A 57,671-nucleotide genomic window follows, 5' to 3' on the forward strand; every position below is an offset into this window, starting at 1 on the left:
TATCAAATCAATAAAAAATAAAAAACTACAGAAAAGTTCAAAAATATACTTCAGATAATTAATCATTACACATACATCATCATGCAGCGGAAGTTCATTGTATGAATAATAAAAGTTAAGATTCTGTATGTAATTTAATTATCTTTGCTGTATGAATTTAGATTACCTAGTAAGAGAGCCGGAAAATATTACTTCCCAAACTCCCATTCTTTTTATGCTTCATGGCTATGGCAGCAATGAGCAGGATCTTTTCAGTTTTAGAGAAACGCTTCCCAATGACTGGATCATTGTAAGTTTCAGGGCTCCCCGTGATACTCAGTTTGAAGGATACTCATGGTATGATATCAATTTTAATGATCCCGAAAATTTTATCGATGTCCCACAGGCCAATGCATCTTTACATGCAGTTCTGGAAAGCATGTTAAAGATTATTAACCATTACGGACTTACGGAAAGCAAAGCTCACCTTTGCGGCTTCAGCCAGGGAGGAATACTGTGCTACGCTCTGGCTTTAAAACATCCTGAACTTTTCAATCGTATTGCCTGTATGAGCAGTTATCCTGAAGAAAAAATTCTGGACGGTATTGTAAAAGATAAAAAGAAACTGGAAGGACTTCGTTTCTTCATTTCTCATGGTACGGATGATGCTGTGATCCCGCTGGAGTGGGGAAGAAAAGCCGCAGATCTGCTTTATGATCTAAGCTGTTACTTTACGTTCAGAGAGTATATGAGCGGACATGGCGTCAATCAGAAAAATTATATGGATTTGATGGACTTTTTTTCAAAATAAACAAAGACTGTTTTGAAATAAATTCAACTAAAAAACCTACATTATTGTAGTCTATATAGACATTCCAGCTTTTGGAATGTTTTTTTATTATCATATAGATAAATTCAGTAAATTCAGTAAATGAAATTTAGATTGTTTTTACTGGGATTATTGCTTAGCATTTTTGTAAGTGCCCAGAATACTTTTGAACTGATCAATACTAAAAAAGCGGTTATCCCTTTTCAGTTTATCAACAATCTTATCTTTATCCCTATCAATGTTAATGGTGCTGATCTTACCTTCCTGCTGGATACCGGAGTTTCTGAAACCATACTTTTTAGTCTGGAAAATAAGGAAGTAAAGCTAAGCAATATAGAAAAAGTAAAGTTTTCAGGTCTTGGAGGAAGCTTAAGTATTGATGGCCTGAAATCGGAACGCAATATTGGCAAAATAGGAGATGCTATTGTCAATACCTCTATGTCTCTTTATATTATTATTGATGAAGAATTTAACATTTCGCCTCACGTAGGGATTCCTGTAAATGGAGTAATCGGATATCATTTTTTTAAAGATCACCCTATTTATATAGATTATACATCAAAAAAAATAACCGTTTATGAAAATACTGCCCTCCTGGAAAAGAAAATCAGACGGTTTGAAGAGTTTCCCATTACCATTGAAAAGAATAAACCTTATCTGCATGCCGATGTAGAAATGACCAATGAAAAGAAAGATTCAAAATTACTGATTGACCTTGGAAACAGTGATGCGATCTGGCTCTTCCCTACTCTTATTAAAAATTTCGTTTACAACAGGCCTAATATTGATGATTTCCTTGGCCGCGGTTTCAATGGAGACATCTACGGCAAAAGAAGCAGGATTCATAATTTTTATCTCGGAGATTTTAAATTTGAAAAGCCACTTACTGCTATGCCAGATGAATTTTCTATACAGCATGTTAATTTGGTAGAAAACAGAAAAGGTTCCATAGGCAGCGAGATTATGCGTAGATTTACCGTAGTTTTTGATTATCCCAATCAAAAGTTATATCTTAAGAAGAACAGAAACTTTGACGATCCTTTTCATTTTAATATGAGCGGACTGGATTTTAGACAAGACGGACTGGAATGGCAGCAGGATAGAATAAATATTGAGACTCAAAAATCAGCTAAAGTAGTAAATGAAGTTTATAAAGAAGCTTTTCGGTATAAATTCAGTCTGAAACCTATATTCTCCATTGCAGGAGTAAGAAAAGACTCTCCAGCCTATGAAGCAGGCCTTAAAAAAGATGACAAAGTTCTGAGCATTAACGGAGAACGCACTGCAGACATGACTCTTGAAAAGATCATGGAACTTATGAAGTCCAGCGAAGGCAGAAATATTACCATGATCATTCAAAGGAAAAACGAAGAACTTATATTCCGCTTCATGCTTGAAGACCCAATTCCTTATCAAGAATAAAATATGAATACTGAAGAAAGCACCTTAGACAGAATAAGAACCAGACCCAGATTTAAAATGTTTACTCATCTTACCAAAGAAGAGTATGCTGAAAACCTGAAAAAATATATGGAAGAGCATAAAGATGAATTTTCAGGAAATATCAATAAGGAGGTTGCTACCATCTGGGTGAAAACAGAAAATGATAATTACTGGAAGCCCTGCCTTGCCTTAAGGGTAGAAATGGAAGATGAGCATACGGCAATACGCGGAGTATTTGGCCCTAGCTCTGCAGTGTGGACGTTTTTTATGTTTTTGTACTTCTCTTTTTCTATTTTGTGGATGACATTCTTCACCATGTATTACGTGGAGAAACAGATAAAAAGCGCCGAATACCCCTGGGCACTGAGCGCTTCTTTTCTAATGTTATTGTTTATTCTTCTTACGTATATTGCTGCAAGATTCGGGCAACATAAAGGTAAGGAGGAAATGATTAAACTCAGAAAATTTGCTGAAGAATCTACTTTGCAATTTGAAAAGAAAATCAATTAGATAAAGGTTCTGCAGGCTTTTCATTCTGAACAGGTGCAGCTGCTGCTTTTGCTGCTTTGATAGAATCCACCACTTTTTCTCTGTTGCTTTGTTCTTTAAGCATTTTTGGAACGTCCGGCTCTAAAAGCTTCGTCAATTCTTCAACGGAAATATTGTTGGCATTAGGATCGTCCAAAAGATTTCTCCACGGTTTTCTTCCTCCCCATTTGTAATCTCCGAATACCATTACCGCTGTACCTTTGGCTTTTGTTGTGGCACCGCCGGGATTCAGAATCCAGGTATCTGCATAAGAATACAGCCATTGGGCATCTTTCCTCAGCAATCGCAGACATGAGTGAGAAGCAGGATATCCCGGAAGAGTATATTCATGCCATCCAATTCCTCCGATATTGTGAATATTAAAGTTGTAAGGAAGTTTCCATTCAGTACTTACCGTAGAAATAGCGAGTTTCTTTTTCCAGTTGGCAAAAGTAAGCCCTCTTGTGGTCTGGGCTGCTTTTTTCCCCATACTTGTCGGGCCCCATTTTACAAGACTTCCATTGGAATATACGGCAAAAGCCTGTATAGGATATGAGAAGATGACAAACTTTTTCACTCCGCTTAATACATCCAGCTGCATTGGAAACGGTGAATATGCCATCAAAGTTGTATCTATTTTTGCAGGAACAACCAAAGTATCGGCATTCCATTTACTTTTAGAGTCCAGCCTGTTTAAAGCTAAAATAGCAGTTCTCTCCTCTACACTGTATTTCTTGCTGAATTCTGCATACACAGAATCACGCATTTTTTTATCCTTCGGAAGAACAAAGGCATTATAGAAACCATTCTCCTGCATCACAGGCGGAACAGATTCTTTTTTCACTACAGGAACAGAATCTTTCTTTATGGAATCCTTTTCTACCTCCGAAGCTTCCGAAGAAGAAACAGTATCTTTAAAAGTATCGCTTATTTTTTCTATTTCCTTTTTACAGGAAACCAGGAAAAAAGCGCATAAACAGACATAAAGAAAGGATTTTTTCACAGATATGTTTTTCATAAATAAATCGGCCATTTAGTTTGGCTACCCAGTACAAATATCAGACCTAAATTTGAATCATAAAAGACATTCTTAAAAATACCGTAAAAAAACGGAGGTTTAAGGATTGCAAATGAGGAGTTATAGTTAGCTCATTTTTATAAGGTTAGCGTTCCAGAAAGGGATTCCGGGACTTTCACAAAAGCATTATTCTCCTTTTCAGTTCTTTTTTGAAAATAGTTTACACCAAGATCAATTTACATTAAAAAATACAGTATAAATCTCACAATCCATAAAAAAGCAATCAACAACAGTATGTAAAATTGAATTTTATTTACTTTTTATTCCCGTATTTCCATACGAGAATTCTGCCAATGATAAATTATCACTTTTACAGGAATCAAACTGAATAGTAATGGAATAGGGAAAAATAAAAAAAGCCTTCTATTTCTAGAAGACTTTTTTTGCGATCCGGACGGGACTCGAACCCGCGACCTCCGCCGTGACAGGGCGGCATTCTAACCAGCTGAACTACCGGATCAATTTTTTTTAAAAGCTTTTGCAATTAAACAGGACTTATACAATCTTCTGTCTTGCCTTAAGCTGCGCTATTAAATAAAACCTAAAAGCTTTTTAACTGGTGCAAATATATAGCTTTTTTTAACTTTTCCAAAGAAACCTATTTCTTTTCTTTCAAAGCAATCTGTAAAATACACATTTTCAAATATAAAAATTAAAGATATAACTGCTATTAGATACCTTTTTTCAAATTTCACCTAGAAAATTTAAGAAAGTAGATTATAAACACACACAAAATCAACATTCCTGTTACTTTAAATTCTAAGATGATAAATTCCCTGTACTATTTTAATTACCGCCTTATTCTGTTTGTTCGATAACTTCGACAAATTTTTTACAAAGAATGGACTTGTCATAAACTGTTTCAGCCAATTTTCTTGCATTTTGTCCCATGCTCTTGACCACCTCAGGATTGTCCTTCAAATAGAGTACTTTTTCTACTAGCTCTTCCGGATGGTTGGGGTTTACATAATATCCGCAATGGTATTTTTCGGCTATATCTTTCGTCCATCCGGCGGAGTTTACAATAATCGGTTTTCCTGCAGACAATGAATCGAAAAGTTTGTTTGGAGAGTTGGTATACAAAATCGGAATATCCAAAAAGGAAATCATAGAAACATCGGAAAAATTGACAATCTCAGATACGTCTGTCATAGGGAACTTTCCGAGAAACTTCACATTTTTAAGGTTGTTTTTCTCTACTTCATCTACCAAATCTTGTTCGGTAGAACCACCTCCTACAAACAAAAATTCTATATCTTCTCTATCTTTTAATAATTTGGCGGATTCAATAATTGAATGAGCTCCATTTGCCAATCCCAGAGACCCAAAATGAACTATTTTGAAGGAATCTTTTTTTAAACCGAGCTTTTCCATCAGTTGATCGTTTTTCCCCCTAGGCCAGAATTCGTCCATTTTAGCCATATTAGGGATCATTGATGTTTTTTCTTTTGGAATATATTTTACGACTCCATCCTGCATACCGGGAGAAAGTGCAATAACGCGGGAAGCGTTTTTATAAATTGTTTTTTCCAGCAGACGAGTTGTTTTTATTGTCCAGCTGTTTTTTATGGCTCCCATCTGTATAGGCACCTCCGGCCAGAGATCCCTTACTTCAAAAACAAAAGGTTTCTTTTTAAACCACTTTAATATAAGTGCCGGAATACCTATTGTAAGAGGAGTAGATGTAGCAATCACCAAATCAATATCTTTCTGTTTCCACCCTACCACAGATGATTTGTACATAAATTTCAAGAAAGCCTTTAATCTTCTGGAAACACTCATATTCTGGTTGTAGTCTTCTTTTATATAAACGACTTCAATACCATCAATGTTTACCACTTTAATATCCTCTGAAAATTTCGATGATGAGGTGAGCATAGTAACTTTATGCCCGTTTTTAATAAGTTCTTGTGCTAGCCAATACGATCTTGTTCCTCCGGGTTCCTGAGGAGTTACGAAATATTGGTGGATGTATAATATGTTCATTATTTTTTTTCTGTATATAATTGTTGGTATACTTCAGCTATTCTCTTCCAGTCATGATTTTCTAACAATTGCTCCATATCAAAACTATAATGATCTTGTTTTTGGATTAAACGTTCAAGCGCCCGTTCGATCGCAGAAACCGAAGTGTCTTCTACTTTTTCCCCGATAGAATCATCATAAAAACCGTCGATCCCTTCATTTTGTGTGTACATCACCGGTAAACCCTGCAGAAGGGCTTCTATATAAACCAGGCCAAAGGTTTCTGCTTTGGAAGGCATAGTAAAAAAGTCGCTTCGTTCGTAATAGGATTTTAAAACAGGCAGACTATCTACTTTTCCTACAAACTCAAAGGAAGGGTCGTTTTTAATAGAATCCAGGATTCTTTTCTCGTCATTTCCTCCTCCTCCGATCAGTGTTAATTTTATCTTATTCTGAATTTTGCGATTATGATTCTTAACAGCATTAATAAGATTAAAAACATTTTTTCCCTTGTTAAATTTCCCTATATAAAGCAGCTGAATGCTTTTTTCATCCACAGCAATTTTCCTCTTGACAACCTTTGATTCTATCCAGTAAGGATCTACACCATTTGGGATCACCATTACTTTTTGCTGTACATCAGTCATGATATAGGAAAGGCGGGAATCTTCAAGCATTCTTTTTTTATAGACTGCCGAAATGGTTATGATCTTATTCGCATTCTGAAGAATTTTTTTTCCGTAGCCTCTTTCGTGCAGGAAATATTTCAAAAAAACATTCAGATCAGTATTACGCACTGCTACTATGTAGGGAATATTATATTTTTTATGAAGTTCATAGGCCGCTCCACCATCGCTGTACCATGTGTGAGCATGAATAAATTTGACAGTCTTGAGATCTATTTTTGCTTCAATGTCCTGTACTATTTTTTTAATTTTTCTCTTGTACAAAACCCGATCTGCATATTTTGATAAGATATGGCTGTAGATAATCTGAGAGCGGTTATTTTTAAAATTTATTTTGTTTTTCCCTATTCTGGAAGCCTCCCGAAATGGATTATACACAATCTGCTCCACCCCGTTATTATCCAGCTCCCTCACCAAATTTTTATACACTGTAGATCCTGAGTAATCGTTTGTAATGTGAAGTATCATTATGGATAAATTGAATTAAACTGCAGCTCTAAAGAGGAATTGTTAATTTTATTACTGTAATTTGTAAGATTTTTTTCGACCAAAGGATATAAACTTGTATCAAAATAGATAAGTTTCATCCAGCCATCCGATATTTTCCATCCTGTATTTTGTACACTTGGATTTGTAGTACCGTCTACATTATCAGCAATACTGTCTCCTTTAAGAATCTTAAGTTTCAGGGTATTGCAGAGGTAACTGAAATTAAAGTCGGTCCAATTGGCATTTCCCAATTCTTTTGCCTTTATTAAATATAATACGACATGATTTCCATGTGATACATCCTGTATAACGGGCTTATAATTCTTAATTTTCTGTAATGCCTTACAAAAAGCATCCGGATACGTACTGTTCCATGTATAATACAAAACGCTACCTGTGCTTTTGTTTAGGATCAGTGCTTTTTTCAGCTGCTGATCAAACTGATTTACAAACACGGAATATGAGTTTTTATTAGATTCGTCATATTTCATCAGATATAGTGCAACAACTGCCCAGTTTGCTCCGGTATGAAGCCTCTGATGAAACAATAAAGAATAATCTCCATACTGGCTAAAACTTCTGGCTTTCCATTTATCGAAAGAGTATTTTAAACCACTTTCTATCGCCGGCTGATAATTTGTATACAGTTTATTCTTGCCCAAAATATCCAAAAATTCGCCAATGTATCTGAAAAAGTATCCTTCTGAAATTAAATGCTCCTGTCCGTTCACTTTTGCATTCTGATTGCCTTTTCCTACATTCATCACCCAGCCATTTTTTTGGTAAGACGTCTTTGAATTAGTGTCAATCAGGATTGGTTTTATGACAGAAATATTAGTATCAATATATTTTTTATCTTTTGTTTTAAGATACATATTGTTATTGGCATTGATAAAATATCCTAATGCCATGAAATCGTAAGTATTTTTACTAACCGATGACAATTCCATTTTTTGCAAGCCATAACTTTTGGATGCCTGCATATCAGCATTATATCTGCTTACTCTGTTTTGCTGAGCAAACGAAAAGCTAAATAATAATACCGCACTAATCTTTATAAAATCACCTAAATATTTCATAATTATTAATATTATAATTTTGAATCAGATTCTGTAACTGCTTATCATTACCTCCATCGGCAACGTTTTCCTGACTTAATTTAAAAAGTGAATTTTTATTTTCAATAGGAATCAGGTTTGAAAAATAATTGGATTTCACAGTCTTTGTCTTATTCAACTGAGCCATCATATTCAGCCAAACATCATCCGCCATAAAACATAAGCTGACAAAAGCCTCTTTGTTTAAAACTTCTTCACTAAAAAAATTTGTCTTATACAAAGTTCCTCCCCCACTTGTGTGAAATAGATCAAATGTCGGTCCAAAATTTCCAAAAACTTTTTTCCACTTAGAATATTTGCTTATTGTATCATCATCATTTCTCACGATTTTATGTGCTCTGTGACAGCAGATTGCATCAGGAAATTTTTCATGTAAATCCATTAAATCTTTAATGATATTCGAGGGATAAAAGATATCATCATCTACTGTTATGATAACGTCATTTTGATATTCTTTAAAGGCATAGTAATATTTTTTATGAGACCTGAGATCTTCGTCTACAAATTTTATTTCCAGTTGATTCTTTTTATAGTACCCCATCAAATTATCCGGTATATCTTTTAATTCATTCGGAAACTGATCTTTTGCCAAATACAATACAATTTTATTTGGAAGCAGGCTTTGTCGTAGCATACATTCTATAACCATCCATAATTTGGATATCCTTCCCGGGAATGTTGTCAATGATACAATAATATTTTCCGACGATTGTTCGGGTAGTACTATTTCTTTTTTAGTGTTTTTAAGATATATCGGAAAGACAAAATTTGAAAACTTTCTAATAGAAAATCTCGCTAAAGACTGAACTTTAGTAAGTTTTCTTAACGATGAATATTTTCTATCTATATAATCAATTAACATTTTTAGCTGTCGTTTTATAAAATGATGATATACAATAAAGACTTGCTAGCCAAATCCACATGTAAGGATTATTTAAATAAACACTATTAATTGTAAACGCCAATGGCATTACAAGTAATGATCCTAACAAAATATAGTTTGGAATTTCACGCTTTTTAAAAATCTTTTTCGGGTTAAAAATTTTATATAACAATAAAAGAAATGTAAAGAAGACAACAATTCCATATTGAGAAAGTAATTCTATAAATAAATTATGGGGTACCAGGATAGGATTTTTCGTCATTTTACTGGCCGTTTCAGAAAAATTACCAGCTCCGACACCCAAAAATTTTGAGTTTATAAACATGTCGATACCAACATTAATCATTTCCTTTCTGGAATTGTCTTCCAGTCCTTTTTGTTCAATTCTTGTCTTTAAATAAGAAAATGATGCATTATTCATTACATATATATAACCTGCAACAGATGCTATTATCGAAATGAATGTATAAATAATGGTTTTGCTTATTGACTTACTGGAATAAAAAATAATATATATAATTGTAGATATCAATAAGCACAGCATCGTTCCGCGGCTTGCATTAGTCAGTACAACCCAAACGATTGCTAAAATAAAAAGGATATAAAGTATTTTAAAAAACTTGCTTGAAATAAACTTAAGTTTGGCTAAAATAAAAGGGAATGAAATTGCCAAAAGGTGATTATACAAATTATAATTTCCAAAAGTAATAGCTGCATATTTTCTAAGAGTTCCCACTCCTCCTAATACCGTATCATCTCCAAACTTAGAATTGGAAAAGTGTAAATTGAAATTAATTTCTATAAGTGCAATTGGAATACTTAGTAATACAAATATAACCCAGCCATTGATCAGTTTATTTAAACTTAGATACTTGCTAAAATTTAGTATTTCAACAAAAATGATGAAATTTATCAATGCATAAGCAAACTCTTTTAAGGATTGGTCATTATTAAATGTTAAAAATAACATTGATAATACACAATATACAATAAAAGAAAAGAAAAATAATAAATACTCTTTCCCTTTAATAAGCTTTTTATTTAAATCCTGTATTAGTAACGGTAAAAATAAAATAGCAAGAAGTCTCGGTGCCTGTAGCATACCACCGTATAAACCAAATATTTGTGAAATGATTAATATTGGGGTTATATTTTTCTTTAGGTAATTCATCTATTAATCAAATTATCCAATCTTATCAGAAGGAAAATAAAATTCCAATTTTTATAAATAAAAACAGATTTGGAAGGAAATAGTTTTCTTTTGATATATTTCACAATAAAAGAATCATACTCTCTTGTAAAAACAAAAAAGTTTTTTTTACTGATAGTATTTAAAAGATCCATAATTTCATTTTTTTTCATATTGCTTTTATGTAAAAAAATGAACAGCAAACTAAAATAATAGTGGTGTCTGTTTATGATGAATTTTTCAGGAAAGAAATCTATTATATCTTTCTTATTATATAATTCTAAAATTTTTAAAACTGATTCTACATTTTTTATAGTCTGCTTTTTCTTCATGATTGACTCTCCCCTTTGTACATAGTTTACGAAGATATTGTCAATAACTTGCAGCGCAGGATTTTTACTATAGACTTGTGTATTAAATAACACATCCTCATAGATAGCTCCTTTTTCAAATATGATCTTATGTTGATCCAAGAACTTTTTTGAATAGATCTGTGTCCATGCCTGAACACCATAGTTGTTGTATTTTAACAACAAATCGTGGCCACTGATCTTTTCTTCATTTTCAAATTTTTCAAATTTGACAATTTTATTTTCATAAATTTCCTGATAATTAAATAAGAAAATATCGGTCTCTTTATTGATTTTTTCAAAAAAGATATCAATACTATCACTTTCAATATAATCATCTCCATCAACAAACCAGATATATTCACCTTTGGCTATTTTATATCCGGCATTCCTGGCATCAGAAAGCCCTCCGTTTTCTTTTTCCAGGATGACAATTCTTTTATCAGCTTCTTTATATTTTTTACAAATACTGATACTATTATCCGGAGATCCATCAATTACCAGGATCAGTTCAAAATTAGCAGAAGTATTTTGTATTATACTGGCAATACATTTTTCTATATAATTTTCAACATTATATATTGGGACGATAATTGATAAAAAAACATCATTCATTTACATTCTCTATTAATGGTAGGTAAAACTTCCTTATCTCCTGAGGATTATATTTCTCATAGTTATCATAACTCAATAACTCATCTATTGCTGTGTTTGCTTCCTCTACATTTTTAACAAACTTGATATATTTTAAATACTTAATCCAGTTGTAAGTTCCTATAACTTTTTGATTATAATTCGAAAAAACCACGCATGGTGTTCCTGTAATGATGCAAAGAACCATTCCGTGTAGTCTGTCAGTAACCACTATCTTTGCTTTAGAAAATTGTAACAGCTTATTAGTCAATATTTTCTTTCTAACAGATTTTATATCTAAATCTGTTATTTTATCACAATGCATATCAGAATTAATTATTTTGTCAAATCTTTCTTTTAAGATTTGAGTAATTTTATCTTTATCATCTGCTGTTAATATTGATTCCTGATCATTTCTGATTACTTCCAATGCATATTCCCGCTCATTTTCAAAACTATATTCAGTGTAAAGAACAATATCTGGCGTCAGAATTACTTTGTTTTTTGGAAAATATTTTTGCATTAATTCAAATGATTTTTCCTCCCTGGCTGTCAAAATCAAATTTTTATGTTTTCCAAAAATATCTTGTGTTCTTTTTAATTCAGATTCACCAATCTGGTCATTTGAATAATAAATCGTTTGTGGAAACAGTATAATTTTATTTTCAGGAAAATTTTGAATTACCATTCTCCTTAAATTTTCTTCCCTCATATATTCATTCCCAAAATTGCCACCGCCATGAACAAATATCAAATCATCAGGCTTAACAGTATTTCTGTACTTTTCTATAAAATACTTCATCTGAGACTGATTGATCTCAAAAATGTGATGCCCGGGTAAATTTCCCTGAAAAAATTTTAGCTGCCCCTCGGCAATAGCGTGATCTCCAATATTAGTATGAGTAGGAGTCTGAAATAAGAATAACCGCTTTGAACTGCAATTAGAAATTTCATCAGCAATTTTATCTACTCTGGCATTATTCTGTATATTATTGATAATTGAATTTGCTTTATTTTTTATTTTGTTAAATAAATCCATATTTATTTCTTTATTTTTTTTATGATTGTTTTCTTAAACTGTAAATACTCTTCCCGTTTAATACCAATAAGAATAATTAATACCAACAAAATAATCTCAGCACCAATGGTTGAAGATATTGCAAAAAAGTAACTGTTAAAATCTAATTTTTTTATGACCCATACCAGAATAAAACAAGAGAAAATAACCAGGAAGGTCTGTTTTAAATAAAGTAGTACATCTGGCCAATCATATTTCAATTTATGATTAACATAAAGAAAACGAAATATGAAGGTGCATAAATTTAAAATAACATTTAAGCTCATAATATATACAGGAGAAAAACCTAATTTTAAGAATATATATGCCAGCGGAAGATTTAATAATAATATCAATGAAACCCCTAATTGATAATTTCTGATATTTCCAATGGCATTAGCAGACATCCAAAATGGTCCAACTATGGCATTGATAATAGAGCCTATAATAACGATCTGAGTGAAGCTTACAAGATATTGAGGTAAGTTGACACCCAGCCATAATTTTAAAATAAATTCGGTATGTAATAAAATCGGTATTGATAAAACTAAAAATAGAAATACTGAATATTTCGAAGTATTTAATACTAATCTTTTATGTGTTTCCAAATCATTTGAAGCATAACTTTGAGTAATTTGTGGATTGAATGCTACCTGCATATTGGAAACAAAACTATATAAAACACTATTTACCTGATTCGCGATACCTAAGGCTGCATTTACAGTTACACCGATGAATATATTCATAATCATATTCAATCCCTGTGTTGAACTTAAAACAGCCACTTGTCCGAATAAGCTCCAACCAGAAAAAGATAATAATTCCCTGAATAGTTTTTTGTCAGAAAAATAATGGTAAGCAGTTTCTTCCTTAAAGTTCCTATAGCAATAAATTTTATAGATTACATTAATTATAAGATTGACCAGTAATAATAAAAATGAATACACTATCAGCTGATCATATTCAACAAAAAGAGATAATAAAAATACAATAGCTAGTTTTAATATAGTCTCTACTATACCCAGATAGGCATAGAAAGACATCCTTTCATTCGCGAGTATGGTAGCATTGAAAGGTATTCTAATGATATTAATTATTGTTGTAATTATAGAAAATTGAAATACAAAATTCGCTGCATTAAGCCGGTTAACTGGAATATTTAATTTGTAATTTAAAAACCACAATCCAATAGTCTCCGACAAAACCAATACAATAATTGAGATAATTATATGAATATTGAGACTCATACAAAAAACTCTATTAACTTTTTCTTTGATTTTTGAAGCTAATTCAATATTTAAAAATCGTTGAGTAGCACTTGTCATTGCATTATTTAAAAAAGAGAATAATACAACTACCCCCGCTACTAAATTATATATCCCAAAATCCTCTACGCCTAACTTCTGTAAAATAATCCTTGAAGTATATAAGGAGATCCCCATATTGATGATCATCCTTATATAGAGTAATATTGTATTTTTTGCGATCTTTTTTGTACTGGACAATTTATTTACTTTTAATCATTACCAAATAGATCCCTTGTGTACACTTTTTCCTGTACATCAGCAAGTTCCGGTGCATTGCGGTTAGAAATAATGACATCGCATTCTTTCTTGAAAAGTTCTAAATCTTTTACTACTCTGGAACCGAAAAAAGACTCTTCATTAAGGGCCGGCTCAAACACTTCTACTTCTACTCCCTTAGCTTTTATCCTTTTCATTACGCCCTGGATGGCAGATGCTCTGAAATTGTCGGAGCCTGCTTTCATGATCAGACGGTAAACACCTACCTTTTTTGGTTTTTTGGCAAGCACAGAATCTGCTATAAAGTCCTTACGGGTTCTGTTGGCATCTACAATTGCCTGGATAATATTATTGGGAACAGCGTTATAATTTGCCAAAAGCTGTTTGGTATCTTTAGGCAGGCAGTATCCTCCGTATCCAAAAGACGGATTATTATAATGTGAACCAATTCTTGGATCCAGACCAACACCTTCCACAATCTGGCGGGTATCCAGCTCGTGGATTTGCGCATAGCTGTCTAATTCGTTGAAATAAGCTACCCTCAGTGCCAGATAGGTATTGGAAAACAATTTAATGGCTTCTGCTTCGGTAGGATTAGTAAACAAAACCGGAATATCCTTTTTTACCGCACCTTCTTTCAGTAATTCTGCAAAAATCCTTGCTCGCTCGCTCTGCTCCCCGACAATAATTCTCGAAGGATATAAATTATCATATAAAGCTTTGCCTTCTCTCAAAAATTCCGGAGAAAACACTACATTATCTAAATGCATTCTGCTTTTTAATTCTACGGTATACCCCACCGGAACTGTAGATTTAATAATAATTACAGCCTCAGAATTATACTCTGCAATTTCCTTAATTACATTCTCAACACTGCTTGTGTCGAAATAATTGGTAGTGGGATCATAATCTGTTGGAGTGGCAACAATAATATATTCAGCCTTATCGTAAGCTTCCTTTTTATCTAAAGTGGCTTTGAAATTAAGGGGTTTAGTACTTAGAAACGTACTGATCTCTTCATCTTCAATAGGAGATTTTTTAGAATTAAGCAATTCTACTCTTTCCTGAACAATATCTAAAGCTACAACTTCATTATGTTGGGCCAATAAGACGGCATTAGACAAACCTACATACCCTGTTCCTACGACTGCTATTTTCATTCTTCTATTTTTTATAAACGATTATCGTATTTCTCTAAAATTCCTTTAACATCATATAAAACTCCTCCTTCCTTCAGATAACGTGAAAGATCAATATTCAGGAATTCATCATGAGAAACTGTAAGAACAATTGCATCAAACTGTCCTTTCACATCTTCAAGAGAATTGGTAGATTGTATACCATATTCATGCATTACTTCTTCTGGATTTGCCCACGGATCATATGTTGTAACTTCTACAGAATAGTCTTCCAGCGCATTGATAACATCTGCAGCTTTCGTATTTCTTACATCCGGACAGTTTTCTTTAAAAGTGATTCCAAGATTCAGTACTTTGGCATCCGTAATGTTGATTCTTTTCTTAATCATTGTTTTTACCACCTCGGAAGCTACAAACTGCCCCATGGAATCATTAAGTCTTCTTGCTGTAAGGATAAGCTCAGAATAATATCCTACGTCCTGCGCTTTCTGGGCAAGATAGAAAGGGTCTACCCCGATACAGTGTCCTCCTACCAATCCGGGTTTGAATTTCAGGAAATTCCATTTCGTTCCTGCTGCCTCCAGAACTGCATGTGTATCAATATCCAGGAGATTAAATATTTTGGCAAGCTCATTCACAAAAGCAATATTGATATCACGTTGTGAATTTTCGATAACTTTCGATGCTTCAGCTACTTTGATGGTAGGTGCCAAATGGGTACCTGCTGCAATTACAGATTTATATAATTCGTCAACTTTTTTACCAATTTCCGGTGTAGAACCTGAAGTTACCTTTAAAATCTTCTCTACGGTACGTTCTTTATCTCCCGGGTTGATTCTTTCAGGAGAATATCCTGCAAAAAAATCTTCGTTAAACTTCAATCCCGAAACTTTTTCAAGCACAGGGATACATTCTTCTTCTGTAACACCGGGATAAACAGTAGATTCATAAATAACAATATCCCCTTTTTTCAATACTTTTCCTACTGTTTCAGATGCTTTATATAGAGGCGTCAGGTCCGGACGATTATGTCTGTCTACCGGTGTAGGAACAGTTACGATATAGATGTTAGCCTCTTTAATATCTTCCAGATCAGATGAGCAAAGCAATCCTTTTGATGAGTTTGAAAATGGGTTCTCTTTTACTAAAACCGGCTGCAGTACTTCATCTTCTACTTCCAAAGTAGAATCTTTTCCGCTATTCAGTTCTGCAATTCTGGCCTGGTTGATATCAAAACCCACTACGGCATATTTTGTTGCAAATAAACGGGCCAGTGGTAATCCTACATATCCCAATCCGATTACCCCAATTTTATTCTGTATATTCATATTAAATGTGATGTTCTTACTTTATTTTAATGTTTATTTTGAAGATAATTTGATTTATTTATTAAAAAGCTTCTGCCACCAGTTTTTCTTCTTATCAGCTGTATATCCGTAACCGTAGCCATAGTTGTATCCGTAGCCATAACCACCAACATTTTTAGAAACATCATTGATTACGAAAGAAACGTTTGATATTTTTGATTCTTTAACCAGTTTATTGGCAAAATCTATTAATATTTTTCTTGATACTCCCGATCTTACCACGTATAATGAAGCGTCGGCTGTATCAGAAATACTCAATGTATCTGAAACAAGCATCAGCGGAGCAGAATCGATCACAATATATTCGTAACGGGACGACATTTCACTGATAAGCTTCTGATAACGACCGTTGGAAAGAAGCTCCTGAGGATTTGGAGGGATAGACCCCGCATAAATCACATCACATTCAGGATTGGTATCTGAAGTATGGATAATATCTTCTACATCTGTCGTTTCATCATATAAATATTCTGTAAGACCGGCATTCTTAACACGTTCATCATCATATCTCTGGATCTGCGGATTTCTGACATCCGAACCAATGAGTAATGATCTTCCGTTTTTGCTTCCCAATGTCAGAGCAAGATTCACAGAAACCAGTGTTTTTCCTTCTCCTTTCACAGAAGAAGTTACCAGTATGACTTTCGCAGAATCTTTCTTAGGAAGTAGAAATTTAAGATTGGAAACCAATATTCTAAATGCTTCAGCCAGCTCTGAGAAATCGTTTTTCTGTACAAGGTGATTCTGATTATCTTTAAGAGAAGGAATATCTGCGAGTACTCCAAGTGCTGAGTTTTCTGAAATATCTGTACGGTTGTAGATTTTATCATCCCACATAAAGAAAAGATAGAACACCACAAGCGGTATCATTAATCCTAATAAAGCAGCGGCCAAAAGAATGATATTTTTCTTAGGTGAAACCGGAATATCATCAGTATAAGCAGGGTTTACAATTTTAGCTTTCGGAACATTAACAGATAGATTGATCGCATTTTCTTCCCTTTTCTGTAAAAGGAAAAGGAAAAGCTGCTCTTTAAGGTTCTGCTGACGTTCGATACCTCTGTAGATTTTCGACTGTCCCGGAACTTTTTCAATCATTCCAGTACTGGTGGAAATCTGACTGTTTATCTGCGCAATAGATGCCTGGATTGTTGCTTTTTGCTGACGGATGTTATCTCTTACAATTTCTTTTAGTGAAGAAATTTCTTTATTCATTTCTATCACTGCAGGGTTTTCATTGGTTGCCTGCTTCAAAGTTTTGTTTCTGGTGATAACCAGCGTATTATATTGTGAAATTGCCTGTTCCAAAGAAGGATTTAATCCTAAATTTGAAGGCATAAGCTGATTATCTCCTTTTGAAGCTTCATTTTGAAGGGAATTAAGAAGATCCAGCTGTGTTTGCTGCTGAAGAAGCTGCTTTGTGTTCTCGTTTGTATTTTGAAGCGCCAATTGAGCCTGAGCCTCTAAGTCCACGATTTGGTTACGGTTCTGAAAGTCTTCTTTCTGATTTTCCACTCCGGAAAGATCCCGTGAAATAACTTCTAATCGTTTATCGATAAACTCCTGTGTATTCTGAGCCTGTAAGTTTTTATCTCTTAGCCCATCCAGATTATACTGCTTGGTTACTTCATTAAGGATGGCTTCTGATTTTTCGGGAACAGTTCCCACGATACTGATGTCCATAAGCATCGCTTTCTGATCCGGAAGATCAACCTGGATTTTCTTTTCTAAAGATTTTACCTTCTCTATTGGATTCCAGAAAACAATTTTATACTTATTTTTAAAGGTAAGGCCCGGAACTTTTTGAAGAACTACAGTTCCAAAATCTAGTATCAGGTTTTTACCAAAAGTTCCCTTTACTTTTTTGTTTTCCTTATCCTCCAGAACAAATTCATTTCCATTTACTTCTTTTACTTCATATTCGGAAGAAACAAATTTCTTGACATTTTTATAAGAAATAATTTCTGCAACAATGGGTACCTTGGTAAACAATTCGGAATCCCTTATCTCACCCGAATTATAATATTGTATATTAAGATTTAGATTTTCAACAACCTTCATCAGGATGGGTCTTGAGTTTACTACAGCCACTTCACTCTTTAGCTCATCTGCATTTCCTAAACCCAGTCCTAAGTTATCAAGATCAATTAATGCACCTGTTAAATCAGACTGTTTTTTATCAAATTTTAATGTAGTAGTCGTTTGATACTGAGGTACAGCGTATCTCAGATAGATAAAGGCCACAATAACAAATAATAAGACAGATGCTATAAACCAAGGCCATTTGACTAAATATTTTCCAATGATCTTTCTTAAATCCAAAGATTCTTCACTTTCCTGAAATTCTATCTGCTGCATATTTTATTTACGAGTTAAAGCAATAATAAGTGTACCAGCTGTCAGTAAAGCACCAATAATCTGGAATGTAAGGGCCCTGTTCGGATTCGAGTTAGCCTGAACCTGTTTATTTTTGTCCGGTTGCACATATAATATGTCATTCTGCTTCATATAATAATAGGGCGAACTGACAATATCAGATCTTGTAAGATCGATATTAACAATCTGATCTGTACCGCTATCATCGGCACGGATAAGCTTAACATTGGTACGGTCTCCGAAATCCGTCATATCACCTGCAAGCCCAAGTGCCTGAAAAATATTGATTTTCTGAGAAACACTTTCTTTCTGCCCCGGTTCCTTTACCTCTCCTAAAACGCTTACGTTAAAATTTTTAAGGGTAATGGTTACCAGTGGATCTGTCAGATATCTCTTAAGACGTGATTCAAGCTCCTGTTTTAGCTGTACCTGTGTCATTCCTTTAACATACACATTTCCTAAAACCGGAAAAGAGATATAGCCTTCTTCATTGACAAGGTATTGACTTGGTTCTACATATTGGTTAATTCCCCTGCTAGTGTCACCCCCTACCTTATTTGCGGTATTAAGGTTAAAAGGCTTCACTGCTATTTCGTCAAGTGCAGATACAAGAATCAGGAGAGCATCTCCTTCCTGAATATGTAAGCCCTGAAACTTGGCTTTTGCAACCTCTTCTTCCATATTATGCTTTGACATATATACCATATTCTGCTTCGGCCTGCATGATAATAAAGTAACCGATAACAGTACTATATATGCAATAATAGTTTTATTCATATGTTATTATTCTTATCTACTTGTGTTATTATTTAGGTTTATCGAACTGATTTCAACTATATTTAAATACATATTGTAATAAAACGACTATACTATTTAAATATTTTAAAGCGTGCTTTAAATTCTCATGTTAAAATCACTTCTTTCTCTAGCAATTTTCATTCCGTTTAAAAACAAAATGATGAAATTATTATTTTAATATGAACTTTTTTATTTATTTAATTCTTTAATTTTAATTATATGCTTCATTTTCAGATATTCTATATTGTTTGTAAATTTTTGACGACATTTTCTTTTTACAATTCATCAACTCAATTTCCTCAATTCAATCCTGACATCATCATGTTTATGTCATGAGGATTTTTTTTGACACATTCATTATTAAGAAATGTGGCGGCCATTTTGAATATTAGAAAAACAAGGAAAAATAAAAACAGAATAGTAATCTCTATCAGCGAAAATATTTTTTTATCCTGATATCCATTTAAAGTAATTGGTAAGTTCGGACTAATCGGGTGAAAATATAAAACCAAAGCAAGAAAAAAAACAGCTAAAATATAACCAGGAAAAACCAACCATTCAGACATATACCTTAAGCCTCTGATCTTAAAAATATTTCCCATATACAATAAATCTAAATTTCATTCTCATTAATTCATCAGCTAGTGGTTTTTATTATTGAACGAAGGTAACAATTATTATTAATATTTTTAATATTAATTTTTGTTTAAAACATAAAATTCATATCGAATATTGCAGAAAACTTACATCTTATTCAGGCGATCTACTTATATAAACCGACTCTCCTTATATCATTCCGCTTACAAATGGAAAATAAAAAAGTCTTCTATTTCTAGAAGACTTTTTTGCGATCCGGACGGGACTCGAACCCGCGACCTCCGCCGTGACAGGGCGGCATTCTAACCAGCTGAACTACCGGATCAATTTTTTTAAAGTAAATTGAGAAAACTTCTGCGATCCGGACGGGACTCGAACCCGCGACCTCCGCCGTGACAGGGCGGCATTCTAACCAGCTGAACTACCGGATCATTATTTTAAAGAACGTCGTTTCTTTTTCGTGGTTGCAAAATTACAACTTTTTTTGTTACCTGCAAATTATTTTAAAAAAAATGCCTCCCAATACTGGAAGGCGTTCATTATCAAACTTATTTTTTTTATAAGTGAGCGCTTAATTTTTCAGCGATTACCTCTTTTGGAGCTACACCTACTAATTTGTCTACTACTTCTCCATTCTTAAAAATAAGAACTGTAGGAATATTTCTGATACCGTACTGCATAGAAATCTCCTGGTTGTTGTCTACATCTACTTTCCCTACTACTGCTTTACCTTCAAAATCTGATGCAACTTCTTCGATGATTGGTCCTAAAGTTCTGCAAGGTCCGCACCATACTGCCCAGAAGTCTACTAATACCGGTTTATCTGATTTTAAAACCGTATCCTGAAATGAGCTGTCTGTAATTTCTAAAGCCATTTTTGTTTCTTTTATTTTAATTAATATTATTTTCTTTTAATCCTTTTGGATATTCAAAATTACGATATTTAAAGCACAAGACTATCTATGCTCAACATTAGTTTTTTCTATAGTGTAATCGCTTGAGATTTCCTTTAATGCGTTCACCAGTGTGTCAATCTCCGCTTTAGTCGTCATATGGCTGAAAGAGATACGTAAAGGGGTACAGTGATCCATTTCATCCTCAGAAAGCACCATCATCATCACCATTGAAGGCTTTGATGCTCCTGATGAGCATGCACTTCCCTGGGAAATTGCAATTCCTTTCATATCCAACTGAAGTCCTATCAATGGATTTTTATAAGGCAGTAATGCGCTTAAAACTGTATAGAGGCTATTTTCCTTTTCTGCACTTCTTCCGTTGAATTTAATTCCTTCAATTTCGGCAGAAAGTCTTTCAATCGCATAATCCTTGATATCCTGCATATGACGGGTATATTCCTCCATATGATTCAGAGAAAGTTCTAATGCTTTACCTAATCCAACGATACCACAAACATTTTCTGTTCCGGCTCTAAGACTTCTTTCCTGAGGTCCTCCGGTAATAATTCCTTTTAAGCCTGTTGCTTTTCTGATAAATGCAAATCCGGCTCCTTTCGGACCATGAAACTTGTGAGCACTACACGATGCAAAGTCGACAGGGATATCAGAGAAGTCAAGGTTCATATGAGCCATTGTCTGCACGGTATCTGAGTGGAAAAGTGCCTGATACTGTTTGCAAAGCTGGGCAACCTGTTTAAGGTTAATGATATTTCCGATTTCGTTGTTGGCATGCATTAAGCTTACCAATGTTTTTTTATCTGAAGCTTTTAAAAGTTCTTCTAATTTAGCAAGATCAATATCTCCTTTTTCATTCGGACGGATGTAGTTTACCTCTACCCCTTTTCTGCTTTTCATATCCAGAATACTTTCAGAAACGCATTTATGTTCCAGAGGAGAACTGATGATTCTTTCTACCCCAAGGTGTTCTACCGAGGATTTGATAATCATATTATTTGATTCGGTACCACAGGAAGTGAAAATAATTTCAGCAGGAGTTACATGAAGATAGTCTGCAACCTGTCTTCTTACATTTTCAATAAGGATTTTTGCTTCCTGGCCAAAGCTGTGCGTTGAAGAAGGGTTTCCGAAATTCATCTTCATTGTGCCCACCATTGCATCTATAACTTCTTCTGCAAGCGGAGTGGTTGCGGCATTATCTAAATATACTTTATCCATTGTTATTTTGAATATTTTAATTCTACGGAGTTAAACTGATAATCTGCGGGAACAGTAAAAATAAACCATGGGTTTGAAATCACCTGAATTTCCATTCCACCGGAAGGTTCTCCGGCAGGAACTTCCACATACAGAATCTGGTTTTTCACAGATATATTTTTGATCTCTTCAATTTTGTGACTTCCTGATCTGAAGGTTCCCAAATTGTATACAACAACTTTTTTATTTTTCGGAAATTTCGGATAGCTGATATAAGATTCCTTTCCAGGATCTGCGATACCAAAACTTCCACTGATAATCCTGCGAAAATCCTTTTCGTCTTTAATGATCTTAAAGCCGGGAGCATCAGCTCCTCCCTGATTTTCAGAAACAAGGAGTTGCGTATTTTCCTGTACAGCAGAAGACTTCTGAGATGAAGTGCCGGCACAGCCCATAAGGAGTACTGCACATGCAATGATCAGGCTTTTCATTTTTTACAATTTTATCTCCCAAAATTAGTGAAAAAATTGGTAATGTCCCTCATTTGCCCATTTCAACATTGGCCGATCTCCGGAAGTATCACCAAATGCAATAATTTTATCGTACTTGGAATCGTTAATTTCCTCTTTTATTCTTATCAATTTTTCTTTTCCGTTGCAGTTTTTTCCTACAAAGTTTCCGGTAAAAATACCGTTTTTAAACTCTGCCCGCGTAGAAACAAGCTCCATTTTCAGTTCTTCAGCGAATGGTTTTACCCAGATATCCAATGAAGCGGTTACCAATAAACTCTGTGTATTATTCCTATCGATATTTTTTATAAAATCCAATGCATTCTCCCTTACTATTTTAGGGTAGTGCTGTTCAAAAAACTGTTTAGACTTCTGTTCAATTTTCTCCTGGGTCTGTCCTCTTAAGATAGAACCGATAAAGCTTTTTTTCACTTTTTCCGTTTCAGCCAGTTTTAGCTTCAACAGGATAAAAAGGGGTACGTGTCTCAAAAATTGTATACGGTATTTTGTAGAATCGTAAAATTTAAGATACATAAACATGGTATCCTTATACGTCAGGGTTCCGTCAAAATCAAAACAATACAATTTTTTCATTTTTTAAAGCTTTAATTTTTTGAATACAAACTCAGGAATATTCCTGATAATCATCATAATAATACTCCAAACAGGCAAAACATATGCCACATTCCTACCCTTTTTGAAGGCTTTGTAAATACAGGAAGCTGCCTGTTTTGGCGTGGCTGTCAGTTTCGGATTTAAAGGCAGGCCTTCTGTCATTTTGGTTGCCATAAATCCAGGTTTTATCGTAAGAACGTGCACTTTTTTATCAAAAAGATAATTTCTCAAACCGCTCAGATAAGCCGTAAAAGCTGCTTTTGCACTTCCATAGATAAAATTACTCTGTCTTCCCCGGTCTCCTGCCACTGATGAAAGCCCGATAATCGTGCCGGATCTTCTGCTTTCAAACTTTTGGGCAAAATAATTCATTAAAGGAACCAGTTTTGAATAATTGATATCAATGATACGCTCTGTATTTCTGTTGTCATATAATCCTTCTTCTGTTCCTTCACCCAAATATCCTACGGCACAAAATAATACATTTGAATTGATATTATCAAATCTATTATAATCAATTTCTTTTGTCAGATCCAGCTCAATAGCTTCCGCCTGCTGCAGAAACTTTACATCAAGATGTCTTGCAAAACGCTCTGTAGTTTCTTTATTTGAGGTAAAAAGATAGATTTTTTCAAACTTTTCTCCTTCCTGAAGTGCTTTTTCCACAAAAGCCTGTGCCACTTCGGATGTACTTCCCAGAACTATCATTATGAATTATTATTTATGATTCTCTTGTGCTGTAAAGACACAAATTTAGGATTTTGAATATTTTTCAGGTAGTTGGTAAGCGATGATCTGCTCATACTGTCTTTGGTAAGATAAATTCTTCCTCCAAACTCCTGAACAATAGCATCAAGCTGATCTACCAGTTTTTTCAGTTTTGAATTGACTTTAAAATCCAGCGCCAATGTATACCCCTCCACAGGGAATGAGTTGTAAGCCTGAGGATTATTTTTTCCAAAAAGTTTTAAAACTGCTAAGAATGATCCGTTCCCGCTTTTGGCGATTGTTTCAAGGATTCTTTTCATTCCTTCTTTTCCTGTTTCTTTAGGAATTACCATCTGATACTGTATAAAACCGGACTTCCCATAGATCTTATTCCAATCTGTGATCGCATCCAAAGGATAGAAAAACGTTTCATAATCGATAAAGTTTTTCACTTCTTTTTTAGACTGCTTTTTATAGTATAACCAATTGAAAATTTTTACAGTAAGGGCATTCAGTACAAATCCCGGAAAATAAAAAGGAACTGTAGGAGAAAATTTCTTCTTCAATCTCAAAGGCGTTTTGGAAAAACTCTGGGGAAGTTCATGCTGGAAAGCATGTTCTCCTCTCATAAGAATACTTCTTCCGATATTTTTTCCTTTCTGAAGGCAATCGATCCAGGCAACCGTGTAGGTCCAGTTTTCACTTTCATCGAACAGCTTAAAGATCTCATCCAGATTGTCTGCTTTGATACTTTCCTGACGAATGTATGCGGACTCTATATTTTTAAGTTTAAATTTTGCTGTGAGAATAATACCGGTAAGTCCCATTCCACCAATGGTAGCCCAGAACTTTTCTGTATTTTCCTCCCTGGAACAGGTAATGATCTCTCCTTTCTCAGTCATGAGCTTAAATTCAATTACATATTCTGAAAAACATCCTTCTGCATGATGATTTTTTCCATGAACATCGGATGCTATAGCACCACCTACCGATACAAATTTTGTCCCGGGAGTAACGTATAGAAAATATCCCTGCGGAACCGCTATTTCCAGTACATCTGAAAGCAGCACTCCGGATTCACATTCTATGATCCCGTTCAGACGGTCAAAATTGATGAACTTATTTAATTTTTTTGTTGAAAATATAGCTTCTCCCAATGAAGCATCTCCATAACATCTCCCATTTCCTCTCGCTATGACTTCGTTGTGATTGAGTACAAATTCTTTTATTTTTCTGAAACTGTCCTCAGATCTCATTTCCTTCTCTACTATTGGGAAATTTCCCCAGTTGGTAACTTTCTGTATGAAATTCGGTTTCATTTCTTAAAATAAATTTGAATTAAAAATGCAACAACCCAAAGCAATAAAGTAGCCTGTATGTAACGGTCCCTGTAGACAATTTTTGTAGGAGACTCCGTTCTGTTGTAAACAAGGGTCTGCTGAAGATATCTTAACAATGCAAATACAACGAAAATCACGGTATAAAAAACTCTTTCATGAAATCTTTCCTGAACTTCCGGAGAGAGCGTAAACATCAGGTAGCAGACAATAGCCAGTGTGATAGAAATGGATAAAGCAATATCTGCAAACTGAACGTTATATCCATCCAGTGCTTTTCTCGTTTTTCCAGAAACCTGGGCATTGATAAGCTCGCCTCTTCTTTTTCCTATTGCCAGCACCAAAGCCAATACAAAGGTCAGCAGGATTGCCCATTGTGAAATACTGATTCCGGTAATATAACCTCCGGCCAGTACACGTAGGACAAATCCTATGGCAATAATAAAAATATCAATAATAGGAACGTGTTTAAGCCTGAAAGTATAGGCAAGATTCATCACCACATAAAACCCTATGATGATTGCAAATTTCCAAAGTAGTTCATGGAAATAAAGTTGTGTAAAAAATACAAGACCTATATCTGCAATGATAAGACCTATAAGAATTCCTATCGCTTTTGATTTTGAAATAGCTCCACTCGCCAAAGGTCTTCTCCTTTTCTCAGGGTGTTTTCTATCTGCTTCAATATCATTATAATCATTCAGGATATAGACCACACTTGCTGCAAGTGAAAATATGACAAATGCAAAAATGCTTTTGAGAAGCAGATCTATATTGGTAATATTACCTGAAAAGAAAAGAGGGACAAATACAAAAAGGTTTTTCACCCATTGCTCCACACGGAGCAGTTTTAAATATTTCTTCATTTATGTTATTTCAAATACAAAAATAATAAATTCAAAATTTCTAGCATAAAAATACAAAAAAAACCGCCGGGGCGGTCTTTTACGAAAATATTTATATATTAAATTAACTATTGCCCTTGTTTGGCATCGTTAATCATTTTTTCATTGGCAGTAATAGCAAACTCTACTCTTCTGTTTTTAGCTCTTCCTTCTTCAGTATCGTTGCTAGCTACAGGCATTGCTTCACCTTCACCTTTTGTAAACATTCTGCTTGATGCAATTCCTTTTCCTGATAAATAGGCTTTCACAGCATCTGCTCTTCTTTGAGAAAGTTTCAGGTTGTACTCATCTGAACCTTTGCTGTCTGTGTGACCATAGATATTGATATTCGTATCTGGATTATTAGCCAGTACTTCAGCTAATTTATCAAGGTTGGTCTGTGCAACAGAAGTAAGGTTTGAAGAGTCGAAAGCAAAGTTAACAATACTTTCATTCATGGTTACTTTAATACCATCTCCTACTCTTTCTACCTGAGCACCTGGTAAAGTCTCTTTAATATCTTTTGCCTGCTTATCCATTTTGTTACCGATAACGTTACCCGCAACACCTCCGATAATACCTCCCAATACAGCTCCGATAGCTCCGTTTCCTCCTTTCCCTACATTGTTACCAAGGATACCTCCAATTACTGCTCCTGAAGCAGCACCTACTGCTGTACCTCTTTGTTGGTGGTTTGAATTCTGAACCGCTTCACAGCTTGTCAATAATAATGCTGATGACAAGAAAAGGGCTCCTACGTATGTTTTTGTAAATTTCATTTTTTTTGATCTTTTATGTTGATAAATTATTTCATTCCGGTTCTCTGGAAGTTGTAAACTACTTTTACATTACCTCCTTCAAAAGGAACGTCTTGCTCAAGTGAAAACTGATCTGTACTCTGATTAATCATTGTAAGACTGTAACCTGCTGTATTTTGTTTAGCTTTTGTACCTGAAGCAATTTTTTTAAACATAAACGTATTACCGCCTTTTACTTCAAATTTGATTGGCTGTGTAATTGCCGGGCAATCTCCACCACCGTTTAAAGTATACGCTCCTGTCCAGTTATTGGGAATCAATCTCCAGTGGCTTCCTACGAAGCACTGTGCGTCTGCACCTTCATCAAAAGGCTTAATTTTATAACCTTTATCATAATCTATGCTTACAATCTGCCAGTCTCCTTTCATTTTCAGGAAGTCGGCTCTTTGATTTTGAGATGTAGCTGCTTTGTTAACAGAGGAACACGAAACTGCAAAAAGTGATGTTCCCAACATCCCTGCAAGTAGTAACTTTTTCATTTTGTTGTTTATTATTTTGTTACTATAAAGTTACAAAAAACCGTGCCAAAATTTAAAATAAAAAATAAAAAGTCCGAAAAAATTCGGACTCTTTATGGTTTCTCCTTAAACACAGGGAGATAAATTATTTTTTAACAGCCTTTTTTACGGATTTCGAAGGCTTGGCTGTGCCTGTAGTTTTTCCTTTATAAAAGTTTGTATAAGCATATTCTGCAGCTTTTTTCAGGTCGATAACTCCACCTGCCTGAGATTGGTCACCAAAACCATCTGCTGTACTCGGATTGCTGCTTTTCACAAGGGCTTCGATAATCTGATAAGGTTTCAGATCCGGCATGTAAGCCAGCAAAACAGCTGCTCCACCGGCTACTACAGGGGAAGCCATAGAAGTACCCTGAAGGTATTTATATTCGTTTTTAGGAACGGTAGAATAGATTTCTTCTCCCGGAGCAAAAACGTTCACCATCTTTTTATTGTAATTAGAAAAATCTGCTCTCAGCGCATTATTTTTATTGGTACTTGCCCCTACCACAAGAACGTTGCTTACAAATGGCTTCTCATCTGTAACATTTTTAAAGTTGGTAGGATATGCCAGATGTTCTGCAACATCTTCATTTTCGTTACCTGCAGCTTTTACTAAAAGAACACCTTTATCTTCAGCATATTTGAAGGCATCCCAAACCACATTTTTACCAGGAGAAACAGGTTTTCCAAAGCTCATATTTAAAACTTTCGCACCATTATCTACAGCATATCTGATGGCATTGGCAACATCTTTATCTCTTTCATCACCATTCGGAACTGTTCTTACAGACATAATTTTAGCCACTTTGGAAGCTACTCCGTACTGAACTTCTTTTCCTTGCGGAAGTCCAGCAATAATACCGGCCACGTGGGTTCCATGTTCTGCATCCGGTCCTTCATAATGATTATTTCCATAGATTTTTTCAGAATAGTCATCATAGTTATCCCCTACAATTTCTTTTCTCGGATCATAGGAAAGGTCATATTGTTTTGCTGCAGGAGCAAAATGATCGATGGCTTCTTTCATTTCCTCCTTCATCTTTTTTTCAAATTCCGCGGCTGATTTTCCTTTGAATTCCGGACTTTGTGAAATCTGACCTAAGAATTCCATTGCAATGGCATCTCTCTGATCTGTCGGAGCTTTTATTGCAGCAATAGTTTCAGCGGTTACTGGCTTACCAGCCAGCAGTTTTACCATATTAGGAATCAATTCGTTCAGCATAGAATAAGTCTGAAAGTTTTGTTTTGCCTCGATACTTTTTTTATTGAACATATCTTTGGCTTTCATATACATCTCAAACTCTTCCTTCATCTTAGCCTGATTGGCTTTATTTTTTGTGGAATCATCTCCTTCGAAAACAGGTTTATATTTGGCAACTACTCTTGTCACCTCCATATTATCGATATCAATATCACCGTTTTTACCTCCTATAAAGTTCCATCCGTGTACGTCATCAATATACCCGTTTCCATCATCATCTTTACCGTTTCCGGGAACCTCGTTTGGATTCGACCATAGGTTTTTTACCAATCCCGGATGATCTACCTGTACTCCACTGTCTAATACACCCACCACGACTGTTTTAGGCTTCAGACCTTTAGATTCCAGATATTTATAAGCATTTGCTGTATTTACACCATATACTTTTGAAGTTGCAAAATCTTTGTGATACCATGTCATAAGATCTTTATCTTCGTTGGGATCAATACTTTTAGCTTTAGATTCCTGTGCAAAGGATAAACTAAAACCTGCAAAAAAAACTGCAGCTAATAATACCTTTTTCATATGTTGATATTTAATTTTTTAAAGAGATATGCCAATCACCGTCATCATCTGTTTTATACTTTACCAACAGTGATTGTACTAATATTGTTGTTTTATATTTTTAATATATACGAGTGATTCCGGGCCTTTATTACAAATAAGGTCAAGAACCGACAGGTCTTCCAAAAATCCGAATTTATCAGAGAATGTCTGGTAATATTCTTCCATCTGAAATTCTGAAGGAAGTTTTGCCGAAAACTTTTCCCTGAAATTGATACTCTCCGGATTTTTGATATATTCTACATTCAAAGAGTGTGCCTTTTCTGTTTTAAGTATCTGTTGGATGACTTCTATCCCTTTAAGGTTAAAATCCAGCAGGAACTTTTCTTTAAGGTCAAATATTTTTCTGAACTTATCTTCATAATACTCGAAATAAGGAGAGCTTTGATATGCGGTCTTAATGGATTTCCAATGAAGCGTTCTCCAGTCTTCGCGGTAAGAAATTTCAACATCTTTGAATTCTCTTTTCCCGTTATGATTGATAGGAATTATTAATGATAATTTTCCGTTGGCACCATAAATATTGGCTCTGTTTCTATACGTCTGCTTCGGAAAGTTTTCAAACTGTTCAAATACAATTTCATTTTCAGGATTTAAAAACACTGAAAACCATGAAATTGGTGGCATATAAAATGCCGGTAATAATACATTCTTCATATTCATAATGCAAAAATGAAGTATTTTTTCAAATACTTCATTCTATTTTACGTTTAATTTTTTTTATTAATTGTCTTCAGTTTTTTTCTTTCTGAATAATTTCATGAAATAATCCCATCCGAAGAACAAGATCAGGATCATAGCTGCAATCCACCAGTAAGAAGTTTTATTGGATTCTCCCGTATTGGTTGCTTTGAACATTCTTTCCCAACGGATTTTCTTAGGGGCCTGATACGTTGAGCTTGCATCCGGAAATACTCCCTGTACACTCATCCATGTAAACATTGGTTTTCCAACAATATTTTCTTCCGGAACAAAACCAAAGAATCTTGCATCCAATGATGCATCCCTGTTGTCCCCGATCATCATATAATAATCCTGCTGAATGGTATACTGATTCGCTTCTTTTCCGTTGATGAAAATTTTTCCGTTCTTTTTCTCTAAGCTGTTGTGCTCATATTCGGAAATGATCCACTGATACATTGGAAGTGTTTCCTGATTGATCGCCACCACATCTCCTTTTTTAGGGATTCTAACAGGTCCGTACCAATCCTGATTCCAAGGTTTGTTGATTGGGAAAATAGATTGTGTCGTATCAATTTTAGTTTTAGCTTCGTCTCTGTAATATACTGCAGCTTCTCCTTTTGGCGAAATCTCTTCCTTCATATCAATAACGTGAGGAAGCTCTTTAATTTCTTTGGCAGTTTTATCCGTTAAGCCCTGGAATCCATAAAGGAAACCTCCGTTATCCTGCTGTACTTCCTGAACCGGTAAAAATCCGTACGCTTTGTATAAAGTAGGAATATCCAATTGCGCATCAGTCGTTACAATATATCTGTGCTGTACTTCCTGATCTCCTAAAACAGTCTCCGGCTTTCCGTTAACGAAAAGTCTTCCGGCTCTCATTTCAAAAGTGTCGCCTGCTGTAGCTACACATCTTTTTACGTAAGGATCTTTTCTGTCAATTGCTGTATGTACGGAATCCTGAGGATAGTTGAAAACTACAACATCATTTTTCTGTGGTTTGTTGAATTGTAAGATTCTTGTGTATGGAAGCTTCACTGCATCTACGTAAGACTTTGGATCATCTTTCGGGTTTCCTTTCTGTCCTGTATCCATAATAGTTCCCTGAAGGAAAGGAATCGCCACAGGACGCATTGGAAGTCTGTATCCATAGCTCCATTTGTTTACAAAAAGGAAGTCACCCACCAATAATGTTCTTTCCATAGATCCTGTAGGAATCCCGAAAGGCTGTGTTACAAAAACGTGGATAATAGTGGCAAAAACTACCGCAAATGTAATGGAACCAATGAATGTATCTTTCTTTTTATCGTTTTTCTCTTCTTCTGTAAGAAACAGGTCGTTTGCATTTTCATCTTCTAACTCTACATCTTTAGAATAGTTGATGACCGCCATATAAATAAACGGCAGAATCACGGTAAGAATCTGATCTTTGAAAAGTGTTTTCCCAAACTTTTTCACTAAATAAAGGTGGAAAACCGACATCATAATGGGTCCTACTATCGGAAGATAAGACATGATTGCCCACCATTTCGGATGTTTTGTTTCTTTGAGAATAATGAAATAGTTGTAGAAAGGGATAAAAGCAAATAAAGGGCTATAGCCCATTTTTTTGAACAGTTTCCAAGATGAAATCCCCATCAGTACGGATAGTATGAGGACATATACTGTATAAGTTAAAAAATAATTCATAAATTTTTGTGCCTATTCTTAAGATATAAATAATAAAAATGATGAGTAATAAATGATAAAAGCAGTCCGCTGTTTACAATTCACTATTCATCATTTTCTGCTTATTGGTCTGCAATTTACAGAATTTGTTACAAATTAAAGCCCCAAAACGTCTTTCATTCCGAAGTTTCCTTTTTTATCTTTAATCCACTCAGCAGCGACTACCGCTCCCAGGGCAAAACCGTTTCTGTTGAAAGCGGTATGTTTGATCTCGATTTCGTCCACTTCACTTCTGTAATACACGCTGTGTGTTCCAGGAACTTCGTCTTCACGTATGGCAAAAATTCCAAGCTGCTTCCCTTCTGTTTCTTCCAGTTTCCAGGCATCGAATTTCGGATTGTTCTGAATGATTCCCTCAGCGATAGAAATCGCAGTCCCACTTGGAGCGTCTTTTTTATGGATGTGATGAATTTCTTCCAACTGGCAAGAGTATTCATCTACGTTTTTCATCAGGTCTGCAAGTTTTTCGTTCAGAGCAAAAAATAAGTTGACTCCCAAACTAAAATTGGAACCGTATAGGAAAGCGGTACCGTTATCCACCGCTAATTTTTCAATTTCAGCTTTTTGATCAAGCCATCCTGTTGTTCCGCAGATCACCGGAATTTTATTTTCAAGACAAGCTTTGATATTTTCAAAAGCTACTTCCGGCAGTGAAAATTCAATCACAACATCCGGATTATTAAGATTCTCAGCAGTCGGGGTTTCCTTCAGACGGGCAACGACTTCATGACCTCTCTTCTGTGCGATCTCATCAATGATCTTACCCATTTTACCGTAACCAACTAATGCTATTTTCATATAATCTTATTTATTTTTAATTCTGCATTCAATCTTCAGACCTTCTGCAGATATGTTGTATTTTAAAATCTGTAACTTAAACTGAATCCTGTTTTTGGCGCGCTGTAGCCATACTGGTCCTGAATAACCGATGGTTTAAAAACCAGATCCGGATCATGGCGGCTTTCATAAAGATGGGCGTCTACTACAGCATCTACAATATTCAGAATATAAATCAAACCTGTAATGGCAATGGCATAATCCCTTTGCCTCTTGGCTCTGTCCTGTGCATTACCCAACGCTCTTTTGTCCAGCCATGGGTGGCTATCTACGAATTCATTGGGAGTTCCGTTCAGCTTTGCCACGTAATATTCACGGTATTTTTTGTATTGGTTATCATTCCATACGGCAATACCAACCCCAGCACCTACTGCTCCCCAGACAATAGGAATTTTCCAGTATTTTTTGTTATAAAACTGTCCTAATCCGGGTAAAACTGCAGAGTACAATCCAGCTCTGGTAGGATTAAGCTTTAAGGTTTTTGCTGTGGGACCGTTTGCTTTTTCAAGATCTTCAATGATTTTGGCTTCGGTTTTACCAGGCTTTACGACACGGGTTTCTTCTTTCGGAGGAGTCTGCATCCGAACGGTATCGATAGGTTTTACTTGTGAGTAAGCCAGTGCAGCGATACACAAGAAAAATGTGAAAAATATTTTCTTCATTTATTTAATATGGGATAAAATATATTCCAGCTCTTCTTCATTTTTGAAGTCCAGAACAATTTTACCTTTTTTACCATTTCCAGAAGCTTTGATCTCTACTTTCACGTCCAAGATATCAGCAATGGTCTTCTGGGCTTTTTTATAGTTATTGGAAAGCTCCACTTTTGCTTTTTTGGCAGCAGGAGACTTCGGGTTCTTCAATGCAGCAGCAGCCTGTTCAGCCTGACGGACGTTTAATTTTTCTTTGATAATAAGATCAAATAAAATCTGCTGAGCTTCTTCACTTTCAAGACTGATAATCGCTCTTCCGTGTCCTGCAGAAATCTCACCGCTTCTGATGGCATTCTGAATATCCGGATTTAATCTTAGCAGTCTGATAGAATTGGTAATCGTACTTCTGTCCTTTCCTATTCTCTGGCTCAGGTTTTCCTGAGTAAGGCCGATTTCCTCCAAAAGCCTGTGATAAGTTAATGCAATTTCAATAGCATCAAGGTCTTCTCTCTGGATATTTTCAACAAGAGCCATTTCAAGAAGCTCCTGATCATTGACTAAACGGATATAGGCAGGAATAGTCGTTAATCCGGCAATTTTAGTTGCCCTGTAACGTCTTTCCCCGGAAATGATTTCAAACTTTTCACCGTCTTTTCTCAGGGTAATCGGCTGGATTACGCCTAAGTTTTTAATGGATTGTGCAAGTTCGTTTAATGCTTTTTCATCAAAATAAGTTCTCGGCTGCGTTGGGTTCGGATAGATATCTTCAAGCGCAACTTCCACAATATTTCCCACAAACTTATCTGCTCCTTCATCAGTAGCGGAATTGATCGTTGCTTTGGATTCTGCACTTAAAATGGCGCCCAGGCCGCGTCCCATAGCTCTTTTTTTGTCCTTCATAGATATAATTGATAAATGATGTTTGAGAAGTGATGACCAACATTCACTTATTGCCCATTTATTATTAATTTAATTCTTTATTAAGTTTTCATTCTTCAAAAGAACTTCTTCAGCCAACTGAATATACTGAACAGCTCCTTTACTTTCTGCATCATAGTTCAGGATACTTTCCCCGAAACTTGGTGCTTCACTCAATCTTACATTTCTGCTGATAATGGTTTCAAAAACCATCTCAGGGAAATGCAGATTTACTTCTTCCACAACCTGATTGGATAGTCTCAATCTGCTGTCGTACATGGTTAAAAGAAGACCTTCAATTCCAAGATCTTTATTATGGATTTTCTGAACATTTTTAACGGTGTTCAACAATTTTCCAAGCCCTTCTAATGCAAAATATTCGCACTGAATCGGAATGATTACAGAATCTGCTGCTGTAAGAGCATTTACCGTAATAAGACCTAAACTCGGTGCACAGTCGATGATAATATAATCATAATCATCCCTTACACTTGCCAGTGCTTTTTTTAGCATATACTCACGGTCTTCCTTGTCTACCAGTTCAATTTCCGCTGCTACCAGATCGATATGTGACGGAATAATATCCAGGTTGGGAGTTGCCGTTCTTTTGATACAGACTCTTGTATCTGCACTATGCTCAAGAAGATTATAGGTAGAATACTGAACATCCTCAACACCCAAGCCGGATGTTGCATTCGCCTGAGGGTCAGCATCAATAATTAATATTCTTTTTTCCAATACTCCTAATGCTGCTGCCAAATTTACAGCGGTGGTAGTTTTACCAACACCTCCTTTTTGATTAGCAATACCTATGATTTTTGCCATTATTAGAACTTTAAGTTTCAAAAATACACTTTTTTCTTTGCTCTCGGTGAGTGGGGAAAATCAAAATTGAGTTAAAATATTGTTAATAAGCAATTTAACGATAAAAAAAATTATCCACAAAAAAAATTCTTTGTGGATAACTATTTGAAATTTACTTTTCCGTATTAATTATCAAATTTCATAGAGATTGGAAATTTGAAATAACTTCTTACGAATTCTCCTTTTTTGTTTTTGGCCGGGATCCATTTTCCTTTGTTGGAAATTGATTTAATAGTTCTCATTGCCTCATTGTTAAAATCGGCGTTGGTTCCGTTAGCTTTTACCCCTGAGATGGTTCCGTCCATTTCTACAATAAAGGTAACTGTCGTCTTTACAACATCTTCGGATTCAAATCCTGAACTGTCGAAGCTGTTCATTACTTTATTTCTGAAGGAGTCTATTCCTCCTGCAAAATTGGCTTCTACGCCAAGTTCTCCTGCTTCAGCAATTTTACTTTTGTCCACCGGATCAGCAATCACAGGCGGAGGTGTTGTGATTACAGGACCTGTTCCCACTGTTGGTGTAGGAACATTGGGTGTATTCGGCGCAACAGGCTCTCCTTTAAAATTGTCTTTAAATCCTGCTACAGCATCATCAGGAATGGGATCTTTTTTCACATTATCCTGAGCTGTACTTGATGGTGTAGGCACTGTACTGTCAAATGTTTTTGTATTGGGTGCTACTTCAGGCTTTACCGGAGTAATTTTTACCGGAGGTGCAACCGGATCATCAGGAATGATTACCGGTGGCGGGAGTTCCCATATTTTATCTGTTGTTTCTACTGTCTTAAATGCAGAAATCACAAATGGTGTAATGGATACTGCAGCCATTAAACTTGCTCCGATAAAAAGCGCTTTGGTTAATATTCTATCTGATTCGTTTCTTAATACATAGGCACCATAGTCTTTATTGCGGTGCTCGAACAGGACTTCGTTGAACCGAAATTCCTGGTTTTGGTTATGTTGTTTCATCACTACTACTATTTAAACTGTTAAAAATTTTGATTATTAGTTTTATTACTCTTATCGATAAGTAATGTTTCAATATCAAAACATCTGCCAAAATTTTATCAAAACAACATAATATTAGAAAATTTTATGATAAAGTTTAAATTTTAACATTTACAAGTAAAAAGTTTATAGAAGAAAAAGGAGTTATTTCTTCCCAAGTAAATAAGGAATAAACTTAATGACCTCTTACCCTTTTCAAGGTTTAAAACCTTGAAAAGGGGGCACAAAAACAAAAAAGAGACCATCAATGATGATCTCTTTTTATTGTATGTTCTAAGAAATATTAGAATAATTCTTTTCTGATGATGTTCTGACTTCTTTCAGGACCTACAGAAACTAAGTATACGTTGATTCCTAAGTATTTCTCAATAAACTCGATGTATTTTTGAGCAGTATCAGGAAGTTCATCATAGCTTCTTGCTTTGGTAATATCTTCACTCCAACCTGGTAAATCCTGATAGATTGGCTCGTAGTTGTACAATTTTTCTGTTGAAGAAGTGAAATAATCGATGATTTTTCCGTCTTCAGTTTTGTAATGGGTTACTACTTTCAGGTTCTCAATTCCTGTAAGAACGTCAAGCTTAGTGATCACAAGATTGTTGATTCCGTTGATCATACAAGCATGCTTTAAGGAAACAAGATCTAACCAACCTGTTCTTCTTGGTCTACCTGTAGTTGCTCCGAATTCACCACCGATCTGTCTGATCTTCTCACCCAGTTCGTTATCCAATTCAGAAGGGAAAGGTCCGTTTCCTACTCTTGTACAGTAAGCTTTTGCCACACCGATAAGGTTCTGAAGTGAAGTTGGCGGAACACCAGCTCCTGAACAAACACCTCCTGTAGATGGAGAAGATGAAGTTACGTATGGATAAGTACCGAAGTCAATATCAAGCATTAACGCCTGTGCACCTTCGAATAAAACGTTTTTACCGTCTCTGATTGCTTCGTTCAGCTCTAATTCAGTATCAACGATTCTGTCCTGAAGCTGTTTTCCGATTGCTAAATATTCGTTGTAGATTTCTTCAACGTCTAACGTTGGTTTTCCGTAATATTTTTCAAAAAGAGAGTTCTTAACTTTTAAGTTTTTCTCGATTTTATCTCTTAAAATTTCTGGATTTAAAAGATCTACCATTCTGATCCCGACTCTTGCGATTTTATCTTCATAGCAAGGTCCGATTCCTTTTTTGGTAGTTCCGATCTGAGTTCCTCCGTGTTCCTCTTCACGGTAAGTATCCAAAAGGATGTGGTAAGGCATGATGACATGCGCTCTTCTGCTGATAAAGATATGATCTGTTCTTAAGCCTTTGCTCTCGATCTGACCAACTTCTTTAATGAAAGACTTAGGGTTTACCACTACTCCGTTCGCAATGATACATTTCCCTTTGCATTGAAGAACTCCTGAAGGAAGAAGGTGTAGAACGAATTTCTCATCACCCACATAAACCGTGTGACCAGCGTTGTCTCCACCCTGGAAACGCACTACATAGTCCGATTTTGCTGATAAAACATCCGTGATTTTTCCTTTGCCTTCATCTCCGTACTGAAGACCTACAACTACATAAGTTGACATATTTTACTTTTGTTTTTAGATTCGTGCAAAATTACTTTTAAAAAATTGGGTGAGCAAATTTGAGAGGAATTTTATTTTGGGGTGGGGTGAAAATCATGAGGTTGAACGGAATAATTTTTATATTTGATTTATTACAGTTATACCTATGAGTCAATCTCAAAAACATCATTTTTTAACCGTATTTTATCTTAAAGGATTTGCAAATGAAAATGAACAATTTAAAATATTTAATGTAAAACAAAAAGATTTAAGCAAAAAGGAAATTTCTTTTCTTCTTCTTCTCATTTTTACATTCTTAAGGATTATACATTTTGGTGAAGATGATTAGATGAATACAAAGAAATATTATTCAACAACTTAGTTTAATTTTTTTTGATAAAATACCAAAAGTTGGTATCTTTGATTAAAATTAACACAATGGCAAAAAACACATCCATACTATTAGGCGATTATTTTGACAACTTTATCAGCCAACAAATTAAATCCGGAAAATTTTCTTCCGCCAGTGAAGTTGTAAGAACAGCTTTAAGAATGTTCGAATATGAAGAATCTAAAAAAACAGAATTAATCAACGAACTAAAAAAAGGGGAAAAATCTGGTTTTGTTGAAAATTTTGACCGTAAAGAATTTTTGAAAAACCTTCATCAAAAACATTCTGCTGACTAGATGAAATACAAAATCAGTAAAGAAGCGTCCCATGATTTACAAAAAATCTGGCTTTACACCTTCGAAACTTGGTCAGTAAAACAGGCAGATCATTATTTTGATTTGCTCATGAATGAAATTGAGTATTTATCTGAGAATCCAAAATCTGGAAAAGATTACGGTGAAATCAGGAAAGGATATTTCCGTTCAAGGGTGAAATCTCATTTTATATTTTACAAAATCAAAAATGAGGAAATCGAAATCATAAGAATTCTTCACCAACAAATGGATATTTCATCAATATTAAATGAATAGAAAAATCATTAATTCTGTATCTTTAATTCCTCTAATCTAAAAGAGAATCCCCATGAGATCAATACAAAAATCAGGGTACCTATCTGTAACCACAAACGATCAAACCCAACTCTTTTACACTTTATTTTATCCGGATGCAGCTTCTGTGAAAGCCACTCTTCTCATTGTTCATGGCATGCAGGAACACAGCGGAAGATATGCAGAGATTGCAGAATATTTTGCGTCTCATGGAATTGCTGTATTAACCTATGATCACCTGGGGCATGGAAAATCTGTAAAAGAAAAAAAGGATATTGGTTTCTTCCAGCTTGAAAAACCGGATGAAAGACTTATAGCCGATGCAAAAATGATGGCAGATCATCTTGCAGAGCAATATCCGGATGTTCCGCATTTTATTCTGGGCCATTCTATGGGATCTTTTATTACACGTTGTCTTCTTCAAAAAGCAAGCAGTCAATTTTCAGGAGCTGTCATTACAGGAACCGGCGGACCTTTACCAGGAATTGATGTATTAAGAGCGTATTTATCATTGGCTACGGCTATTGCTCCCCGTCATCGTACGTTTTTAAATTCTGTTTTTACGAGTGTCAATAACAAGCATTTTAAAAAAGATAAAGACTTCGGTGATACCAGCTGGCTCAGTATTAATCCTGAAAACAGAAAGGCTTTTGAACAGGATGAACTTTGTGGAATTCCGTTTACCCATAATGCTTTTTATACTTTGTTTACCATCTATAAAAAAGCGACAGCGAGAAAGTGGGCTGCACTTATTTCTAAATCATTTCCTTTTTTATTTGTAAGCGGACAGAATGACCCGATTGGTGACTTTGGAAAAGGAGTCATGCATACGGTCGACAACTTAAAAGCTGATGGTTTTGAAAATGTGGACGTAAAGATCTATCCGGAAATGCGTCATGAGATTTTGAACGAATCCATAAGAGAAGAGGTTCTGAAGGAAATTTATAAGTGGATATTTAAATAATAAAGAAATTCAATAATCACAGAGAATAAAAATTCCAGATAGCAATTATCTGGAATTTCTGTATAATTTTAGGCTCTAAAGCCGATGGATTCTAATCTTATTAACAGACGGGCTAAAGCCCGTCTCTATTGAATATGTAATTGATTCTGTACAATTTGTAAGAAACCCGGTCATCAATTCAGGAGTAATTCCTGATCAGTTCCAATTTCGTCAAGAAAAACTTCATCGTGGGAAATCACCAGCAGGGTTCCATGATAATCTTTGATAGAGTGGGTGAGAATTTCTACATTCTGCAGATCAAGGTTATTGGTAGGTTCATCAAGGATGATCATATCCGGTGCTTTATTGCTGATGGAAAGCCCGCAGAGAAGTAACCGTAAACGCTCTCCTCCACTCAGCATACCGCATTTTTTATCCCAGGTATCTTTCCCGAACAAAAATCTGGACAGTAATGTTTTGACTTCTGATTCCTGCATGGCACTGTCATTGAAAGTCTGTACAAAATCATACAACGTTGAGTCATTATCAATCAGAGAATATTCCTGATCAATGTAAATACTGTTGAATTCTGCTTTTTTTATTCTCCCTTCCGAAGGCTGAAGACTTCCTAACAAAAGTTTTATCAGCGTCGTTTTTCCTGAACCGTTTCCTCCTTTTATTGAAATTCTGTCTCCACTGCTGATTTCAAGATTAAGATTTTCTTTCCAGAGTTTCCCTTTTCCATAACTGAAGTTGAGATCTTCAGCTGTAATCAGGACTTTTCCTGAATGCAGATTGGAATCATTAAAATTCACTTTCATCTGCTCAAAATTCTTTAACGAGGAACGCAAGTCTCTCAAGTCACCGGAAATACCACTTATTTTCTCAGCATGGATACTTTTCAGTTTTGAACTGTTTTTTTCCGCATTATTCCGAAGGGTATTCATCATAATTCTTGCTACTCCGGATTTTTCCTGCTTGCCTTTACCTCGTGCATCCAGTTTTTGTTTTCTTTCCAGGGTTTCCCGTTCTTTTTCTTTAGCTTTTTTTAAAGCCCGCTCTTTGGAATGGATATCATTTTGCAATGCTTCCTCCTCCACTTCTTTCTGTTTGGCATAAAAATCATAGTTTCCACCATAAGTTGTAATTCCCTGATTACTTAACTCAAATATGGTATCCACAAGATTGAGCAAAGTACGGTCGTGGCTTACGATAACCACTGTTGAATCTGTTTTGTCAATAAGATCATACAAGAGTTTTCTTCCTTCCCTATCCAGGTGATTGGTCGGCTCATCCAATACGATAATATCAGGTTGATTGATCTGAATTCCGGCAAGAAAAACTTTCGTCTTCTGACCGCCACTCAAGCCTTCAAGCTTTTGAGTTAATTCAAAATTCCCGAGTCCCCAATGCTCCAGAGCCTGCTTACACCGATCTTCAATGTCCCAGTCATCATTGAGCGTTTCAAAATAAATTTCATCCACCTCACCATTGGTAATTTTCTGGAGGGCATATAATTTCTGATCTATTTTCAGACATTCCGCGATGGTAAGATGATTACAATTTCCAAACATCTGAGGCACATAAAAAATATCGCCCTGGATATTAACACTGCCTTCTGAAGGTTGTATTTCGTCTGCGATTATTTTCAGCAGAGTTGATTTCCCCATGCCGTTACTGCCTAGCAAAGCAGATCTGGTATGAGCCTGTATTGTTACATTGATATGATTAAATAGAAGATTTCCTCCCGGAAACCCAAAGGATATATTTTGCAGTAAAATCATGATTTCTTTCTTAAATAGTATAATTAAACACCAGCAACACTGGCGTTGCCGTTTATTGAATCTGAAAGAAATTATATCCTACATGTCTGTATTTTGGGTTTTGAAAGTACAAAGATACTCATTTTCCGGAATATATAATTCTTCACAAAAAACACAAGACATTTATCATCATATTGTTCTGCCTTATTTCAAACACTTGTTTTTAATCCCTTTCAAAATCCTTTTTTTAAGGCTATATCATTCTATCTCATTAAAAATCTTAGCATTCTTAGTATTTAAACATACTTCGTCATAATATTCAATTTTGTTGTTGCAATACCTTTTAACTTTCGAACTGACAAAAACAGGAAAGTATTTTAATCAAAAATCCGTAACTTTGCCAACTACTAAAAATTTTATGGAAAGCATTAAAGTTCACGACAAAACTTTCGTTCCTTATTTAAAGGATGCCGAAATTCAGGAAATTGTAAAAGAGACAGCGTTAAGAATTTATGAAGATTACAAGGACGAAGTTCCTGTTTTCATTGGGGTTTTAAATGGGGTGGTGATGTTCTTCTCAGATCTTTTAAAATATTACCCGGGAGAATGCGAAATTGCCTTCATTCAAATGAGTTCTTATGTAGGAACTGAGTCTACAGGGATCGTTTATCAGAAAATGGAGCTTACCAAAGATGTAAGAGACCGTCATATTATTCTTGTTGAAGATATCGTAGATACAGGAAACACAGTTGAAAGTCTTTTCAAATATTTCAAAGAAACACAACGTCCTAAATCTGTAAAACTGGCTAGTTTCCTGCTGAAACCGGAGATTTACAAGAAAGATTTCAAACTGGATTATATCGGAAAGGAAATTCCTAACAAGTTTGTGCTTGGATATGGACTGGATTATGACGAATTGGGTAGAAATCTTCCGAATTTATATCAGCTGGAAGACGGACAAATCAACCATTAAACGCTGTTGGCTATTAGCTGATAGCTTTTAGCTTAAAATTATATAAAGAAATAAATTTAATAATAACTTAAAAAAGCTGAAAGCAAAGAGCAAACCGCCAAAAGCCAAAAGCCAGAAGCAAAATGCCAATTGCCTAAAGCGAATCAACATTATGATAAACATTGTTCTGTTCGGCCCTCCAGGAAGTGGAAAAGGAACACAAGCTCAGAATCTGATCGAAAAATTCAATTTAAAACAGGTTTCAACAGGTGATCTTTTCAGATACAACATGAAAAATGACACTGAACTTGGAAAACTGGCTAAATCATACATCGATAAGGGAGAATTGGTTCCGGATCAGGTAACAACAGATATGCTGATCGATGAGATCAAAAAACCAACTGATACCAACGGTTTTATTTTTGACGGATATCCAAGAACAACTGCGCAGACAGAAGCTTTGGAAACAATCGTTAAAGAAGTACTGAATGACGAGATTGATATCTGTCTTTCATTGGTGGTAGAGGACAAAATTTTGGTGGAAAGACTTCTGAAAAGAGGTGAAACCAGCGGAAGATCAGACGACAGCAATGTAGAGATCATCGAAAACAGAATTAAAGAATATTATACCAAAACAGCAGAAGTTGCCGAGCTTTATAAGAAGCAGGGAAAATATGTAGAGGTAAACGGTGTCGGAGAAATTGATGAGATTTCCCAAAAACTTTTCGCTGAGGTAGAGAAAATTAAATAATCGGGATATGGGTACGGGATGAAATTACATCCCGTAATCCTCACCCCGCAACACAAACTATATGTCTAACTTTGTAGATTACGTAAAGATCCATTGTAAAAGCGGACACGGAGGTGCTGGTTCTGCCCACCTTCGCCGTGAAAAGTATATTCCTAAAGGTGGTCCTGACGGAGGCGACGGAGGTCGTGGAGGTCATATCATTATGAAAGGAAATGCCAATGAATGGACTTTGCTTCCACTCCGATACACCCGTCACGTAAAAGCAGAACGTGGTGAAAACGGAGGAAAAAACCAGCTTACCGGTGCCTACGGAGCTGATGTTTATATTGAGGTTCCGGTGGGAACTATTGCCAAAAATGAAGAAGGCGAAATTATCGGTGAAATTTTAGAAGACGGACAAGAAATCATCCTGATGCATGGTGGTAAAGGAGGGTTAGGAAACGAGCATTTCAAGTCTTCTACGAATCAGACCCCAAGATATGCACAGCCAGGTCTTCCGGGAGAAGAAGGGTATATCGTTTTCGAGCTTAAAATTTTGGCAGATGTAGGTCTGGTTGGGTTTCCGAATGCCGGAAAATCTACACTTTTAGCATCTGTTTCTGCGGCAAAACCAAAAATTGCCAATTATGCCTTTACGACACTGACTCCTAACCTTGGAATTGTAGATTACAGAAATTACAAATCATTTGTAATGGCTGATATTCCGGGAATTATTGAAGGAGCAGCAGAAGGAAAAGGTTTAGGACACAGATTCCTGAGACATATCGAAAGAAATTCCATCCTTTTATTCTTAATTCCGGCTGATTCTGAGGATCATTTCAACGAGTTTAAGATTCTTGAAAATGAACTGAAGGAGTACAATCCTGAACTTCTGGATAAAGATTTTATTGTTTCCATTTCAAAATCTGACCTTCTGGATGATGAACTGAAAAAGGAAATTGCAGCAGAGTTCCCGGAGAACAAGCAGCCTTTATTCTTTTCAGGTGTTACCGGAGAAGGCCTTATGGAACTTAAGGATGCCATCTGGAAACAATTGCACGGATAGAAAAATTGATTTATCAGTTGTGCTTTTTATAGTAAAGCTGCATTATAAAAAAACAGCCTCAGGTTTTCCTAAGGCTGTTTTTTATAAAATTAACCCTATGTTCCCCGAAAATATTTTAAACCATTAAGAATGGATTTAAGAAATAAAGTATAGTTAAGATAAATCATTCTGATTTTTAAGCTTACAGCGAGATTATCTTCATATTCTTAACACCTTAATACAATCTTAACGGTTCAAAAAAGCAAAGGGTTAAACAGCTTTCTTTTTTTATATTTAACAAAAACATAATATGATGAAGACTTTTGGAACAATTATTGGGAGATCCTCTGAAATTGAAAAAACTATGAAATATTTGCTAGCCATTTGTGCATTTGTGTTTTTGACATCCTGTACAACTTCTCAAAAAGTAAATTCAAAATATGCTGCCATTGAATATGAGGCGACTCCATGTTTTGGATTCTGTCCTGTTTTTAAAATGACGATCAATCCGGACAGAACTGCGGTTTTTGAAGCAGAACATTTTAATTTTAATGATAAACCTTCGAAAGATGAGTTTTCAAAGCCACGTGAAGGAACTTTTAAAGGAACCATTAAGGAAGAGGATTACAATAAATTAATCACTTTACTGGACGGATTAAATGTAAAAGATTTGAATGATAAATATGGTGAACACAATATTACCGATCTTCCAACTTCCTATTTAAGAATCAAATTTGCTGACGGAACTTCAAAAAATGTAGAAGATTATGGAAAACGCGGAAGCGAGAAGCTTTCGGAAGTGTACCAGTTTTTTGAGAATCTGAGAAAAAACCAGGAATGGACTAAAGTGAAATAGTTTCATTTAAAAAATATTAAATTATCTTTGTTACCATAATTCCTCCCAACGAGGAATTTTTTTTATAAAATTATTAACCATCCATAACATGAGAAAAAACTTTTTTTTCGTTTCAGTATTTGCATGTTCAGGCTTCATTAATGCCCAAACACAACACCCCACAAAAACAGAATCCTCTGTCAGCCTTGGAGTGAAAGGAGGATATTCTTTATCCAGCATGAAACTTTTTGATGATAAACTGGATTCCAGGTCTTATTTCTATGCAGGTATTCTGGCAGAGCAGCCAATATCCCACAAGTTCGGAGTGCAGGCTGAAGTTCTTTATACTCAGCTAGGCGGTAAAATTTCATATCCTATAACAATACCAAACACTCAGGGTAGTTTAGGAAATATGAATTATACATATTCTCTAACTCAAATACAGGTGCCCATTTCTGCAAAGTATTATATTATTCCTAATCTTTCTGCTTCTGCCGGGATGAATATTGGTTTCAATATATCTACAAAAGTAGAAGCCAGTAGCAGGATAACAGGAACTGAGAAAAGAAATTATGATGGAGTAAAGACCTTAAACCTATTTCCATTCCTGGGAGCAGAATACAAGCTTAGTAAAAAGTTTTTTGCAGATGCAAGATATAATTTCAATTTTATAGAAATAAGTAAAAGCAATACTTTACCTATGAAAGCCGGATTTTTTCAGGCTGGTGTAGGATATAGATTTAAATAAACTGCAGATATTTAACAGAAAAAATGGCGGCTCATATTCTGGCGGCCATTTCTGTTTTTCAATAGGCAATAAGTCTAAAAAAGTGGAAAAATATACTTAAAAATATTTAGACTACCTTTGCAGAATGTAATTCTTTCAGACTGAAGGAATTTTTATTTAAATTTTAAAATAATTCATTTGAATTTTACAGACTTAAACTTAATAGAACCTATTGCAAAAGCAATCCAGGAGCAGGGTTACACGACTCCGACTCCTATCCAGGAAAGATCTATTCCTGATATTTTAGAAGGCAGAGACTTTTTAGGTTGTGCCCAGACAGGAACAGGAAAAACAGCCGCTTTTTCCATCCCGATCCTACAGAATTTATCCAAAAATAAAATTCCCAATAAACATATAAAAGCCTTAATCCTTACCCCCACCAGAGAACTGGCCATTCAGATTGAGGAAAACATTAATGCTTACGGTAAATATCTTCCGCTAAAACAACTTGTTATTTTCGGAGGCGTAAAACAAGGAAATCAGGAAGCTGCTTTGAGAAAAGGAGTTGATATTCTGGTAGCAACACCGGGAAGACTTCTGGACTTCATTGCTCAGGGAATCATCAGCCTGAAAAACCTTGAAATCTTTGTTCTTGATGAAGCAGACAGAATGCTGGATATGGGATTTGTACATGATGTAAAAAGAGTGATTAAACTTTTACCTCAGAAAAGACAGACTTTATTCTTTTCGGCAACAATGCCGGCTGAAATTCAGAAACTGGCTAATTCTATCCTGAATAATCCTGTGAAAGTGGAAGTAACACCGGTTTCTTCTACAGCAGATACCATCAAACAATCTGTATATTTTGTAGAAAAAGACAACAAGCTGAATCTGCTTTCTCATATTCTTCAAAATGATATTTCAGATTCTGTATTGGTTTTTGCAAGAACGAAGCATGGCGCGGATAAGATTTCAAGAAAACTTCAGAAAGATAATATCTCTGCAGAGGCAATTCATGGTAACAAATCTCAGAATGCACGACAAAATGCGTTGAACAATTTCAAATCCGGAAAAACAAGGGTTCTTGTGGCGACAGATATTGCAGCAAGAGGAATTGATATTGATGAACTGAAATTCGTAATCAATTTTGAGCTGTCTGATGTTTCTGAAACCTATGTACACAGAATCGGAAGAACAGGAAGAGCCGGAGCTGAAGGAACCTCTATTTCTTTTGTAGACGGACTTGATCTTCTGAATTTAAAGAATACAGAAAAGCTGATTGGCAAGAAAATCCCTGTGATCAAGGATCATCCGTTCCATACTGATGATCTGGTGGCACAGAAAAGAGATTCGAATAACAAACCTGTTCCTGCCGGCGGCGGAAAGCCTAAAACAGAAAACAGTAATAATTCAAGGTCTAATAATAACCGTAAAAAGCCTTCTGCGGGAGCTTCTGTAGGTTTTAAAAAACCTAAGAATAAGAATTTCACAAGAAAGAAATAAAAAGACAAACCCCTTTTCAGTGTTGAAAAGGGGTTTGTTTATCTTAAACTAACAGTAATCTCCAGCTTCTCTCTTCCAGCTTCCAGCCGCTTTACTTAAAAAGATTCTTTGCATTTTCTGTTGTGATACGGTCTATCTCAGTGAAATCTTTCCCATAAATATTCACCAGTTTTCCCGCTACCAGATCAAGATAAGCACTTTCATTTCTTTTTCCTCTGTGAGGAACCGGCGCGAGATAAGGAGAATCTGTTTCGAGGACAATTTTATCTAATGGAACTTCGTTCAGAAACTGATCTATTTTTCCGTTTTTGAAGGTTACTACTCCACCGATTCCTAAAATAAAATTAAGATCAATAGCATGCTGTGCCTGTTCAAGATCTCCCGAAAAACAATGGAAAATCCCTCTTAGTTTTGGATGTTTTTTTCTTTCCAATACTTCAAACGTTTCATCAAAACTTTCTCTGGTATGAATGACAATTGGAAGATCTTTTTCTATGGCCCAGTCGATCTGCTGCTCAAAGGCTTTCACCTGAATATCGAGTGTTGTTTTATCCCAGTACAGATCTATTCCGATCTCTCCGATCGCAGGAAAATGTCTTTGATCAAGATAATTTTTTACGATTTCAAGTTCTTTTTCCCATGATTCCGGTTTTACATAACAAGGATGTAATCCCATCATAGAAAAAATCTGCCCCGGATATTCTGTTTCCAGCTGCAGCATTTTCTCATGAGACTCTGAGTCAATAGCCGGAAGGTAGAATTCTGTTATTCCTTTGTCTAAAGCTCTCTGAATGGCTTCTTTTCTGTCTTCATCAAATTCTTCTGCGTATAGATGTGTATGTGTATCAATCATTTTATTTAAAATTTTAACAGATCTTCGTAGGGGTTTTCAAGTCCCAGCAATAATCCGAAAGCCGGTTCTGTTTTTATTCCCTGTTTTTTTAGTTCTATTATTTTGTGTTTAAATTCTTCTCCTTTTTCCTGTAGTATTTTGTATTCAGCAATCATATGAAGATAGGCGTTCTGCTGTGTTGTAGGCTTATTCTGTCCAAAGATCTCGATCGGGAAACCATCAAGCATAAAATTTATAGTCATGCATTTTTCCCCGTTGATAATAGGATATTGAACGTCAACATCGTGAGGGATGAACCTGCTGAACATTAAATCATCCAGAAAGTCTTCTTCAAATTTTAAATCAACCTCAAAAATAAGATCCAGATCACTTCCTTCAATATCAATTTCAATAGGAACAGTTCCTGCCAAAATGGGTGAATAAGCTTTTAATTTATCAAAAAAACGATGCTTTGTAAGAAGTTCGTAAACCCTTTTCTGTCTTTCATTGCCATTTTTGAGATAATCAATCTTGGTGAAATCAGGCATTTAAAATATTTTATGTTTTACCTTTTTGCGCTGGGCTTCAATTCTTTGATCCAGCTTTTCTCTGAATTCTATAAACTTTGGATCTTTCTTGTCACTGGTTTTATGTTCAAGAGCTTTGATAATCTTAAAGTTTTCTTTGATAAAATTCTGGGTTTCTTCTGAAAAATAAGACCTTCCGAATTTTTCAAAAATATAATTAACCGCCTGCGTGCTGGGATGAATCATATCTTCCTTATAGAAACGGTAATCCCGCAGGTCATCCATTAAAATTTCATAAACAGGCAGATAATGACAGTCTTCAAACATTGAAATGGATTCGTGGATGGCTGTAATCAGTTTCGATTTGCTCAGCTGATTTTCTACCATTCCATCTTTTGTATGTCTTACAGGTGAAACCGTAAACAGGATCTGTACTCCTTCTTTGCAGATGTCTTTAAGATCCAGAATCGTCTGGTAAATTGAGCTGGTAAGCTCCTGATGGGAAAGCAGCCTTTTATCAAAAAACTTTTGCGGAATTTTATGACAGTTGGCAACCAGCTTTTTCTTGGGAAGGAATTCATAAATAAATGAAGATCCGTAGGTGATAATAATCCAGTCGGCTTCCTGAAGAAAGGCATTTCCCGCTTCAATAGCTCCATTAATCTTATCCAGGGTCTGATGAATATAACGGGTATCAAAACTGGTATGATGATCCAGAGAGATATATTCTTCATTGTAAGTAATCAGTTCCTCTTCTTCATAAAATGCAGAATCATGTAATCTGTTGATGGCATGATTGATGGAATAAGGATTAAAAATCGTCCCGAAAGGATTATTAAGGGTCTGAAGTTGTCCGTCCTGCAGTAGATCTGTCATTTCAGAGGCAAAACATGATCCTATTGAGAATATTTTATCTTCAATCTCAATCTTCTTTTCTGATGCGGGAATATCAACTTCGGTTCTGAATTTCATTGTATACGGGTTAGGTTGCAGAAAACAGGCTGCAGGTAAATTGCTGCTACCTGCGACCTACCCTCTGCTACCTGTATTAGCTTTCTCTTCTCAACAAATAATTGGCCAGTTCAATAAAAGGTTTTTTCTTTTCTTCCGGCACATCAATTTTCTGAAGATAACTTTGTCCGATTTCATTATGTTTTTCAATCAGACGTAATGCTTTTTCATCCACTTTTGTTCTTCTGAAAATCTTTTCAACTCCGTAGACTTTATCAACGTTTTCGGTCTTTTTAGAATACCAGTAATCCAGTTCTTTTCTTTCTTCATCGGTAGCATGTTCTCTTGCTAACAGATACAGAACTGTTTTTTTATTTTCATAAATATCTCCTGCGTGTTTTTTTCCAAACTGTGCCTGATCTCCGAAGACATCAAGATAATCATCCATAATCTGGAATGCAATTCCGATATGTTTTCCGAAATTGAAAATAGCTTTCGCATCTTTAAAATCTGCTTTTGCAATCAAAGCTCCGATTTCAAATGAAGAAGCACTCAACACACCGGTTTTGTAGGTAATCATTCTGATATAATCATCAAAAGTAACGTCTTTCTGGGTTTCAAAGTTGATATCATACTGCTGTCCTTCGCATAACAGAAGTCCCGTGTGGGTAAATATTCTGATACATGCTTTGAAGATTTCAGGTTCAAGATCTTCAAAGAACTTGTACGCTTTCAGCATCAGTCCGTCTCCGGAAAGAATTCCTACGTTAAGACCATGTAAAGTATGAATGGTAGGCTTGTTTCTTCTCAAAGGAGCTTCGTCCATAATATCATCATGGATCAGGGTGAAGTTATGGAAAAACTCGATAGCCAACGCCGGCTTGATGGCCTGTTTAAGATCTCCACCGAACATCTCACATGCCATAAGCACCATAATGGGACGAAGACGTTTTCCGCCATGGGAAATAATATAATTCATCGGCTCGTAGAGCTCTGAAGGTTTATCTTTAAAAGTATATTTAGTGATGGCATCTGCAACAATCTGCTGGTATCTGTCTAAAAATTCCATAAAATCTTATAATTTGAACAAAAATACGATTTTTCAAGGCTTTATAAAACAAAAAACTTTGCCCAAAAGGACAAAGTTTGTATAATTATATGATTTGTTTTTTTAGAAAACGAAGGTTACCACAAGATAGGTAATTCCTGCAACAATGGCAGAGATTGGAATGGTAAGAACCCAGGCCCAAAGTAAACTTACAGTGATTCCCCATCTTACCGCTGAAATTCTTTTTGTTAATCCTACCCCGATGATAGAACCTGTAATCGTATGGGTTGTAGATACAGGAATACCAAAGTGGTCTGTGATGAATAAAGTAATAGCACCTGCAGTTTCTGCACTTACTCCTTCTAATGAAGTTACTTTGGTAATCTTGGTACCCATTGTTTTGATGATCTTCCAACCACCGCTCATTGTACCTAAACCGATGGCAAGGAACGAAACTAAAGGAACCCAGATATAATGCTGCGCAAAATAATCAAAACGTTCTGCAGAAGGAATATTCAGATACTGAACATCCTGAAGCATATTAACGTGATAGTAAATTACCGCTGCACCAATGATCCCCATTACTTTCTGTGCATCATTCAAACCATGTCCCAAGCTGAATAAAGCGGATGAAGCCAGCTGCAATCTTTTGAAAGACTGGTCTGCTTTGTGCGGGTTTGACCTTTTATAAAGATGTACAATGATCAGGGTAATGATAATTGAAATAATCATCCCTATAATCGGAGCCATGAAAATGAACAGGAAGATAGGAATTACTTTATCAAATTTCACCACACTCTGGTGTGTTACCTGATTGAAAGCTTCTTTAACAGTACCCCACATTCCAAGATCCGGCTGGGCTGCAGCCACATCGTGATAATCCATCATGAAAGCATGCATAAGAGCGGCTCCCAGGAATCCTCCGATCAGCGTATGTGATGATGATGAAGGGATTCCGAACCACCATGTAAGCAGGTTCCAGGCAATAGCTGCCACAAGACCGGAAAATATAACTTCAAGGGTGATAAAATTCTCGTTAACTGTTTTGGCAATTGTATTACCAATTTTGAATTCTCCAATAATATAAGCAGCTATAAAGAATGCTGCGAAGTTCCAAAGCGCCGCCCAAAGTACAGCCTGGAATGGAGTTAAAACTTTTGTAGAAACTATAGTTGCAATTGAGTTGGCTGCATCATGGAAACCATTGATATAATCGAAGATCAGGGCCAGCGCAATAATAACTACAAGTAAAATCGGAAATTCCATTTTTTGCTATGTATTAGGCGTATTTAATCATGATGTTCTCAATGGTATTGGCAACATCTTCTGCTTTGTCTGTTACAATTTCAAGGTAGTTTAATACAGATGAAACTTTAATAATGTTGATGGCATCATTGGTTTCAAATAATTCTACCATTGAGTTGGAAAGCAGATCGTCAGCAATATTCTCAATAGAGTTCACCTTAATACAAGCTTCTTTCACCTGCTCCATGTTTTTGAACCCTTTAAGGTTTTTCATCGCATTCTGAATTTCAAGACATGCTTTGTGGATCAATAAAGAGAAGTCTGAATACGCCTTCATCTCAGGTGATTTGTAAAGGAAAATATATTTTGTGGAAGCGTAGATATAGTCAGCGATATCATCAAGCCCTGTTGCCAGTGTGTGGATATCCTCACGGTCAAAAGGTGTAATGAAGTTTTTCCCTAATTCTACGAAAATTTCGTGAGTAAGTTCATCGTTCTTGTGTTCGAAGTCGCTCATTTTCTTCAACATTGAATCATCATTAAGATCGAAATCCTTGATTCCTGTGTTGAATTCTTCTGACATTGCAACTAGATTTTCAGTTACTTTTTCGAAAAGTACAAAGAAGATTTTATCTTTTGGTTGAAAAGCGTGGAAAATATTACCAATTCCCATTTTTTAGTATTTATAATTCGTGTGCAAATTTCTTAAAAAAGGATTGCACGTGAAACTATATAACATTAAGTTTTGTTAACATTCGCTTAACTACTGATTATCAAATAAAAAAACCGGCATGAATGCCGGTTTTATATGGTATAGGAAGGATTAGTTGGCTACTTCAGCTCTCATATCTTTTCCTTTGAACTTCATCGATTGAATATTGCTCAATACATTGTCTTTGAACGATTTTTCAACTTCGAAGAAAGAGAATTTCTCCAAGATTTCAATATCACCGATTTCCGCTCTTTTCTTGCTTTTTCCGCCAGCAGTAGCTTTGTTGATAATATCTAAAACATCAAGCTTCTTCAAATGGTCTTTTTTACCAAGGTTGAAGAAGAATCTTACCATGTTTTCATCTCTTCTTCTTGGTTTTCCGCCACGATCTCTGTCTCTGTCACGTCCGCGATCTCTGTCTCTGCCTCTATCTCTGTCTCTGTCACGTCCACGGTCTCTTCTTGAGTAATCGTCATCCCTGCTGCTTAATTTCTGCTCAGCAAGGTCGTGCTTGTCTTTGTAGTATAAAGCAAGATCTTTCAACTGGAACTGTAGCAGCTGGTGCACCAGTTCTTCTTTTGTGAAGTTGCTCAGATCCGGGATTAAGCTATCATCAAATTCGAAAAGATCTTCGTGCTCTGTCAATAATTTTTCAAATACACCTCCTACCTGAGCTTTGATAATATCATCACCTGTAGGGATAAATCTTTCGTGGATTTCAATTTTAGTTGCAGATTTGATCTGTTTCAGTTTTCTGCTTTCTTCAGGCTTGATTAGAGCCATAGAAATACCGTCTTTTCCAGCTCTACCTGTTCTTCCGCTTCTGTGAACGAATACTTCAGGGTCATCCGGTAAAGAGAAGTGAATAACGTGAGTAAGAGAGTTTACATCCAGTCCTCTTGCGGCAACGTCTGTAGCTACAAGAATATCAATGTTTTTCAATCTGAATTTCTTCATTACCGTATCTCTCTGCGCCTGAGAAAGATCACCGTGAAGAGCATCAGCGGCATATCCGTTCTGCATTAAGAAATCAGCAACCTCCTGAGTTTCCATTCTCGTTCTACAGAAGATAATGGAATACTGGTTTGGATTTGCATCGATAAGTCTCTTCAATGCTTCTTTTTTCTGACGGTATCCTACAACATAGTATTCGTGAGTAATGTTCTTCTTCACTTCGTTGATAGAACCTACTGAAATACGATGTGGTTTTGTAAGATAATTTTTGGAAATTCTTTCCACTTCTTTATTCATCGTTGCAGAGAATAAGAAAGTTTGTTTTGTTTCCGGAGTTTCGCTTAGAATGGTTTCCAATTCATCCTTGAATCCCATAGAAAGCATTTCATCAGCTTCGTCTAATACTAACCAATGGATCGCAGAAAAGTCCAATGCTTTTCTGTTGATAAGATCAATTACTCTTCCCGGAGTTCCCACGATAATCTGTGGTTTGTCCTTCAAAGATCTCATCTGCTCTACAATACTACTTCCACCATAAACCGCAGTTGTCTTGATGTCTTTCATATATTTAGAGTAATTCTTTATGTCCTTCGAAATCTGAAGACATAATTCCCGTGTCGGACAAAGCACCAATAATTGGATTTTGCGACTCGTATCGTCAATCATATCCAAAATCGGAAGCGAAAACGCTGCTGTTTTGCCTGTCCCTGTCTGCGCAAGTGCGATCAAGTCGCGAATATCTGAAAGAATAAAAGGGATAGTCTGTTTTTGGATTTCTGTTGGGCTTTCGTAACCCAGTTCGCCAATTGCCTTAAGGATATCAGGACTTAAATTGGTTTCCGTAAATAAATTCATTAACTATTTTAAAATTTTTGCAAAGATACAATAAATATTTGATTTGTTTTTGAATAAATTTTTAAATATGCAAACTTAAATTCACAATCCTGTAATATTTCTTTGATTTTTGGAAAATTAAATCTAAAAAAAGAAGCCTAGATTTAAAAAGTTGTTAAACATTATTTTTTTTTATTAAATTGGATTAATTTTTTCCGTGTTATTTATGAATTTTCAAAAATAAAGCCATGAAATGCAAATTTTTGTTTTTCATATTCTTATTTATCGCTATTAAACATTGTCCCTTCATTAATAGTTTTTGTACATTTGAGCTGTGGGATTCGGGGTTCTGGTTGCGAGATCCGATATCCGAGACTTTGATTCGGGATTCTGGGTACGAAATCCAGGATTGAGAATAGATTTTGAATCTCACTTAATAACAAAAAAACACCTATTACAATATGTCTTCAAGTATTTCTTCCAAAACATTTGATTTTTTAAAAAAGTTAAATAAAAACAATAACCGCGAGTGGTTTAATGAAAATAAAAACTTATACACAGAATCGCAGCAAAACGTGGTTTCTTTTCTGGATGAGCTTACCAGAGAGATGTCCGGTTTTGATGAAAAACTTGCCAGAATAGACAGTAAAAAAACCTTGTTCAGAATTTACAGGGATACCCGTTTTTCAAAGGACAAGTCACCTTATAAAACCAATTTCGGAGCTTCTCTGGGAATGGGAAAAGGAAATCAGAAAGGAGGTTATTATCTTCACCTTGAACCCGGGAAATCCTTTTTAGCCGGAGGGATCTATATGCCGGAATCTTCTGTCCTGAAAGAAGTCCGTAAGGAAATTTCTTTGTATGGAGATGATTTCCTGAAAATTCTCAATAATAAAGATTTTAAAAAACATTTTCCGGAGCTTGATCAGGACGATAAACTGAAGAAAGTCCCTCAAGGCTTTGAAAAGGAAGACCCTATGGCAGAATACCTCAAGCTTAAAAACTTTATTGTGATATACTCTCTGAAAGATGAGGAAGTACTGGACAAAAATGCGGTAAAAAATATGGCCCAAGTTTTCAAGCTGATGAAACCTTTCAATGATTTCCTGAATACGCCTCTGCTTTAATTTCTGATCACAAATCGCAGATTCAACAGAAAACTGCATGTATTCTCGCTGGCCATGATGTTTAGAACATGTGTTGCAGAGATAAAGATGTCTCTGTGACAAATTGAGAATATCTTAAAATTCAATGGATTACAAAAATAAATTTTAAAATTCAGTACTGAAAATCAAGCTATTACAATTAACATTTTTTAAGAAAAGTTTTACATTTTTATGTATCTTTGCTGTTCGCCAAAAAGTCAACCATGTCTTTATACCAAAAAATTGCAGAGAAACTACAATACATAAGCCCGAATTTTTACAAAAAAAGATATTTTAAAACTTTAAATAATCTTAATAAAAACAACTTTTCGGAACGTAATGTAGAACCGGAACTGGTATGGATCAAAGAATACCTTTCTAAAAATGCTGTAATCCTTGATATTGGCGCGAATGTAGGAACTTTCCTTTATCAGTTGGAAAAAACGTTAAATCATGACCATATTTATGGTTTTGAGCCTAACAAAAAGCTTTGCACACGATTGAAAAGACTGTTTCCGGCCATGCATATCTTTCCTCTTGCTCTTTCTGACGAAAACAGAATTGCTGAGTTCAAAGTACCTATTATAAACGGAAAAACGGTTGCTTCCCGCGGTACTTTAAACACTGCTTACAAAGAAAAGGGAGAAGAGAAAAGTTATACAGAGAAAGTAAAAGTGATCAAGCTGGATGAATGGGCAGCACTTGAACATTTCAACAGACTTGATTTTATCAAAATAGACGTTGAAGGAAATGAAATAAAGACCCTTTCCGGTGCGAGAGAAACTATCAGACAGTTCAAACCAACCCTTATGGTTGAGATGGAACAAAGACACCATGAAACGCCTATCTGGAATGAGATATCCGAAGTGATGAGCTGGGGATATGAAGCCAAATATCTGAACAGAAACAGTTTTACGCTGGAGGATCTTACAGAAGATATTATTACACAAAATACAAACGACGAAAAAAATAAAACTCAGTACATCAACAATATTATTTTTATACCTAAAAACATTTAAAACAACTTTATGAGTGTAGTAGCGAGACAAGGCTTCAAATATTCCATTATCGGTTATATTGGTTTTTTGCTGGGCACCGTTTCCGCAATATTCATATTTCCGAATGATTTTGAATTTTACGGAAAGCTGCGCTACAGTATGCAAACTGCTGAAATGCTCGTTCCTTTTGTTGTTTTTGGTATTTCTTATGCGAATGTAAAATTTTTTAACGCTTTACAGAAAGAAGGAAAAAACCAGAATATGCTTTCACTATCTCTTGTGACTGTCCTGATCAATTTTCTCATTTTTGTTACTGTATTTTTTATCCTCCCCTATTTTTATCCGAAATTTGTACATTCAGAAGCATGGAAAATTAAAAAAATTATTTTACCCTTAATTTTAATTTTGTCACTTTGTGCTATTTTCAATAAATACACTTCAAATTATAAAAGAATTGTCGTCTCGAATATCTTTGACAATCTTTTCCCTAAAATAGCAAATCTGGGGGCTTTCTGTCTTTTCTTCTATTTTTCTTTGTCTCAGAATATTGCACTGGCTTTTTTCTTCGGAATATTTGCGCTCATGCTGTTCGGGTATATTTATTATACCAATAAGCTGGAAAAAATAAAGTTCGACATCAGCACAGATTTTTTCAAAAAAAATAATTTTTGGAAGGAATTCCTGAACTACAGTTTCTTTGGATTTCTGGGAACGTTTGGAAATTATCTGGCGATCAACAGTTTTATGATTGGAGAATTTATGGGAATGGAAGAAAACGGGATATATTCCGTTCTCTATGCTTTGATTTCTCTGATCTCTATCCCCCAACTGGGACTATTCAATATTTCAGCTCCGATTATCAGTAAAAATCTGGCAGACGGAGATATGGTGGAACTGGACAGGTTCCATAAGAAAACTTCTTTAACACTTTATTTCCTTGGTGCTGTGTTGTTCTCGTGTATTATGGTTGGATTCCCTTATCTGACGCAGTTCATGCCAAAGAACGGAACCATGCTCAGAGAGTACGAGCCGGTAGTATGGATCTGGGGCTCTGCCGTATTGATCGACCTTGCAACGGGATTTAATGGAAATATTATTTCACTCTCAAAATATTACAGATTCAATATTCTGGTCATGCTTTTACTGGCCGGATTAACGATCGGACTGAATTATTATTTTATTAAAAACACACCACTGAAACTGATCGGAATTGCTTTATCTACAGCTATTTCACTTACGATTTATAATGTGGTGAAAATTGTTTTCAATTATATTGTATTTAAAGTTTCGCCTTTAAGTATTGAAATGATTTTCGTGTCTATTATCTGTACGTTAGCCATTACAGTAGCCATTG

Annotated in this window: 54 protein-coding genes and 3 tRNA genes (1 of these 57 running past the window's edge); 15 read left to right on the forward strand and 42 right to left on the reverse strand. The window is 35.4% G+C overall.

Going from position 1 to position 57,671, the window contains the following annotated elements:
- Positions 1 to 151 precede the first annotated feature (151 nt).
- The 3 genes from LIV57_RS18995 to LIV57_RS19005 all read left to right on the forward strand — a co-directional run bounded on the left by LIV57_RS18995 (position 152) and on the right by LIV57_RS19005 (position 2,761).
- Entirely contained in the window at positions 152 to 790 is a 639-nt protein-coding gene (locus LIV57_RS18995; RefSeq protein ID WP_227943868.1) for an alpha/beta hydrolase, read from the forward strand.
- A 120-nt stretch (positions 791 to 910) separates the two neighbouring features.
- Positions 911 to 2,230 carry a PDZ domain-containing protein gene (locus LIV57_RS19000; RefSeq protein ID WP_227943869.1) on the forward strand — a complete coding sequence of 440 codons (1,320 nt, stop codon included), beginning with the start codon at positions 911 to 913 and terminating at the stop codon, positions 2,228 to 2,230.
- Positions 2,231 to 2,233: 3 nt separating this feature from the next.
- On the forward strand, positions 2,234 to 2,761 hold the full coding sequence (locus LIV57_RS19005) for a hypothetical protein (protein ID WP_227943870.1): 528 nt from the start codon (positions 2,234 to 2,236) through the stop codon (positions 2,759 to 2,761).
- Here LIV57_RS19005 and LIV57_RS19010 read toward each other — a convergent pair.
- From LIV57_RS19010 to LIV57_RS19175, 34 genes are all read right to left on the reverse strand, one after another.
- Positions 2,754 to 3,797 (reverse strand): L,D-transpeptidase, encoded by a 1,044-nt coding sequence (locus LIV57_RS19010; RefSeq protein WP_227943871.1) that lies wholly within the window; start codon positions 3,795 to 3,797, stop codon positions 2,754 to 2,756. The two genes, LIV57_RS19005 and LIV57_RS19010, sit on opposite strands and share 8 nt — an antisense overlap.
- Before the next feature lie 446 nt (positions 3,798 to 4,243).
- A tRNA-Asp gene (locus tag LIV57_RS19015) sits at positions 4,244 to 4,317 on the reverse strand.
- A gap of 338 nt (positions 4,318 to 4,655) precedes the next feature.
- Positions 4,656 to 5,843, reverse strand: a complete 1,188-nt coding sequence (locus LIV57_RS19020; RefSeq protein ID WP_227943872.1) for a glycosyltransferase family 4 protein — start codon at positions 5,841 to 5,843, stop codon at positions 4,656 to 4,658.
- A complete protein-coding gene (locus LIV57_RS19025) occupies positions 5,843 to 6,976 on the reverse strand; it encodes a glycosyltransferase (RefSeq protein WP_227943873.1) in 1,134 nt (377 codons plus the stop codon). The genes LIV57_RS19020 and LIV57_RS19025 overlap by 1 nt, the downstream gene beginning before the upstream one ends.
- On the reverse strand, positions 6,976 to 8,076 hold the full coding sequence (locus tag LIV57_RS19030; RefSeq protein WP_227943874.1) for a hypothetical protein: 1,101 nt from the start codon (positions 8,074 to 8,076) through the stop codon (positions 6,976 to 6,978). Before LIV57_RS19030 ends, LIV57_RS19025 begins: the two co-directional genes overlap by 1 nt.
- Positions 8,060 to 8,977 carry a glycosyltransferase gene (locus LIV57_RS19035; RefSeq protein ID WP_227943875.1) on the reverse strand — a complete coding sequence of 306 codons (918 nt, stop codon included), beginning with the start codon at positions 8,975 to 8,977 and terminating at the stop codon, positions 8,060 to 8,062. Before LIV57_RS19035 ends, LIV57_RS19030 begins: the two co-directional genes overlap by 17 nt.
- Positions 8,967 to 10,169, reverse strand: coding sequence for an O-antigen ligase family protein (locus LIV57_RS19040; protein WP_227943876.1), 1,203 nt, complete (start codon positions 10,167 to 10,169; stop codon positions 8,967 to 8,969). Before LIV57_RS19040 ends, LIV57_RS19035 begins: the two co-directional genes overlap by 11 nt.
- Positions 10,166 to 11,152 carry a glycosyltransferase gene (locus LIV57_RS19045; RefSeq protein ID WP_227943877.1) on the reverse strand — a complete coding sequence of 329 codons (987 nt, stop codon included), beginning with the start codon at positions 11,150 to 11,152 and terminating at the stop codon, positions 10,166 to 10,168. The genes LIV57_RS19040 and LIV57_RS19045 overlap by 4 nt, the downstream gene beginning before the upstream one ends.
- A complete protein-coding gene (locus tag LIV57_RS19050; RefSeq protein ID WP_227943878.1) occupies positions 11,145 to 12,209 on the reverse strand; it encodes a polysaccharide pyruvyl transferase family protein in 1,065 nt (354 codons plus the stop codon). The genes LIV57_RS19045 and LIV57_RS19050 overlap by 8 nt, the downstream gene beginning before the upstream one ends.
- Before the next feature lie 2 nt (positions 12,210 to 12,211).
- Complete coding sequence (locus LIV57_RS19055; protein ID WP_227943879.1) at positions 12,212 to 13,732, reverse strand: oligosaccharide flippase family protein; 1,521 nt, start codon at positions 13,730 to 13,732, stop codon at positions 12,212 to 12,214.
- 11 nt (positions 13,733 to 13,743) lie between these two features.
- Positions 13,744 to 14,910 (reverse strand): nucleotide sugar dehydrogenase, encoded by a 1,167-nt coding sequence (locus tag LIV57_RS19060; protein WP_227943880.1) that lies wholly within the window; start codon positions 14,908 to 14,910, stop codon positions 13,744 to 13,746.
- Between the two features lie 11 nt (positions 14,911 to 14,921).
- Positions 14,922 to 16,217, reverse strand: coding sequence for a nucleotide sugar dehydrogenase (locus LIV57_RS19065; RefSeq protein WP_227943881.1), 1,296 nt, complete (start codon positions 16,215 to 16,217; stop codon positions 14,922 to 14,924).
- A 54-nt stretch (positions 16,218 to 16,271) separates the two neighbouring features.
- A complete protein-coding gene (locus LIV57_RS19070; RefSeq protein WP_227943882.1) occupies positions 16,272 to 18,614 on the reverse strand; it encodes a GumC family protein in 2,343 nt (780 codons plus the stop codon).
- Positions 18,615 to 18,617: 3 nt separating this feature from the next.
- Positions 18,618 to 19,328 carry a polysaccharide biosynthesis/export family protein gene (locus tag LIV57_RS19075; RefSeq protein ID WP_227943883.1) on the reverse strand — a complete coding sequence of 237 codons (711 nt, stop codon included), beginning with the start codon at positions 19,326 to 19,328 and terminating at the stop codon, positions 18,618 to 18,620.
- A gap of 950 nt (positions 19,329 to 20,278) precedes the next feature.
- Positions 20,279 to 20,352, reverse strand: a tRNA-Asp gene (locus LIV57_RS19080).
- 32 nt (positions 20,353 to 20,384) lie between these two features.
- Positions 20,385 to 20,458: transfer RNA gene (locus LIV57_RS19085), tRNA-Asp, on the reverse strand.
- 126 nt (positions 20,459 to 20,584) lie between these two features.
- A complete protein-coding gene (gene trxA / locus LIV57_RS19090; protein ID WP_027374941.1) occupies positions 20,585 to 20,902 on the reverse strand; it encodes a thioredoxin in 318 nt (105 codons plus the stop codon).
- Positions 20,903 to 20,983: 81 nt separating this feature from the next.
- A complete protein-coding gene (locus LIV57_RS19095; RefSeq protein WP_227943884.1) occupies positions 20,984 to 22,159 on the reverse strand; it encodes a cysteine desulfurase family protein in 1,176 nt (391 codons plus the stop codon).
- A gap of 2 nt (positions 22,160 to 22,161) precedes the next feature.
- Positions 22,162 to 22,629 carry a hypothetical protein gene (locus LIV57_RS19100; protein ID WP_227943885.1) on the reverse strand — a complete coding sequence of 156 codons (468 nt, stop codon included), beginning with the start codon at positions 22,627 to 22,629 and terminating at the stop codon, positions 22,162 to 22,164.
- Positions 22,630 to 22,653: 24 nt separating this feature from the next.
- Entirely contained in the window at positions 22,654 to 23,241 is a 588-nt protein-coding gene (locus LIV57_RS19105; RefSeq protein WP_137905434.1) for an HAD family hydrolase, read from the reverse strand.
- Positions 23,242 to 23,244: 3 nt separating this feature from the next.
- The gene (locus LIV57_RS19110) at positions 23,245 to 23,970 is read right to left on the reverse strand and encodes an SDR family NAD(P)-dependent oxidoreductase (RefSeq protein ID WP_227943886.1); all 726 of its coding nucleotides are present in this window, start codon (positions 23,968 to 23,970) and stop codon (positions 23,245 to 23,247) included.
- Positions 23,970 to 25,289 (reverse strand): FAD-binding oxidoreductase, encoded by a 1,320-nt coding sequence (locus LIV57_RS19115; protein WP_227943887.1) that lies wholly within the window; start codon positions 25,287 to 25,289, stop codon positions 23,970 to 23,972. The genes LIV57_RS19110 and LIV57_RS19115 overlap by 1 nt, the downstream gene beginning before the upstream one ends.
- Positions 25,286 to 26,173 (reverse strand): decaprenyl-phosphate phosphoribosyltransferase, encoded by an 888-nt coding sequence (locus LIV57_RS19120; RefSeq protein ID WP_202839769.1) that lies wholly within the window; start codon positions 26,171 to 26,173, stop codon positions 25,286 to 25,288. The genes LIV57_RS19115 and LIV57_RS19120 overlap by 4 nt, the downstream gene beginning before the upstream one ends.
- Before the next feature lie 107 nt (positions 26,174 to 26,280).
- Entirely contained in the window at positions 26,281 to 26,970 is a 690-nt protein-coding gene (locus tag LIV57_RS19125; RefSeq protein ID WP_202839771.1) for an OmpA family protein, read from the reverse strand.
- A gap of 26 nt (positions 26,971 to 26,996) precedes the next feature.
- A complete protein-coding gene (locus LIV57_RS19130) occupies positions 26,997 to 27,488 on the reverse strand; it encodes a lipocalin family protein (protein WP_047433063.1) in 492 nt (163 codons plus the stop codon).
- A 124-nt stretch (positions 27,489 to 27,612) separates the two neighbouring features.
- Complete coding sequence (locus tag LIV57_RS19135) at positions 27,613 to 29,295, reverse strand: S8 family serine peptidase (protein ID WP_227943888.1); 1,683 nt, start codon at positions 29,293 to 29,295, stop codon at positions 27,613 to 27,615.
- Positions 29,296 to 29,373: 78 nt separating this feature from the next.
- Positions 29,374 to 29,997 carry a WbqC family protein gene (locus LIV57_RS19140; protein WP_410674110.1) on the reverse strand — a complete coding sequence of 208 codons (624 nt, stop codon included), beginning with the start codon at positions 29,995 to 29,997 and terminating at the stop codon, positions 29,374 to 29,376.
- Between the two features lie 60 nt (positions 29,998 to 30,057).
- Entirely contained in the window at positions 30,058 to 31,704 is a 1,647-nt protein-coding gene (gene lepB / locus LIV57_RS19145) for a signal peptidase I (RefSeq protein ID WP_227943890.1), read from the reverse strand.
- 135 nt (positions 31,705 to 31,839) lie between these two features.
- The gene (dapB, locus tag LIV57_RS19150) at positions 31,840 to 32,541 is read right to left on the reverse strand and encodes a 4-hydroxy-tetrahydrodipicolinate reductase (protein WP_227943891.1); all 702 of its coding nucleotides are present in this window, start codon (positions 32,539 to 32,541) and stop codon (positions 31,840 to 31,842) included.
- A 62-nt stretch (positions 32,542 to 32,603) separates the two neighbouring features.
- The gene (locus LIV57_RS19155; protein WP_202839779.1) at positions 32,604 to 33,242 is read right to left on the reverse strand and encodes a DUF5683 domain-containing protein; all 639 of its coding nucleotides are present in this window, start codon (positions 33,240 to 33,242) and stop codon (positions 32,604 to 32,606) included.
- Positions 33,243 to 34,133 carry a ParB/RepB/Spo0J family partition protein gene (locus LIV57_RS19160; protein WP_227943892.1) on the reverse strand — a complete coding sequence of 297 codons (891 nt, stop codon included), beginning with the start codon at positions 34,131 to 34,133 and terminating at the stop codon, positions 33,243 to 33,245.
- Between the two features lie 69 nt (positions 34,134 to 34,202).
- Positions 34,203 to 34,976: a ParA family protein gene (locus LIV57_RS19165; RefSeq protein ID WP_002981269.1), complete on the reverse strand. Its 774-nt coding sequence runs from the start codon at positions 34,974 to 34,976 to the stop codon at positions 34,203 to 34,205.
- A 164-nt stretch (positions 34,977 to 35,140) separates the two neighbouring features.
- Positions 35,141 to 35,986: an energy transducer TonB gene (locus tag LIV57_RS19170; RefSeq protein WP_227943893.1), complete on the reverse strand. Its 846-nt coding sequence runs from the start codon at positions 35,984 to 35,986 to the stop codon at positions 35,141 to 35,143.
- 322 nt (positions 35,987 to 36,308) lie between these two features.
- The gene (locus LIV57_RS19175; RefSeq protein ID WP_062676417.1) at positions 36,309 to 37,595 is read right to left on the reverse strand and encodes an adenylosuccinate synthase; all 1,287 of its coding nucleotides are present in this window, start codon (positions 37,593 to 37,595) and stop codon (positions 36,309 to 36,311) included.
- A 417-nt stretch (positions 37,596 to 38,012) separates the two neighbouring features.
- Between LIV57_RS19175 and LIV57_RS19180 the strand changes: the two genes are divergently transcribed.
- Genes LIV57_RS19180 through LIV57_RS19190 form a run of 3 tightly spaced genes read left to right on the forward strand, consistent with a single transcriptional unit; the run spans position 38,013 to position 39,537 of the window.
- The gene (locus LIV57_RS19180) at positions 38,013 to 38,261 is read left to right on the forward strand and encodes a type II toxin-antitoxin system ParD family antitoxin (RefSeq protein ID WP_110010783.1); all 249 of its coding nucleotides are present in this window, start codon (positions 38,013 to 38,015) and stop codon (positions 38,259 to 38,261) included.
- Positions 38,262 to 38,555: a type II toxin-antitoxin system RelE/ParE family toxin gene (locus tag LIV57_RS19185; protein ID WP_227943894.1), complete on the forward strand. Its 294-nt coding sequence runs from the start codon at positions 38,262 to 38,264 to the stop codon at positions 38,553 to 38,555.
- 52 nt (positions 38,556 to 38,607) lie between these two features.
- Complete coding sequence (locus LIV57_RS19190; RefSeq protein ID WP_227943895.1) at positions 38,608 to 39,537, forward strand: alpha/beta fold hydrolase; 930 nt, start codon at positions 38,608 to 38,610, stop codon at positions 39,535 to 39,537.
- A 173-nt stretch (positions 39,538 to 39,710) separates the two neighbouring features.
- Here the strand turns inward: LIV57_RS19190 and LIV57_RS19195 are convergent, their stop codons facing one another.
- Positions 39,711 to 41,300 carry an ABC-F family ATP-binding cassette domain-containing protein gene (locus LIV57_RS19195; RefSeq protein ID WP_227943896.1) on the reverse strand — a complete coding sequence of 530 codons (1,590 nt, stop codon included), beginning with the start codon at positions 41,298 to 41,300 and terminating at the stop codon, positions 39,711 to 39,713.
- A gap of 397 nt (positions 41,301 to 41,697) precedes the next feature.
- Here LIV57_RS19195 and LIV57_RS19200 point away from each other — a divergent pair, with 397 nt between their 5' ends.
- The 6 genes from LIV57_RS19200 (at position 41,698) to LIV57_RS19225 (ending at position 47,071) form a co-directional block, all read left to right on the forward strand.
- Complete coding sequence (locus LIV57_RS19200; RefSeq protein ID WP_047374145.1) at positions 41,698 to 42,252, forward strand: phosphoribosyltransferase; 555 nt, start codon at positions 41,698 to 41,700, stop codon at positions 42,250 to 42,252.
- A 151-nt stretch (positions 42,253 to 42,403) separates the two neighbouring features.
- Positions 42,404 to 42,982 (forward strand): adenylate kinase, encoded by a 579-nt coding sequence (locus LIV57_RS19205; protein WP_202839791.1) that lies wholly within the window; start codon positions 42,404 to 42,406, stop codon positions 42,980 to 42,982.
- A gap of 61 nt (positions 42,983 to 43,043) precedes the next feature.
- Positions 43,044 to 44,027: a GTPase ObgE gene (gene obgE / locus LIV57_RS19210; protein WP_110010788.1), complete on the forward strand. Its 984-nt coding sequence runs from the start codon at positions 43,044 to 43,046 to the stop codon at positions 44,025 to 44,027.
- 343 nt (positions 44,028 to 44,370) lie between these two features.
- Complete coding sequence (locus LIV57_RS19215; protein ID WP_227943897.1) at positions 44,371 to 44,862, forward strand: DUF6438 domain-containing protein; 492 nt, start codon at positions 44,371 to 44,373, stop codon at positions 44,860 to 44,862.
- 88 nt (positions 44,863 to 44,950) lie between these two features.
- Positions 44,951 to 45,589, forward strand: coding sequence for a porin family protein (locus LIV57_RS19220; RefSeq protein WP_227943898.1), 639 nt, complete (start codon positions 44,951 to 44,953; stop codon positions 45,587 to 45,589).
- Positions 45,590 to 45,766: 177 nt separating this feature from the next.
- Positions 45,767 to 47,071: a DEAD/DEAH box helicase gene (locus tag LIV57_RS19225; RefSeq protein WP_202839799.1), complete on the forward strand. Its 1,305-nt coding sequence runs from the start codon at positions 45,767 to 45,769 to the stop codon at positions 47,069 to 47,071.
- Positions 47,072 to 47,162: 91 nt separating this feature from the next.
- Here the strand turns inward: LIV57_RS19225 and LIV57_RS19230 are convergent, their stop codons facing one another.
- From LIV57_RS19230 to LIV57_RS19260, 7 genes are all read right to left on the reverse strand, one after another.
- Entirely contained in the window at positions 47,163 to 47,924 is a 762-nt protein-coding gene (locus LIV57_RS19230) for a TatD family hydrolase (RefSeq protein ID WP_227943899.1), read from the reverse strand.
- A 5-nt stretch (positions 47,925 to 47,929) separates the two neighbouring features.
- On the reverse strand, positions 47,930 to 48,451 hold the full coding sequence (locus tag LIV57_RS19235) for a DUF4269 domain-containing protein (RefSeq protein ID WP_227943900.1): 522 nt from the start codon (positions 48,449 to 48,451) through the stop codon (positions 47,930 to 47,932).
- Entirely contained in the window at positions 48,452 to 49,402 is a 951-nt protein-coding gene (locus tag LIV57_RS19240; RefSeq protein ID WP_227943901.1) for a GSCFA domain-containing protein, read from the reverse strand.
- A 76-nt stretch (positions 49,403 to 49,478) separates the two neighbouring features.
- Complete coding sequence (locus LIV57_RS19245) at positions 49,479 to 50,450, reverse strand: polyprenyl synthetase family protein (protein ID WP_110010795.1); 972 nt, start codon at positions 50,448 to 50,450, stop codon at positions 49,479 to 49,481.
- 102 nt (positions 50,451 to 50,552) lie between these two features.
- Entirely contained in the window at positions 50,553 to 51,695 is a 1,143-nt protein-coding gene (locus tag LIV57_RS19250) for an inorganic phosphate transporter (protein WP_110010796.1), read from the reverse strand.
- Between the two features lie 13 nt (positions 51,696 to 51,708).
- A complete protein-coding gene (locus LIV57_RS19255; RefSeq protein WP_027374906.1) occupies positions 51,709 to 52,347 on the reverse strand; it encodes a DUF47 domain-containing protein in 639 nt (212 codons plus the stop codon).
- Between the two features lie 150 nt (positions 52,348 to 52,497).
- Entirely contained in the window at positions 52,498 to 54,195 is a 1,698-nt protein-coding gene (locus tag LIV57_RS19260; RefSeq protein WP_202839809.1) for a DEAD/DEAH box helicase, read from the reverse strand.
- Positions 54,196 to 54,635: 440 nt separating this feature from the next.
- Between LIV57_RS19260 and LIV57_RS19265 the strand changes: the two genes are divergently transcribed.
- From LIV57_RS19265 to LIV57_RS19275, 3 genes are all read left to right on the forward strand, one after another.
- A complete protein-coding gene (locus LIV57_RS19265) occupies positions 54,636 to 55,301 on the forward strand; it encodes a DUF2461 domain-containing protein (protein WP_227943902.1) in 666 nt (221 codons plus the stop codon).
- A gap of 242 nt (positions 55,302 to 55,543) precedes the next feature.
- Positions 55,544 to 56,338: an FkbM family methyltransferase gene (locus tag LIV57_RS19270; protein ID WP_227943903.1), complete on the forward strand. Its 795-nt coding sequence runs from the start codon at positions 55,544 to 55,546 to the stop codon at positions 56,336 to 56,338.
- A 9-nt stretch (positions 56,339 to 56,347) separates the two neighbouring features.
- Positions 56,348 to 57,671: the 5' portion of a lipopolysaccharide biosynthesis protein gene (locus tag LIV57_RS19275; RefSeq protein ID WP_227943904.1), read on the forward strand. It continues 155 nt past the right edge of the window; 1,324 of the gene's 1,479 nt are visible here — the first part of the coding sequence; the start codon lies at positions 56,348 to 56,350; its stop codon lies beyond the right edge, outside the window.

The sequence above is a fragment of the Chryseobacterium sp. X308 genome, assembly GCF_020733145.1.
GTDB classification, from domain to species: Bacteria; Bacteroidota; Bacteroidia; order Flavobacteriales; family Weeksellaceae; genus Chryseobacterium; species Chryseobacterium cupriresistens.

Coding starts and splice junctions, on each gene's coding strand:
- LIV57_RS18995 (WP_227943868.1), top strand. CDS start 152: ATGAATTTAGATTACCTAGTAAGAGAGCCGGAAAATATTACTTCCCAA.
- LIV57_RS19000 (WP_227943869.1), top strand. CDS start 911: ATGAAATTTAGATTGTTTTTACTGGGATTATTGCTTAGCATTTTTGTA.
- LIV57_RS19005 (WP_227943870.1), top strand. CDS start 2,234: ATGAATACTGAAGAAAGCACCTTAGACAGAATAAGAACCAGACCCAGA.
- LIV57_RS19010 (WP_227943871.1), bottom strand. CDS start 3,797: ATGAAAAACATATCTGTGAAAAAATCCTTTCTTTATGTCTGTTTATGC.
- LIV57_RS19020 (WP_227943872.1), bottom strand. CDS start 5,843: ATGAACATATTATACATCCACCAATATTTCGTAACTCCTCAGGAACCC.
- LIV57_RS19025 (WP_227943873.1), bottom strand. CDS start 6,976: ATGATACTTCACATTACAAACGATTACTCAGGATCTACAGTGTATAAA.
- LIV57_RS19030 (WP_227943874.1), bottom strand. CDS start 8,076: ATGAAATATTTAGGTGATTTTATAAAGATTAGTGCGGTATTATTATTT.
- LIV57_RS19035 (WP_227943875.1), bottom strand. CDS start 8,977: ATGTTAATTGATTATATAGATAGAAAATATTCATCGTTAAGAAAACTT.
- LIV57_RS19040 (WP_227943876.1), bottom strand. CDS start 10,169: ATGAATTACCTAAAGAAAAATATAACCCCAATATTAATCATTTCACAA.
- LIV57_RS19045 (WP_227943877.1), bottom strand. CDS start 11,152: ATGAATGATGTTTTTTTATCAATTATCGTCCCAATATATAATGTTGAA.
- LIV57_RS19050 (WP_227943878.1), bottom strand. CDS start 12,209: ATGGATTTATTTAACAAAATAAAAAATAAAGCAAATTCAATTATCAAT.
- LIV57_RS19060 (WP_227943880.1), bottom strand. CDS start 14,910: ATGAAAATAGCAGTCGTAGGAACAGGGTATGTAGGTTTGTCTAATGCC.
- LIV57_RS19065 (WP_227943881.1), bottom strand. CDS start 16,217: ATGAATATACAGAATAAAATTGGGGTAATCGGATTGGGATATGTAGGA.
- LIV57_RS19070 (WP_227943882.1), bottom strand. CDS start 18,614: ATGCAGCAGATAGAATTTCAGGAAAGTGAAGAATCTTTGGATTTAAGA.
- LIV57_RS19075 (WP_227943883.1), bottom strand. CDS start 19,328: ATGTCAAAGCATAATATGGAAGAAGAGGTTGCAAAAGCCAAGTTTCAG.
- trxA (WP_027374941.1), bottom strand. CDS start 20,902: ATGGCTTTAGAAATTACAGACAGCTCATTTCAGGATACGGTTTTAAAA.
- LIV57_RS19095 (WP_227943884.1), bottom strand. CDS start 22,159: ATGGATAAAGTATATTTAGATAATGCCGCAACCACTCCGCTTGCAGAA.
- LIV57_RS19100 (WP_227943885.1), bottom strand. CDS start 22,629: ATGAAAAGCCTGATCATTGCATGTGCAGTACTCCTTATGGGCTGTGCC.
- LIV57_RS19105 (WP_137905434.1), bottom strand. CDS start 23,241: ATGAAAAAATTGTATTGTTTTGATTTTGACGGAACCCTGACGTATAAG.
- LIV57_RS19110 (WP_227943886.1), bottom strand. CDS start 23,970: ATGATAGTTCTGGGAAGTACATCCGAAGTGGCACAGGCTTTTGTGGAA.
- LIV57_RS19115 (WP_227943887.1), bottom strand. CDS start 25,289: ATGAAACCGAATTTCATACAGAAAGTTACCAACTGGGGAAATTTCCCA.
- LIV57_RS19120 (WP_202839769.1), bottom strand. CDS start 26,173: ATGAAGAAATATTTAAAACTGCTCCGTGTGGAGCAATGGGTGAAAAAC.
- LIV57_RS19125 (WP_202839771.1), bottom strand. CDS start 26,970: ATGAAATTTACAAAAACATACGTAGGAGCCCTTTTCTTGTCATCAGCA.
- LIV57_RS19130 (WP_047433063.1), bottom strand. CDS start 27,488: ATGAAAAAGTTACTACTTGCAGGGATGTTGGGAACATCACTTTTTGCA.
- LIV57_RS19135 (WP_227943888.1), bottom strand. CDS start 29,295: ATGAAAAAGGTATTATTAGCTGCAGTTTTTTTTGCAGGTTTTAGTTTA.
- LIV57_RS19140 (WP_410674110.1), bottom strand. CDS start 29,997: ATGAATATGAAGAATGTATTATTACCGGCATTTTATATGCCACCAATT.
- lepB (WP_227943890.1), bottom strand. CDS start 31,704: ATGAATTATTTTTTAACTTATACAGTATATGTCCTCATACTATCCGTA.
- dapB (WP_227943891.1), bottom strand. CDS start 32,541: ATGAAAATAGCATTAGTTGGTTACGGTAAAATGGGTAAGATCATTGAT.
- LIV57_RS19155 (WP_202839779.1), bottom strand. CDS start 33,242: ATGAAGAAAATATTTTTCACATTTTTCTTGTGTATCGCTGCACTGGCT.
- LIV57_RS19160 (WP_227943892.1), bottom strand. CDS start 34,133: ATGAAGGACAAAAAAAGAGCTATGGGACGCGGCCTGGGCGCCATTTTA.
- LIV57_RS19165 (WP_002981269.1), bottom strand. CDS start 34,976: ATGGCAAAAATCATAGGTATTGCTAATCAAAAAGGAGGTGTTGGTAAA.
- LIV57_RS19170 (WP_227943893.1), bottom strand. CDS start 35,986: ATGAAACAACATAACCAAAACCAGGAATTTCGGTTCAACGAAGTCCTG.
- LIV57_RS19175 (WP_062676417.1), bottom strand. CDS start 37,595: ATGTCAACTTATGTAGTTGTAGGTCTTCAGTACGGAGATGAAGGCAAA.
- LIV57_RS19180 (WP_110010783.1), top strand. CDS start 38,013: ATGGCAAAAAACACATCCATACTATTAGGCGATTATTTTGACAACTTT.
- LIV57_RS19185 (WP_227943894.1), top strand. CDS start 38,262: ATGAAATACAAAATCAGTAAAGAAGCGTCCCATGATTTACAAAAAATC.
- LIV57_RS19190 (WP_227943895.1), top strand. CDS start 38,608: ATGAGATCAATACAAAAATCAGGGTACCTATCTGTAACCACAAACGAT.
- LIV57_RS19195 (WP_227943896.1), bottom strand. CDS start 41,300: ATGATTTTACTGCAAAATATATCCTTTGGGTTTCCGGGAGGAAATCTT.
- LIV57_RS19200 (WP_047374145.1), top strand. CDS start 41,698: ATGGAAAGCATTAAAGTTCACGACAAAACTTTCGTTCCTTATTTAAAG.
- LIV57_RS19205 (WP_202839791.1), top strand. CDS start 42,404: ATGATAAACATTGTTCTGTTCGGCCCTCCAGGAAGTGGAAAAGGAACA.
- obgE (WP_110010788.1), top strand. CDS start 43,044: ATGTCTAACTTTGTAGATTACGTAAAGATCCATTGTAAAAGCGGACAC.
- LIV57_RS19215 (WP_227943897.1), top strand. CDS start 44,371: ATGAAATATTTGCTAGCCATTTGTGCATTTGTGTTTTTGACATCCTGT.
- LIV57_RS19220 (WP_227943898.1), top strand. CDS start 44,951: ATGAGAAAAAACTTTTTTTTCGTTTCAGTATTTGCATGTTCAGGCTTC.
- LIV57_RS19230 (WP_227943899.1), bottom strand. CDS start 47,924: ATGATTGATACACATACACATCTATACGCAGAAGAATTTGATGAAGAC.
- LIV57_RS19235 (WP_227943900.1), bottom strand. CDS start 48,451: ATGCCTGATTTCACCAAGATTGATTATCTCAAAAATGGCAATGAAAGA.
- LIV57_RS19240 (WP_227943901.1), bottom strand. CDS start 49,402: ATGAAATTCAGAACCGAAGTTGATATTCCCGCATCAGAAAAGAAGATT.
- LIV57_RS19245 (WP_110010795.1), bottom strand. CDS start 50,450: ATGGAATTTTTAGACAGATACCAGCAGATTGTTGCAGATGCCATCACT.
- LIV57_RS19250 (WP_110010796.1), bottom strand. CDS start 51,695: ATGGAATTTCCGATTTTACTTGTAGTTATTATTGCGCTGGCCCTGATC.
- LIV57_RS19255 (WP_027374906.1), bottom strand. CDS start 52,347: ATGGGAATTGGTAATATTTTCCACGCTTTTCAACCAAAAGATAAAATC.
- LIV57_RS19260 (WP_202839809.1), bottom strand. CDS start 54,195: ATGAATTTATTTACGGAAACCAATTTAAGTCCTGATATCCTTAAGGCA.
- LIV57_RS19265 (WP_227943902.1), top strand. CDS start 54,636: ATGTCTTCAAGTATTTCTTCCAAAACATTTGATTTTTTAAAAAAGTTA.
- LIV57_RS19270 (WP_227943903.1), top strand. CDS start 55,544: ATGTCTTTATACCAAAAAATTGCAGAGAAACTACAATACATAAGCCCG.